Here is a 55418-nt window from a genome sequence, read left to right as displayed (position 1 = left end):
GGTCTCCCGGTAGCGGGTGTACTGGTCCTCGGTCATGGGTTCGAGTCGAACGTTCGGCATCCCGGCACTCTAAGGGCGAGACGATCCCGCTGCCCACTACGTTGTCGCTCGATGCGGCGGCCAGGCGCACTTGCTATCCGGCAGGCTCAGCTCGCGCGTCAAGGACGGGCACCTGCGGCTTGATCGACTGAGAGGAGGTGCTGTGCGCCCGGCAGGATTCGAACCTGCGGCCTTGGGATTAGAAGTCCCCTGCTCTATCCGCTGAGCTACGGGCGCGCGTCGTGGGTGTCGCGCCAAGAGGGTACCGCCGCACCTGCGGCGGCGGGTGCGACGGGGGCGGGCCGTCGCCGCCCGGTCAGGGGTGCGCGGGCCCCTCCCGTCCGGCGGTGGTCAGCTCTGCGTGGCCGCCTCCGCGCCCTGCTCGGCCGCGTCCACCCGCCGCGCGGCCGGCACGGGGGCGGAGGAAGCCGGGCCGGCGGGGGTCGGGCCGGCACCGAGGAAGGCCTCCGCCCACCGGCCGACCTCGGCGAAGACCTTCTCCCGTACGGCCGGGCCGGAGAGGGTCAGGTCGTGCATGCCGCCGTCGAAGCGGGCGAGGGTGACGTGCCGGCCGAGGCGGGGCGCCCAGCGGACCATGTGCTCGACGTCCAGGACGGCGTCGGCGAGCGCCGCCGAGTCGTGCCACTTCGAGCCCCGGAAGCTGCGGGTGGAGCAGGCCAGCAGCACCGGCACCTGGATGTCCAGGCCGGCGCGGAGCTGCCGCTGACCGGCGCGGACGGCGTTGAGCCAGCCGGCCCGCACGGGAAACCCGCCGAGCGGCTTCCACGCCAGGTCGTACGTCCACTCGCCGCGACGCTGGGTGTGCAGGCTCTCGCCGTACACGTTGCCGAGGCCGGCGGGGACGATGCGGCGCGGCGACCGGCGGGCCAGGCGGCAGACGGCCGCCGCGAGGGGTCTGCGCACCAACCAGGGGGCGTTGATGTCGAAGAAGGGGCTGTTGAGGACGAGCCCGTCGACGATGCCGGCGTCGCGGCGGGCGTGCGCCCAGAGCGAGGTGATCAGGCCGCCGGTGGAGTGGCCCATGACGAGCAGGGTGTCGTGGCTCTCGCCGTCCCGGATGATCTTCGCGGCGGCGTCCAGCTCGGGGAAGTAGTCACCGAGGTCGTGGCAGAAGTTCGGGGTCTGGTGCGCCAGCAGGCTGCGGCCGTACTTGCGCAGGTCGAGGGCGTAGAAGTCCCAGCCGCGCTCGGCGAAGAAGTCGGCCACGTGGGTCTGGAAGAAGTAGTCGACGAAGCCGTGCACGTAGAGCACGGCCCGGCCGGTGGGACGCTCGGCCCGCCGACGGACCAGCGTCGCGACCACCGGCCCCTCGTCGTCGGTGCCCAGGTCGATCGTCTGCCGCTCGTACGGCGGCCCCAGCACATCCGGTTCCACCCCGCGACCGTACGCCCGCGAAGCTACCGAGTGGTAGCCCGCAGCGGGAGGGTGGGGCGTAACCCACCCTCCCGCTGCGGGCGAAGTCGGGTCAGACGGTCTCGGTGTCGACGCGGGCGGCGGTGCCGTCGAGGTCGATCTCGTCCGGGGTCGCCTCGGCCTGGCCGGTGTCGCGCAGGTGCTTGTTGTTGCGGGGCTCCTGCTTGGTCTTGGAGTCGTTGAGCTTGCGGCGCAGGTCGTCACGCACGTCGTTGAGCGCGGCGTGCAGGTCCTCCTCCGAGGAGGTGGTGACGATCTTCTGCCGGCCGGCGATCCAGCACTCCAGGGTGACCTTCTGCCCCCGGGCCTCCCGGTCCTTCACCGACACCTCGATCTCGGTGGCGTCGGCGTGGAAGCCGGCCAGCCGGGCGTCGAGGGTGGCGAACTGCTCGGCGATCCAGTTCCGGTCGCCCTGGGAGAACCCGGCGCCGACCCGCAGGCACTCAGCCACGGTCGCGGGGTTCGCCACGGCGCTCATCGGCGGGCCTCGCCGTCGATGCGGACGGAACCGGTGGTACGGAATCGGCAGGAAGTCATCTTCCGTGGCCCTTCTGATCGGACGGCGTGCCGCCTGTCGTGAGCCGGCCTGCCGTCGGTGGTGCTCGCTTGATCACTGCTGTACCCAGTCCCGGTCCGTCCGGAAACGCCTCCGTCACGGCCGGCGCTCCCCGTCGGTCGCGGCGACGCCGGGACCTGGGGGTACGGGTACGGGCGGGGGCCAGTTGCGCAGCAGGGCGTCGAGTGCGTCCAGCACCCGTGACCAGGTCTGCTCGGTGTCGGGGGCGCTGTGGCTGAACCCGCCCCCCAGTTCGAGGCTGACGTAGCCGTGGAAGACGCTGCCGAGCAGCCGTACCGCATGCGTCTGGTCCGGCTCGGTCAGGTCGTAGCCGCGCAGCAGCGCGCGGGTCATCCGGGCGTGCCGGCCGCCGGCGCTGGCCGCCGCCGTCTGCGCGTCGAGCCGGAACTGGGTCGCGGCGTACCGGCCGGGGTGCTCCCGGGCGTAGTCGCGGTAGACGTTGGCCAGGGCGGTCAGGGCGTCCTTGCCGGCCCGCCCGGCCAGGGCGTCGGCGGCCCGGTCGGCCAGCTCCTCCAGGGCGAGCAGGGCGATCCTGGTCTTCAGGTCGTGGGAGTTCAACAAGTGCGAGTAGAGGCTGGCGACCCGGACGTCGAAGCGCCGGGCGAGCGCCGAGACGGTGACCTGCTCGAAGCCGACCTCGTCGGCGAGTTCCGCCCCCGCGCGGGTCAGGCGCTCCGGGGTCAGTCCTGCGCGTGCCATCTTCCTCCCTTCCGTAGGTGTAGCTCATTATGCATTTGCCTAATACCTTTAGGGAAATTAGCGTGCCCACTATGAAGCCCCTGACCGAGCAAGAGCTCCGCAGCTCCTTCGTCAACTGCACCAAGGGCCAGACCAAGCGCCTGCACGTCCCCCGCGACCTGGCCGAACGCCCCTGGGACGACCTGGACTACCTGGGCTGGCGGGATCCGCAGGCCCCCGACCGGGGCTACCTCGTCATCGAGCTGGACGGCCGGCTTACCGGCCTCGCGCTGCGCTGCACCACCCCCACCCCCGGGCAGGCCCGGCGCGGCATGTGCTCGATGTGCCTGACCACCCACAGCGGCGGCGTGGCCCTGATGGTCGCTCCGAAGGCGGGCAAGGCCGGGCAGCAGGGCAACTCCGTGGGCACGTACATCTGCGGTGACCTCGCCTGCTCCCTGTACGTGCGGGGCAAGAAGAGCACGGGTGCCGGTGGGCGGCTGCCCGAGTCGCTGTCGGTGGAGGAGAAGATCCAGCGGACCGTGGCGAACGTCGCTGCCTTCGTGGCGAAGGTGACCGCCTGACCCCCGGGCGCTCGACGGCCTCCCACCTGCCGTTCAGTGCGCCGTCACCCCGTTGTCGGCCGTGCGGCCATAGCACGCCGCGCCCTTGATCAGGTCGTTGTCCACAGGCCCCCTCGTTGTCCACAGCTCGGGGTCGGGCGATGGCGGGGAAGCGCCGGGGCGGCCAGGCTCGGCGGCGAGTCGACTCACCACCGCAAGCCCGGATCTCCCTGGAGGGGCGATGTACGACACGCACATAACGATCATCGGGAACGTCTTGACCGCGCCGGAGTGGCGGCGCACCGCCCAGAGCAACACCCTGGTGGCCAACTTCAAGGTCGCCTCCACCGCCCGCCGGCTCAACCGGGACAGCGGCCGGTGGGTAGACGGAAACAGCCTTCGCGTCCGGGTGAATTGTTGGCGGAAGCTGGCCGAGGGGGTCGCCTCCTCGGTGATGGTCGGCGACCCGGTCGTGGTCGCCGGCCGCCTCTACACCCGGGACTGGACCGACGAGGCCGGCAACCACCGGACCCTCTACGAGCTGGAGGCCGTCACCGTCGGGCACGACCTGTCCCGAGGGCGGGGGCGGTTCCTGCGCAACCGGCCGACCATGGCCATCAGCGCGGTCGAGGACGCGGAGGCGGAGAACCGGGTGCACGGGGAGCCCACCGAGCGGATCCCGCTGGACCAGGCCCCCGCCTCGCCCGCCGACCGCCCCGTCGACGAGGACTTCGAGTCGGGCGGCTTCGACCCGTCGCCCGCCGGGCGGTACGCGACGGGCCGCCCGGACTTCGAGGACCTGGCGCCGGTCCCCTTCGGCGACCGGCCGGGCCTCACCGCCGACGGTGACGACCGGCTCGACCCCGCCGACGACGGCGAGGACTCCGACGACTCCGACGACGACGAGCTGACGGGGCTGCGCCTCATGGGCGTCGAGCTCGCCCCGTTGCCCGACGGCGCCGGGCCCTCCGGCGACATCACCCGGGCCGGCGAGGCCGACCCGTCGGCCGAGGACGGTCACGACGGCCCGGGCCCATCCGGTGCGGAGCCGGCCGACCCGGAGCTGCCCGGCGCGGGGTCGGGCGGCGCGGGGTCGGGCGGCCCGACGCCCGGTCGCCGGGGCCGGCGGGGCGGCGGGCGGGTCCCGGTCTCCGCCTGACGACCGGCTGGCTGCCCGCCTGACGAGCGGTGAGCGGCGCGCGACGGGCTGACACGGGGCAGCCTGTCGCGCGACCGTTCGCGGCGGTGCGCTGGGCGCGGGGCGGGGAACCCGCCATCGGGTCCTTCCGGGGCGGTTACGCTGCCGGCCGGAGGTGATGGCAGGTGCGGCAGTCCGTCGCCGTGGCCAACGCGGCAGGCCTGGTGGCCGGGTACGCCCTGGACTCGCTCCTCGGTGACCCCCGGCGCGGGCATCCCGTGGCCGGCTTCGGCCGGGCCGCCGGGGCGCTGGAGCGGCGCATCTACCGGCCGGACCGGGCCGCCGGGGTGCTGTTCACCGCGCTCGCCGTGGGGGTGCCGGTGCTGGTCGGCGCGGCGGCGACGGTGGCCACCCGGCGCCGGCCGGTCGGCCGGGCCGTGCTGATGGCCGCCGCCACCTGGACGGTGCTCGGCGGCCGTACCCTGCGCCACGAGGCGCAGGTGATGGGCGCGGCGTTGAGCGGCGGGGACCTGCCGGCTGCCCGCCGCCGCCTCGGGCACCTGTGCGGGCGGGACCCGTCGACCCTCGACGAGCCGGAGCTGGCCCGCGCCACCGTCGAGTCGGTCGCCGAGAACACCTCGGACGCGGTGGTCGCACCGCTGCTGTGGGGGGCGCTGGCCGGTCTGCCCGGACTGCTCGGCTACCGCGCGGCCAACACGCTGGACGCGATGGTCGGTCACCGGTCGTCCCGGTACGCCCGCTTCGGCAGCCCGGCGGCCCGCCTCGACGACCTGCTGAACCTCCTCCCGGCCCGGCTGACCGGGTTGCTCACCGTCGCCGTGGCCCCGGTGGCGGACGGGGATCGGGGGCGGGCCTGGCGGGTGTGGCTGCGCGACCGCAACGACCATCCGAGCCCGAACGCCGGGCAGTGCGAGGCGGCGATGGCCGGGGCCCTCGGGGTACGGCTCGGCGGGCGCAACGTCTACTTCGGGCGGTCGGAGGTGCGGCCGTACCTCGGCGACGGGCCCCGCCCCGAGGCGCGGCACCTGAAGCGGGCCGCCCGGATCTGTGGCGCGGTTGGGCTGGCCGCGCTCGGGATCTGCGCCGCCTACCCGGCGACCGTGGGGCGGCTCAGGGTGGGGAAGGATGACGGGCCGAGCAGCCGGGCCGCCGAGCGCCGGTGAACGTGACGTGTCGCACATGTCCGGACAATCCCAGGCCGGCGGCCCCGGCCCCGTCGCGCGGCCGTCGCGGAGCCGTGCGGGGCGCACGCGCTCGTTAGGCTGCGCCGATGATCTTCAACCGCAGGGCGAAGCTGGCGGACCGGATCGCCGACGTCGAGGCGGCCGTACGCGGGCGTGACGGCGCCGCGATCACCCGGGCGGTGCCGCGGGTCTGGCAGGCCGCGCAGCAGGCGACCGTCGCGGAGCTGAACGAGGCGCTGCCCCGGTGCGCGGCGCTCCTGCCGACGCTCGGCACCGCCGTGGGTGGCCAGTTCTCCGTGCTCTGCGGCGCGCTGGTGGAGCTGGGCGCCCGGGGTGACCCCCTGCTCGCCCCGGTGGCCGACGGGCTCGCCGGCGCGCTCGCGGCCGCCGACCGCTTCCGCCGGGGCTGGCAGCGGGTACGCGGTGACCAGGAACTGCCCGACCCCGACGATCGCAGCTGCCTGGACGCGGCGCATGCCGCGCTCACCCAGGCGTACGCCGACGAGCGGGACGCCCTCGACGCCGTCGCGGGCTGGTACGCGGTCGGCACCTGGGCCATGCCCGCGATCACCCTGTTGCAGCAGTCCGCGCTGGTCCGGGCGACCTTTCCGCACCGGGAGCGGCTGCTGGCGCTCGGGGCGGAACTGGCCGGGCAGCGCACCGACCTGGAGTGCGTCCTCGGGCTGTTGCGGGTCCTCGACGGCGAGCCGCTGCTGGTGCTGCACCGGCCGACCGGCCGGGGCTGGCGGGTCGACATCGACGGCGTCGCCGACAACTTCCAACTGCACACCCTGCTGGCGGGGGCGCTCTGCGGGCCGGCCGAGCAGGGGCTGATCGAGGGGCCGACCGTCGACCCGTCCTGGGTCGAGGTGGCCACCGACGCGCCCGAGGAGCGCTTCGGCGGCACGGTCGTCGGCTGCTTCGACCTGGTCGACGGGCACGGCAAGTGGATCTGGGACGAGGGCGCACCGGCGGACATCCCGCTCTTCGACGACGCCCGCGTCGTGGTCCTGGACCCGCCGTCGTACCAGCGGAGCTGGAACAACATTCGACGATTCCCGCTGATGCCGGCGGCGCTGACCGTGACGGCGACGCTCACCCCGGCCGAGGCGACCGAGTGGCTGGCCCGGGTGGCCCCGCCCGCCGGAGCGCCCGGCCGTGTGAGCGCGGGATCCCGGCACCCGAACGCCTGAGCGCCGGGTGGCCCGCCGGAGCGGGACCGGCCTCAGCAGGGACGGGTCAGTAGCGGATGTCGGCGGGGCGGTCGGACATCGGCAGCCCGGCCTCCCGCCACGCCTGCACGCCGCCGATCATGTCGGTGGCGCGGTGCAGGCCGAGGGTGCGCAGGCTGGCCACGGCAAGACTGGAGCTGTAGCCCTGCCGGCACACCACCACGATCTCCCGGTCGTAGCCGGTGGCCTCGGGAATGCGCCAGTCGCTGGCCGGGTCCAGCCGCCATTCCAGCACCGTCCGGTCGATGACGACCGCGCCGGGCAGCTCGCCCTGGTCCCGGCGCTGCACGTCGCTACGGGTGTCGACGAGCAGCGCGCCGAGGCGTACCGCCTCGACCGTCTCATGTGGGGTCAGCCGGCGGACCCCGGAGCGGGCCTGTTCCAGCAGGGCGTCAATGCCCGGGCTCATCACGTTGTGGCGCACCGCACGATCATGCCCACCGACCGGCCGCCCTGGGTGGCGAAACGGGTTCGGTTCGACCGGACGACGTACCCGCCGACGCACCCGCTAGCGTCGGATCCGTGGTGGTGCCGGTCGTCGAGACGTACGCGGAGCTGGGCCGGCGGGTGCTGGCCGGCCCGGCGCGGTTGGGGCGTACCCGGCTGGTGGCGGTCGACGGGCCGAGCGGCGCGGGGAAGAGCGTCTTCGCCGCCCGCCTCGCGGACGCCCTCGCCGCGCTTCCCGGCGGCGGGCGACCGCCGCTGGTGCACACCGACGACCTGCTCGACGGCTGGGACGACCAGCTCACCTTCTGGCCCCGCCTCGAGGAGCAGGTGCTGACGCCGGTGCGGGCGGGCCGTTCCGGGGCGTACCGGCGGTACAGCTGGCACCGCCGGGCCTTCCTGCCGCGCCCGGTGCCGGTGCCGGCCGCCCCGGTGCTGCTCGTCGAGGGGGTCAGCGCCGCGCGGGCCGTCGTCCGGCCGGAGCTGACCCTGTCGGTGCTGGTCACCGCGCCCGCCGCGCTGCGGCTGCGCCGGGCGGTCGCCCGGGACGGGCCGGGCATCGGGGCGGAGCTGCGGCGCTGGCACGTCGGGGAGCGGGCGCACTTCGCCGCCGACGACACGGCCGCCGCCGTGGACCTGGTGGTCGACGGCGCACCGACCGCGCCGCACGACCCCCGCACGGAGTACGTCCGCCTGCGCTGAGGCCGGTGCCATGCCGCGGTGGGCCGGCGTGCGGCGGTGGCCCGAGGTGCTTTGGTGGCCCGAGGTGCTTCGGTGGCCCGAGGCGTGGCGGTGGGCGGACGTGCGGCGGTGGCCCGATGTGCCGAGGCCGCCGGGCGCGCCGCGGCGGCTCGGCGGGGTGGCCGGGTGGGCTCGGGCGGCCGGTGCGGGTAAGGCCGGCATACGATGCCGGTCATGACGCCACCGATCATGTCCGACGCCGAGGTGAGAGCCGCCGTCGAGCGGGAACTGCCCGGAGTCCGGGCCGATTTGGAAAGACTCGTCCGCATTCCCGGCATCGCCTTCGAGGGCTTCGACCACTCGCACGTCGAGCGCTCCGCCGAGGCGGTGGCGGAGTTGCTGCGCGGCTGCGACCTCGACGTGCGGATCGTGCGCTCCGGCGGGCAGCCCGCGGTGCTCGGGACGAGGGCCGCCCCGCCCGGCGCCCCGACGGTGCTGCTCTACGCCCACCACGACGTGCAGCCGGTCGGCGACCTGTCGCTGTGGGAGTCCGACCCGTTCGAGCCGGTCGAGCGCGACGGCCGGCTCTACGGCCGGGGCGCGGCCGACGACAAGGCCGGGATCATGGCCCACGTCGCGGCGCTGCGCGCCTTCGGCGACCGGCTCCCGGTCGGCGTGGTCCTCTTCATCGAGGGCGAGGAGGAGTACGGCTCGGACTCGCTGGAGCGGCTGCTGGCCGAGTACCGCGACGAGCTCGCCTCGGACGTCATCGTGATCGCCGACTCCGGCAACTGGGACATCGGCGTGCCGGCGCTGACCACCTCGCTGCGCGGCATCATCAACTTCTTCGTCGAGGTGCGCACCCTGGACCACCCCGTGCACAGCGGCATGTACGGCGGCGCGGTGCCGGACGCGCTGACCGCGTTGGCCCGGCTGCTGGCCACCCTGCACGACGACGCCGGCGACGTGGCCGTCGGCGGGCTGGTCGGGCGCGAGGGGGCGGCCGTGGACTACCCGCAGGAGCGGTTCCGGGCCGAGGCCGGGCTGGCCGAGGGCGTCTCGCTCATCGGCACCGGCCGGATCACCGACCGGATCTGGACCAAGCCGGCGCTGGCGGTGCTCGGCATCGACGCCCCGGCCACCGGGGAGGCGCCCAACGCCCTGGTCCCGGCCGCAAAGGCCAAGCTCAGCGTACGGCTGGGGCCGGGCGACGAGCCGAAGCGGGCGTACGCGGCGCTGCGCGAGCACCTGACCAAACACGCGCCGTGGGGTGCCCAGGTGACGGTGACCTTCGAGCACGACGGCGCGCCCTGCGTCATCGACGCCACCGGGCCGATGTTCGACGCGGCCCGCGACGCCTTCCGCACGGCCTGGGACGGCACCGCCCCGGTGGACATCGGCATCGGCGGCTCGATCCCGTTCATCGCCACCTTCCAGGAGATGTTCCCGCAGGCCGCGATCCTGGTCACCGGGGTCGAGGACCCGCACGCCCGCGCGCACGGCCCGAACGAGAGCCTGCACCTGGGGGAGTTCGCCCGGGTCTGCCGGGCCGAGGCGTTGCTGCTGGCCAGGGTGGCTGCCGTCGGTGCGGCCGGGGGCAGATGACGAAACCGTAACGCCGCCGCTCATCGGGGTGTCTTCGGCGTGTCGGGCACCACATTGTTATAGCCTTTCGAACATGAGTACGAACGAGGTGATGACCCGGCTGGAGGCCGCCGTCAGCGCTCTGGGGGACGTGGACGTCTCCGCGTGGTCCGAGGACACGCTCAAGGAACGGATCGGCGATCTCTCCAGCGCCTTGGTCGCGCTCGACGCGGTGCTCGCCCGGGTCGCCGACGAGGTGCGCGCCCGGGGCCTGCGCATCGAGGAGCCCGTCTCGGCCTGAACGGGCCCGAGATCCCGGTCCCGGCGCGGGGGGTGTCGGGGCCGTGGTCCGGGTGCCCCGGCGGGTGCCCGGACCGGAGGCGACGCGGCGGACGGAAGCGGCAACTTCCGCAGCCGACCGCGTGTCCCCAGCGGTGTCGGGGGTGGCTGGCAGGATGGGAAGCGTGCGGTTCCTGGACCTGGCGGCCACCTCCGCCGCCGTGAGCGCCACCAGCGGCCGGCGGGCCAAGGTGGAGCTTTTGGCTGCGGCGCTACGGTCGCTCGACCCGGCGGAGGTCGCGGCCGGTGCCGGCTGGCTCGCCGGCGAGCTGCGGCAACGCCAGACCGGAGTGGGCTGGGCCGGCCTGCGCGATCTGCCCCCGCCGGCCCCCGCAGCGACCCTGACCGTCGCGGCGGTCGACGCCGCCATCGACGAGCTCGCGGCGGTGCGCGGTCCCGGTTCCCAGGCCCGCCGTCGGGTGCTGCTGCACGCCCTCTTCGCCTCGGCCACCGCCGACGAGCAGCGCCTGCTGCGCGGGCTGTTCAGCGGGGAGCTGCGCCAGGGCGCCCAGGCGGGGCTGCTGGCCGACGCGGTGGCCCGCGCCGCCGACGTCCCGCTGACCGCCGTCCGCCGGGCCCTGCTGCTCGCCGGTGACCTGCGGGCGGTCGCGGTCGCCGCCCGGCGTGGCGGCGCGGCGGCGCTGGCCGAGTTCGGGCTCCGGGTCGGCCGACCGCTCGCCCCGATGCTGGCCTCCAGTGCCGCCACGGTCGACGAGGCGCTGGCCGCGACGGGCGTCCCCGCCGTGGTCGACGTGAAGCTCGACGGCATCCGCATCCAGGTGCACCGCTCGGGCGCCGACATCGCCGTGTTCACCCGCAGCCTCGACGAGATCACCGCCCGGGTCCCCGAGGTGGTCGCCGCCGTCCGGGCGCTGCCCGCCCGCGAGCTGGTGCTCGACGGCGAGGCGATCGGCCTCGACCAGACGGGCCGGCCGGTGCCGTTCCAGCAGACGTCCAGCCGGGCCGCCCGCCGGGCCACCACCGGCGGCACCGGCCCGGCCCCCGTCGCCCCGGCCGTGCGCGCCGCCGATGCCGTGGGCGCGGGCGTGCTCACGCCGTACTTCTTCGACCTGCTGCACCTCGACGGGGAGGACCTGATCGACCGGCCCGGCCGGCAGCGTTGGGCGGCGCTGGCCGGCGCGCTCGACCCGGCGCTGCTGGTCGGGCGGGTCGAGGTCGACGGCGCGCAGCCGGCGGGGGCGGCCTTCGCCGCCGCCCTGGCCGCCGGCCAGGAGGGGGTGGTGGTCAAGGCGCTCGACGCCCCCTACGACGCCGGCCGGCGCGGCGCGGCCTGGGTGAAGGTGAAGCCCCGACACACCCTCGACCTGGTGGTTCTCGCGGTGGAGTGGGGCAGCGGCCGACGCAGCGGCTGGCTGTCGAACCTGCACCTCGGCGCGCGGGACCCGCGCGCCGGCGGCTTCGTGATGCTCGGCAAGACGTTCAAGGGCCTCACCGACGAGGTGCTGCGCTGGCAGACCGAGCGGTTCCTCGACCTCGCCGTGGCCCGGGACGACCGGGTGGTCCGGGTCCGCCCCGAGCAGGTGGTGGAGATCGCCTTCGACGGCGTGCAGACCAGCTCCCGATATCCGGGCGGGATGGCGCTGCGCTTCGCCCGGGTGGTGCGCTACCGCAGCGACAAGACTGCCGCCGAGGCGGACACGATCGACGCCGTCCGGGCCGTCCACGCGGGCCACCGCGCCTGACCGTGTGGGCCGGCATGGACGGCACCGCCCGTGATCGTGCGCCGGGTTCCGCGCCGACCGCGACGGGGCCACCGGGTCACTGGGTCACTGGGCCACTGGATCACCGGGCCACCGGGCCCGAGGGGGCGCCGGCAGGGTGCCCACCCGTTGCGGGAGCGGCCCTGCCGACGACGCGGCGGTCAGGACCCCGACAGGGAGCGGGCGTAGTTGACCTGGTTGTTGATGTGCATGACCTGGCCGTGGTCGGTCACGGGGATGCGGGCCACGTACTGCCGCCCTCCGCTGGTGACCGTGATCTGCACGGTGCCGTGGTGCCGGGTCTCCTTGATCAGCAGGAAGAGCAGGCTGAAGATGGTGAGGCAGAAGAACCCGAGGATGGCGCAGACGATCGCCCAGGTGGCGACCTTCTCCTCCCGCTGCCAGTAGTCGGCGACGTGCCACTGCGCCCCGGCCAGGGGGAGCACGCCGGCCGGCGTACGGATCTCCGGCGGCAGCACCATGATCTCGCCGATCTGCACCGCCGCCCCGGGCGGCGCCGGCGGCGGGAAGCCCGCGTGCTGGTGGCCGGCGAAGGGCGCGCCGGGTGCCGGCATCGGCGGGTACGGCCCGGCCCGCAGGTCCGCCGGAGGGGCGGAGAACTGCCCGGCCGGAGGGGCGGAGAAGGGAGACGCGGGCGGTGCGGAGAACTGGCCGGCCGGGGGCGCGGAGAACGGGGGCGCCGACGGGGCGGTGAACGGGGACGCGGGCGGTGCGGAGAACTGGCTCGCAGCCGGGGCGGTGAACGGGGACGCGGGCGGTGCGGAGAACTGGCCCGCCGGTGGCGCGGGGTAGGGGGAGGCCGGCTCGGCGTCCGGCTCCACGGCGGTCGGCGGTGGCGTCGGCACGGCCTGGGCGTACGGGTCCGACGGGTCGGCGGAGACCGGGTACTGCGCCGTCGGGGCCGGGATCGGGGCCGGGGCCGTCGGCTCCGGAAGGCCCGGGTGGGGGCCGCTCGCCGGGGAGACCGGGATCGGGGCGGTGACCGGCGGGGCCGAGTAGGTGGTCGACCGGGGCGTCACCTCCCACGGATCGACGAACGGGTGCGTCTGCGCCGTCGGCTCCAAGGAGTGCGGCGGCTGCTCCTGCTGCGGTGTGGACGGCGACTCGGCCCGGTGTGGCGGCTGCGGCGGCTCGGCCTGATGCGACGGCGGGGTGGATTCAGGGGTCACCGCGACCCCCCACGGTTGTTGAGCACCCGGCGGACACTACAACTTTCCGTCGCGCTCCGGGAGCCGCCGATCGTCCGGCGGCGGGGGCCCGGCCGTGGGAGCCGGCGGGACGCAAGGCCGTCCGCTGGCCGGACGGAAGGATTGCTTGTGGTCGGGCAGCGGATCGCCCGCGGTCGGACGGAAGACCGTCGCCGCGGTGGCGCGGTCCAACCGGCGAGACTCATGATCCGTGAGACAGAACCCAGGAGTGAGCAGGCCGGGGCCGAGGGGTCAGGCCGGCGTGGGCTCGGCGGCCCGGTCGATCGGCGCGCTCGGCCCGTCCAGCCCGGCCATCCGGCGGGCCTCCCGGCGGGCCACCCAGCCATAGCCGAAGAGCGTCATGGCCGCGAAGAGCCACCACTGCACCACGTACCCGAGGTTCTGCCAGTTGTTGGTGTGCCCGATCGGCACCGCCCGGAACGCCGGGTCCGCCGCCGGGGTCTGCTCGTCGAGCAGGACGTACGCGCCGTAGACCGGGTACGGCAGCTCGCGGGCCAGCCCGGGCACGCCGACCCGGCGGGTCTCCAGCCGGCCCTCGCGCCGGTCGACGGCCCCGGCCTCGCTCTCGCTGGCGTGCACCCGGCCTACCACGGTCACCTCGCCGGTGGGCACCGCCGGGAGCTGCGGCTGGGCCATGGCCCCGCCCGGGGCGGGCGGTATCCAGCCCAGATCCACCAGCACGGCGCTGCCGTCGGCGAGGCGCAGCGGGGTGACCACCTCGAAGCCGACCCGGCGGTCGACGGTGCGGCCGCGTACCAGGACGATGTTCTCGGTGTCGTACCGCCCGGTCGCGGTGACCCGGGTCCAGGTCGCCTCGTCGGCGGGGGCCGGGCCGGCGGTGTGGGGGCCGCCGGTCGGCGCGGGCACCTTCTCGGCCAGCGGCACGGGGGTCATGTGCTCGCTGGCGTCGATCCGCTCGTTGATCGCGGTCCGGCCCTCGTAGCGGTGCAGCTGCCAGTTGCCGAGCAGCACCATCACGGCTGCGGCGACCAGGGTCAGCGCGAGGATGCCCAGCCAGCGCGGGGTCAGGAGGAACCGGTACACGCATCGAGGCTACCCGTATGACGGCCGCCACTGGCCGTGGCGGGCCGGGCCGGGGCCGCGCCTCAGCCGACGATCGCGTCCGACGGCGGGGTGAACTGGCGGGTGGGCTGGCCCTTGAGGCCGTCGCGCAGGGTCTGGGCCACGGCGACGATCGGCACCTGGGACTGGCCGTCGCCCACCGCGTTGAACGGGTTGTCGGGGTCGGCGATGAAGCTCGCCGCCGCCAGCTCCGGGGTGTATCCGACGAACCAGGCCGAGCGGGTGCTGTCCGTGGTGCCGGTCTTGCCGGCCACCGGCCGCCCCACGGTGCCCCGGACGCTGTCCGCCGTCGACCAGCCGCCGCAGCTTCCCTTCGCCGGGGTGTCCCCGGTCGGGCAGCGCGCCGCGTCGGTGGCGGCGCGGGCCGCGTCCGCGGCGACCACCTGCCGGCAGCGCGGCTTGGCGACCTCCCGCTCGATCCCGCCGGCCGTGCGGTACGTCGTCGGGGTGCCGTCCCGGTTGCTGATCGACTGCACCGGCAGCGCCTCGCAGTAGCGCCCGTCGGCGGCGATCGCGGCGTAGGCGTTCGCCATCTCCAGCGGGGTGGCGTCGGAGACGCCCAGGGTGAACGCGCCCCACTGCTTGGCCTTGCCCGGCGAGGCGTGCTCCCGGTCGACGTCGGTGCGCCAGCGCAGGCCGAGCTGCTCGGCGAGCCGGACCCCCGCGTCCGCCCCGATCTTCTCCTCCAACTGCACGAAGTAGGTGTTCACCGACTTGCCGAACCCGGACCACATGGTCTGCCGGCCGGTCATGGCGGCGCTGGCGTTCGACGGCGACCACCCGTCGTACACCGGTGACCGGTAGCGGTAGGGCGAGTCGTAGGCGGTGGAGAGCGGCATCCCGGCGTTGAGCGCGGCCAGCATCGGGAACATCTTGAACGTCGAGCCGGCCTGGTACCCGGCGAGCTCGCCGCCGCCGAGCAGCGGCGCCACCGTGTTGGGGAAGTTCGCCTTCACCTTCGGCCCCGCCTCGGGGTTGGAGCTGGGCTGGTTGTCGGCGACGTCCAGCGAGTACGTCCGGTTGACCGCCATCGCCTTGACTCGCCCGGTGCCGGGTTCGGCGACCACGATGCCGTTGGCGAACGGGCTGCCGGTGTTCTCCTTGGCCCCGACGTTCTTCTCGGCCGCCTCCTGGATCTTCGGGTCGACGCTCAGCACGATCCGGTAGCCGCCCCGACGGAGCTTGTCCATCCGTTCCAGCCGGTTCTCGCCGAACGCCGGCTGCGAGCTCCACCAGTTCTTCAGGTAGTCGCAGGCGAAGCCCCAGGTGTTGTACTGCTCGGGCAGCGCGGCGCAGTCGTTGGGCGGGTCGGTCAGCCGCAGCCGGATCGGCTCGGCCTTCGCCGTCGCCGCCGCGTCGGGGGAGAGGTAGCCGAGCTGGGACATCCGGTCCAGCACGTAGTTGCGTCGCCCGGTGGCGTCCTTCTGGTCGGAGGTCACCGGGTCGTACTCGGAGGGGGACTTGACCAGGCCGGCGAGGGTGGCCGCCTCCCCCGGGGTGAGCGTGGCCGGCGTCTTGGAGAAGAAGATCTGCGCGGCGGCGTAGATGCCGTAGGCGCGGTGGCCGAAGTACGCGGAGTTCAGGTAGCGCTCCAGAATCTGGTCCTTGCTCAGCTCCTTCTCCACGTCCAGGGCCATCCGCATCTCCTTGACCTTGCGCAGGCTGGTCTGCTGGGTGGCCTCCTGGACCTCCTTCGGGGTCTGGGCGCTGTCTCGCAGGGCCATCCGGACGAACTGCATGGTCAGCGTCGACGCGCCCTGGGAGACCCCGCCGGAGCGGGAGTTGGCCACGAAGGCGCGGGCGACGCCCTTCGGGTCGACGCCGTGGTGCTGGTAGAAGCGGCTGTCCTCGGCGGCGACGATGGCCTGCTGGACGTTCGGGGACATGTCCGACAGCTTCGTGTAGCGCCGGTACTCCTCGTAGAACATCGTCAGCACGGTCCGGCCGTCCGGCGCGTACAGGTACGAGGTCTCGGCGGGCAGCGCGGTGCGCAGGATGTCCGTCTTCTGCTGCACGGCGTGCGCGGTGGCCTTGGCCCCGAGGCCGGTGAGGGCGGCCACCGGATAGAGGGCTCCGGCGATCACGATGCCGGCGATCAGCCCGGCGCGCAGGAGAGGGACGAGACGGCCAACGCCAGCAAGAGGTCGGGTGCTCACAGGGTCAAGCTATGACATTTCAGTACCAATAATGAGAAGAACTCGTGAACTGGCGGGATGCCCGGCGGGTGGTGACGCGGCCCACGCCGGGATGCGTTGTCCCGCGTGGCGGCTTCCCGGCAGGATCGCGGACATGCGCGCTCAGCCGGTCCCGACCCCTGCCGCCGGCAACGCCCCCACGCGCCCGGCTCGCCCCGCCGGGGACACGCACCCCACGCCCGCCGGCAGCGCCCCCACGCGCCCGGCTTTCCCCGCCGGGGACACTCCGACGGGCCCGGCCGACGCCGGGCCGGACCTGCGCCACCACGGGGACGCCGAGGTCGGCGGCGGCCTGGTCGACCTCGCGGTCAACGTGCGCCGGGCCCCGATGCCGGACTGGTTGGCCGGCCCGATCACCGCCGCGCTGGGCGAGCTGGCCGCGTACCCGGATCCCCGGCCGGCGCGCGCCGCCGTCGCCGCCCGGCACCGCCGACCCCCGCAGGAGGTGCTGCTGACCGCCGGGGCGGCCGAGGGCTTCGTGCTGCTGGCCCGCGCGCTGACCGGGGCCCGCCGTCCGGTGGTCGTGCACCCGCAGTTCACCGAGCCGGAGGCCGCGCTGCGGGCCGCCGGGCACGCCGTCGAGCGGGTGCTGCTCGACCCGGCGCAGGACTTCCGGCTCGACCCCGCGCGGATCCCCGCCGACGCCGACCTCGTCATGATCGGCAACCCGACCAACCCCACCTCGGTGCTGCACCCGGCCGCCGACCTCGCCGCGCTGGCCCGCCCCGGCCGGGTGCTCGTGGTCGACGAGGCGTTCGCCGACACCACCGCCGCGCCGGGCGTCGCTGGCGAGCCGGAGTCCCTGGCCACCCGGCGCGACCTGCCCGGCCTGGTCGTGGTCCGCAGCCTCACCAAGACCTGGGGGCTGGCCGGGCTGCGGATCGGCTACCTGCTCGGCGAGGCCCCGCTGCTGGCCCGGCTCGCCGAGGCCCAGCCGCTCTGGGCGGTCTCCACCCCGGCGCTCGCCGCCGCCACCGCCTGCGCGTCCCCGGCCGCCGTCGCGGCCGAGCGCGCCATCGCCGCGGAGCTCGCCGCCGACCGCGACCACCTGGTCGCCCGCCTGTCGGCCCTACCCGGGGTACGCGTCGCGGGCCGCCCGGCCAGCGCCTTCGTCCTCGTGCACCACCCCGGCGCGGCCGAGCTGCGCCAGCGCCTGCGCGAGCGCGGCTGGGCGGTACGCCGGGGCGACACCTTCCCCGGCCTCGGCCCCGACTGGCTGCGGGTGGCCGTCCGCGACCGGGCCACCACCGACGCGTTCACCGAGGCGCTCGCGCAGACCCTGGAGGCATCATGATCGAGGCCACGATCGCGGCGATCCGGCCGCTCGACGAGGCGGCCATGGTCGCCGCCGGGGAGCTGCACGGACGGCTCACCAAGCCGGCCGGCTCGCTGGGTGCCCTGGAGGAGCTCTCCGTCCGGCTCGCCGGCCTGGCCCGGGTCTGCCCCCCGCCGATCCCCGAGCCGGCCGCCGTGGCGATCTTCGCCGGCGACCACGGCGTGCACGCCCAGCGGGTGACCCCCTGGCCGCAGGAGGTCACCGCGCAGATGATCGGCAACTTCCTGGCCGGCGGGGCGGTGGTCAACGCGTTCGCCCGGCAGGCCGGCGCCTCGGTCACCGTGGTCGACGTCGGCGTCGCCACCGCGCTGCCGGCGCCCACGCCCACCGACGGGCCGGCGCATCCCGCGGCCCCGCCGGCCCCCGCCGGGATCCCCGCCGCCCGGCCGGCCCCCGGTGGGTTCCCGGCCGCCGCCGCGCCCCGACTGGTGTCGGCGAACGTGCGGCGTGGGACCCGGGACCTCGCCGTCACCGCCGCCCTGACCCGCGACGAGGCCCGGGCCGCCGTGGAGACCGGCATCCGGATCGCCCGCGAGCTGATCGACGCCGGGGCCGGCATCCTGATCACCGGCGACATGGGCATCGGCAACACCACCCCCGCCGCCGCGCTCGTCGCCGCCTTCACCGGCGTCGACGCGGCCGAGGCGACCGGCCGGGGCACCGGGGCGGACGACCCGACGTACGCAAGGAAGATCGAGGTGGTCCGGGCGGCGCTGGCCCGGCACGCCCCCGACCCGGCCGACCCGCTGGGGGTGCTCGCCGCCGTCGGCGGCCTGGAGCACGCCGCCCTGACCGGGCTGATCCTCGGCGCCGCCGCCCGGCGCGTCCCGGTGCTGCTCGACGGGGTGATCGCGGTCAGCGCCGCGCTCGCCGCCGCCGCGTTCGCCCCGGACGCCGTGGGCGCGATGGTCGCCGGGCACCGGTCCGTCGAGCCGGGTGCCACGGCCGCGCTGCGCCACCTCGGGCTCGACCCGCTGCTCGACCTCGGGCTGCGCCTCGGCGAGGGCACCGGTGCGCTGCTCGCCCTGCCGGTGGTCACCGGCGCGGTCCGGGTGCTGCACGAGGTCGCGACCTTCGACTCGGCCGGGGTGGCCGAGAAGTGAGCAACCCGTACCCGCTCGGGCTGCGGCTGGAGGGTCGGCGGGTGGTCGTGGTGGGCGGGGGAGCGGTGGCCACCCGGCGGGTGCCGGCGCTGCTCGACGCCGGCGCGGACGTCGTGGTCGTCGCGCCGGAGCTGACGCCGGCCCTGCGCGCCCACGCCGACGCCGCCCGGCTGCGCTGGGTGCCGCGCCGCTTCGTCCCCGCCGACCTCGACGACGCGTGGCTGGTGCAGGTCGCCGTCGACGATCCGCAGGCCGGGGCGGCGGTCAGCGCGGCCGCCACGCAGCGCCGGATCTTCTGCGTCCGCGCCGACGACCGGCATGCCGCCAGCGCCTGGACCCCGGCGGTCACCCGGCACGGCCCGGTCACCGTCGCGGTCCTCGGCGGCGGCGACCCGCGCCGCGCCATCGCCGTCCGCGACGCCGTCCGGGCCCTGCTGGGCGCGGGCGAGGGTGCCCCGCCGCCGCCCGCCGAGGGGGCCGACCCGCAGGTACGGGGGCCGGCACTCGGCCGGGTGGCGCTGGTCGGGGCCGGGCCGGGCGACCCCGAGCTGATCACCGTGCGGGGTTGGCGGCTGCTCACCGAGGCCGACGTGGTGGTCGCCGACCGGCTGGTGCCCGGCCTGCTCCTCGACGAGCTGCGCCCCGGGGTCGAGCTGGTGGACGCCGCGAAGATCCCCTACGGGCCGTCGCGGGCCCAGGAGGAGATCAACCGCATCCTCGTCGACCGGGCCCTGGGCGGCGCGTCCGTGGTCCGGCTCAAGGGCGGCGACCCGTACGTCTTCGGCCGGGGCGGCGAGGAACTGCTGGCCTGCGCGGCGGCCGGGGTGCCGGTGACCGTGGTCCCCGGGGTGACCAGCGCGATCGCCGCCCCGGCGGCGGCCGGCATCCCGGTCACCCAGCGGGCGGTGGCGCACGAGTTCACCGTGGTCTCCGGGCACCTGGCACCCGACTCGCCGGCCTCCCTGGTGCGCTGGGACGCCCTCGCCGGGCTGCGCGGCACGCTGGTGATCCTGATGGGCCTGAAGAACCTGGCCGCGATCACCGCGACGCTGCGCGCGCACGGCCGCCCCGGTGGGACCCCGGCCGCCGTCGTGCAGGAGGGGACGACCGGCGGGCAGCGGGTGCTCCGCTCGACGCTCGACGCGGTCGCCGCCGACGCGGTCGCCGCCGGGCTCCGCCCGCCGGCCGTGGTGGTCGTCGGCGACGTGGTCGGCGCGCTCGACGGCTGAGCCCGGCCGGGTCGCAACGACGGACGGCCGCAGCGGTGTGCTCCGCTGCGGCCGCCCGTCGACGGTGCTGATCAGGCGCGGTTGTTGACGCTCACCGGCCAGGAGCCGGTGGGCGGCGACCAGCCCTGCAGCGAGGCGGGGATGCCGACCCGGGTGTTGCAGTTGATGATCTGGAAGTGCAGGTGCGCGCCGGTGGCGTTGCCGGTGGCGCCCGACGAACCGATGACCCGGCCCTGCGGGACCCAGTCGCCGGTGTTGTAGATCGCCTGGTTCAGGTGGATGTAGTGGCTGCACTGGCCGTTCGAGTGCCGGATCATCACCTCGATGCCGTTGCCCGGGTACACCGACCAGTCGGAGATCAGGACGGTGCCCGCCTGCACGGCGGAGACCTCGTACCAGGCCGGGAGGCCGAAGTCCCAGGCGTACTCGTTGTAGGGGCCGACGTGCGAGTAGGTGCCCTCCGGCCCCTGGGTGACCCGGTAGGACTCGCCGGCCGGGTAGGGCAGCTCGTAGTAGTAGTCCACGGCCGAGGCCGGCGTGGGCCCGGCGAGCACGACACCGGCGGCCACCAGCAGGGCGCTCACCGCCGCACCCGCCCCACGCAGGGTCTTCGTCAACCTCTTCACTGCGGCGTCTCCATCTCTCGCACCAAATGGATGTCTGGCTTCGTCGATGTCGACGCCGCCCATCCGCAGCTAACAGCGGTCGACAGATGAGTGTCAATTTACTGCGCTGGTTACTGGGGTCGGGCAGGGGTCGGGCGCGGCGGCGGATGCGACGACGGCCGGAGACGCGTGGTCTCCGGCCGCCGTCGTGCGTCAGCTCAGTGCTTCAGCATGTTGTCCAGCAGCAGGGCGCAGCGGATCAGGCCGAGGTGGCTGTACGCCTGCGGGTGGTTGCCCAGCCCGCGCTCGGCCAGCGGGTCGTACTGCTCGGGGAGCAGCCCCGTCGGGCCCGCCGTGTCGATCATCTGGGTGAAGAGCTCCTCCGCGTCGGTGCGCCGACCGGTGCGCAGGTACGCCTCGATCAGCCACGCCGTGCAGATGTGGAAGCCGCCCTCGCGGCCGGGCAGGCCGTCGTCCCAGTGGTACCGGTAGACGACCGGACCGCTGCGCAGGTCCGCCTCGATCTTCAGCACCGTGGAGAGGAAGCGCGGGTCGTCGCCCGGGAGCAGCCCGGAAAGGCCGATCCAGAGCGACGAGGCGTCCATCTCCTCGTTGCCGTAGGCGACGCTGTACGCCTGCACATCCTCGTGCCAGCCGTGCTCCAGCACGTTGGCGCCGATGCGGTCGCGCAGCTGCACCCACTCCTCGCGGTCCTCCCCGCCGTGCTGGCGCACCACGTGCAGCGCCCGGTCGACGGTCATCCAGCACATCACCTTCGAGAAGATGTGGTGCCGGGGAGGAAGCCGGGCCTCCCAGATGCCGTGGTCGGGCTCGTGCCAGCGACGGCGCACCGCCTCGACCATGTTCTCCAGCACCCGCCACTCGTCCTCGCGGACCGAGCCCCGGGCGTCGGCGACGGCGGCGATCAGGTCGGCGATCGGGCCGAAGACGTCGAGCTGGAGCTGGTGGTTGGCCAGGTTGCCGACCCGTACGGGCCGGGAGCCGGCGTAGCCGGGCAGGGTGTCGATGACCGCCTCGGCGCCCAACTCGTACCCGTCGACCGTGTAGAGCGGGTGCAGCCGCTCGGGGTGCCCGCCGGTGCGCTCGATGCAGCCGTCGACCCAGCGCAGCAGCCCCTCGGCCTCCTCGGTGGAACCGAGGTCCACCAGCGCCCGCGCGGTCATCGCCGCGTCGCGCAGCCAGCAGTACCGGTAGTCCCAGTTGCGCACGCCGCCCAGTTCCTCCGGCAGCGAGGTGGTCGCCGCGGCGAGGATCGACCCGGTCGCCTCGTGGCAGAGCCCGCGCAGGGTCAGGGCGCTGCGGGCGACCAGGTCCCGGGCGGTGTTGGGCAGCCGCAGCGAGGCCACCCAGTCCTTCCACGGCTGCTCGGCGGCGGCCTGCCGTTCGTGCACGGGCAGCCGGTGGTGCTCCAGGCTCTGCGTGCTGAACCGCAGCTCCAGCACCACCTGCCCGCCGGCGGCGGAGAGGTCCACGACGGCCTTGGCCGTCTCGTACCCCCCGTCGCTGCTGACCGTCCACTGCACGCCGGGGGAGTAGAGCGCCGCCGGCTCGTTGGAGCCGAGCACGAGCAGGCCGTCCTCGGCCGGCTGGAGCTGGGTGGCCACCTGCCCGAACTCGGGCCGGGGGGCGAACTCCACCCGGACCCGCCCCGAGCCGGTGAGCACCCGGACCAGGGTCGAGTCGCCGGTGACGACCGCCGGCCCGTCCGGGGTGGTCTCCGCCGCCGGCTTGTCCAGCCAGTCGGTGACCGTGAGGCCCGACCAGCGGGTCTCCACGGTCATCGTGCCGGAGCGGTAGCGCTGCCCGAGCGGGATGCCGCCGCGCTCGGGGGAGACGCTGAAGTGCCCGGCGGGGCTGCCGCCGACCAGGTCGGCGAAGATCGCCGCCGAGTCCGGCTTGGGGTGGCAGAGCCAGGTGACCTTGGCGTCGGGGGTGAGCAGCGCGACCGTACGGCCGTTGGAGAGCATCGAGTGCCGCTCGATCGGCACGGCCCGCTCGCCGAAGAGCCAGTGCCGTCGGGTCTCCAGCAGCAGGCCGAGGGCGCGGGCGGCCTCGATCGGCTCGGTGACCCGGTAGCCGGCCTTGGTGTCGCCGAGCCCGATCTTGATGCCGACGTCCGGGCCGCTGAGGTTGCCGAAGGCGTTCTCGTCGGTGACGTCGTCGCCGATGAAGAGCACCGCGCTGGCCGAGAGCTGCGCACGGAGCTGGTCGACGGCGGTGCCCTTGTGGGTCGCCACCACCGACAGCTCGATGACCTCCTTGCCCCGGGTGACGGTGACGCCGTCCCAGGTGGCGGGGCCCTTGTTGACGGCCTCGGCGGCGGAGGCGGCCACCTGCGGGTCGAGCCCGCGGGTGTGCACCGCCACGCTGGCCGGCTTGCGCTCCAGCCGGACGCCCGGGTGGGTGTTGGCGATCTCCCGCAGCGCCTCGCGCAACCGGCTGCGCACGGCGACCAGCTCGGGGGAGAGCCGCTCGACGAAGCCGATGTCGAACTCGGAGCCGTGGCTGCCGACGAGGTGCACCTCGCTGGGGAGCCGGGAGAGCGCGGCCAGGTCGCGCAGCGCCCGGCCGGAGACCACGGCCACCGTGGTCTGCGGCAGCGCGGCGAGCGCCCGGACGGCCGCGACCGACTCGGGCAGCGGCACGGCCTTGCTCGGGTCCTCTACGATCGGCGAGAGGGTGCCGTCGTAGTCACAGGCGACGAGGAGCTGGGGGACCCGGGCGATTCGCCCGATGGCCGCCCGCAGCTCGGGATCCAACGTTCCCGCGGCCGAGACCGCTCCGTCGTGGACGGACGTGTTCACGCAGCCTCCGAATCAGGTACACCGAGCTCGGTGAGGAAAGACTTCGCCCAGTGCCCCACGTCGTGGGTGCGCAGGTGCCGCTGCATGACCCGCATGCGTCGGCGGGCTTCGGGCTTCTCGACATGCACTGCCTTGAGCAACGCGTCCTTGACCGCGTCGGGGTCGTGCGGATTACACAAAAACGCCTGGCGCAGCTCGGTGGCTGCGCCGGCGAACTCACTGAGCACGAGCGCGCCACCCAGGTCGGCGCGCGATGCGACGTACTCCTTGGCCACTAGATTCATTCCGTCTCGAAGGGGGGTCACCATCATCACGTCGGCGGCCACGTACATCGCCGCCAGTTCACTGCGACTGTACGACTGATGCAGGTAGTGCACCGCAGGCACGCCCACCCTTCCGAACTCGCCGTTGATCCGGCCGACCTCACGCTCCACCTTGACGCGAAGTGCCTGGTAGTGCTCGACCCGCTCCCGGCTCGGCGTGGCGACCTGGACCATGACCGCGTCGGGCACGCTGAGCTTGCCGTCGGCCAGCAGCTCCCGGAAGGCCTTGAGCCGAAGCTCGATGCCCTTGGTGTAGTCCAGCCGGTCGACGCCCAGGATGATCGTCTTGGGGTTGCCCAGCTCCTCGCGGATCTGCTTGGCCCGCGCCTGGATCGACGGGTCCTCGGCCAGCCGCTCCATCTCCTTGGTGTCGATCGAGATGGGGAAGGCGCCGGCCTTCACCTGACGGCCGTCAACCTGGATCATCTGCCCCTCGTAGCGCAGCCCGAGCAGGTGCCGGGCCAGCCGGACGAAGTTCTGCGCGGCCAGCCGCTGCTGGAAGCCGACCAGGTCCGCGCCGAGCAGCCCGCGCAGGATCTCGGCGCGGAACGGCATCTGCATGAACAGCTCGATCGGCGGGAACGGGATGTGCAGGAAGAAGCCGATCCGCAGGTCGGGGCGGAGCTCGCGGAGCATCGCCGGCACCAGCTGGAGCTGGTAGTCCTGCACCCAGACCGTCGCGCCCTCGGCCGCGACCTCCGCCGCGGCCTCCGCGAACCGCGCGTTGACCAGCCGGTACGCCTCGCGCCAGCGGCGCTTGTACGCCGGGGTCTCCACGGCGTCGTGGTAGAGCGGCCAGATCGTCGCGTTCGACTGGCCCTCGTAGTAGCGCTCCAACTCCTCGGCGCTCAGCGGCACCGGGTGCAGCCGGATCCCCTCCAGGTCGAACGGCTCGGGGGCGGCGCCGGTGCCACCGGCCCAGCCGACCCAGGTGCCCTGCTGTTCGACGAGGACGGGGTGCAACGCGGTGACCAGGCCGCCGGGGCTGCGGCGCCACTGCCGTCCCTCGGGGGTGTTCACCTCGTCGACCGGTAGTCGGTTCGCCACTACGACAAAGGAACTACGGACGGTCACGATCGGCCACCTCCGGGTGCTGACGGGTCCACCGCGTTCGAGCGTACTGAGCGTAGCCGCGGCCTCTGATGCCCCGTGTCGCAGTTACCTACCCGTCCCACGAATGCCGAACCGTGAAGGCCGTCACGCTGGTCACGGCCGCCTCAGAGGTCGATGACCGGCCATTCCTTCGGCAGCACCTCGCCCAGCAGTTCACGCCGATCGGTCATGATCGGCACGAGGGGGTGGATCGCCGCGTCCATGGCCAGCTGGGCCAGGTCCATCCGCTCGTCCATCCGTCGCGACCAGCCGCCGAGGAAGCTGCACATCTCCGCCTCGACCGGCGTGACACGGACGTGCGGCAGGGTGGCGAGCACCTCCAGCAACTCCCACTGGGTGGGCGTCGCCTGCTGGTGCGCCCCGGCGAGACAGAGGGCCGGAACGAGGACGTTCATGCCGTGATCGGCGGTCTCCGCGATCCGATGACCGACGTCGAGGTCGGTCGACGAGTAGGCCAACAGGGCGGCGGTGTCCAGGGCGAGGCCGAAGGCCGTCACCGGCGGGCCTTCGCGCGAGCTGCCAGGACCTTGGCCTCCAACTCGGCGGCCTGTTCCCGTAGCTCGGGCGTGATGCCCGCACTGATCTGCTCGCGCTCGGCGTGGGCTCGTGCCACGCCGGCCTCCGTGACGGCGAAGCCGCTCCGCCGCAGGATCTCCCGGGTACGCTCCCCGGCCACCCGCCGCCGTAGCGCCTCCGCCACGTAGGCCGAGACGTTGGGTTCCTCCCTGAGCCGGGCGGCGAGCTCGTCGGGCAGGCTGACAGTGATCTTTTTTGTCATACCCAAAACCGTAATTCGCCTTACCGGTCGGGTCAACGCGGCCCGCCGGCGTGCTCCCGGGGCGGGGTGATGTGGGTGCGGCGGGCCGTACCTGTCAGGATTGAGGATGGCCTGCGGTGTGGCCGGCCCCCGGCCGGCGGCGGCCAGCGGCAACCGGAGCCCGCGCCGCACCCGCACCCCGCAAGCTCCGAGATCATCCACCAACGGAGGTAGCCCACACCGTGGCCCAGTACATCTACGTCCTGGAAAAGGCGCGCAAGGCGCACGGCGACAAGGTCGTGCTCGACAACGTGACGCTGAGCTTCCTGCCGGGCGCCAAGATCGGTGTGGTCGGCCCGAACGGCGCCGGTAAGTCCAGCCTGCTCAAGATCATGGCAGGGCTGGACCGGCCGAGCAACGGCGAGGCCCGGCTGATGCCCGGCTACACCGTCGGCATGCTCGCCCAGGAGCCCCCGCTCAACGAGGCCAAGACCGTCCTCGGCAACGTCGAGGAGGCGGTCGCCGGCACCAAGGCGAAGCTGGAGCGGTTCAACTCCATCGCCGAGCAGATGGCCACCGACTACTCCGACGAGCTGATGGAGGAGATGGGCAAGCTCCAGGAGGAGCTCGACCACCTCGACGCCTGGGACATCGACTCCAAGCTCGAACTGGCCATGGACGCGCTGCGCTGCCCGCCGCCGGACGCCGACGTGACCCAGCTCTCCGGTGGCGAGCGCCGCCGGGTGGCGCTGTGCAAGCTGCTGCTGGAGGCCCCCGACCTGCTGCTGCTCGACGAGCCCACCAACCACCTGGACGCGGAGAGCGTCTCCTGGCTGGAGCAGCACCTGGCCAAGTACCCCGGCACCGTCATGGCGATCACCCACGACCGGTACTTCCTGGACAAGGTGGCCGGCTGGATCCTGGAGCTCGACCGGGGCCGGGCCATCGGCTACGAGGGCAACTACTCCACCTACCTGGAGAAGAAGGCCGCCCGGCTGGCCGTCGAGGGCCGCCGCGACGCCAAGATGAAGAAGCGCCTCACCGAGGAACTGGAGTGGGTGCGCTCCAACGCCAAGGCGCGGCAGACCAAGTCCAAGGCCCGCCTCGACCGGTACGACGAGATGGCCAACGAGGCGGAGAAGACCCGCAAGCTGGACTTCGAGGAGATCCAGATTCCGCCGGGCCCGCGTCTGGGCAGCACGGTCATCGAGGCGTCCCACCTCACCAAGGGCTTCGACGAGCGCATCCTGATCGACGACCTGTCGTTCACGATGCCGCGCAACGGCATCGTCGGCATCATCGGCCCCAACGGCGTCGGCAAGACCACGCTGTTCAAGACCATCGTCGGGCTCGAGCAGCCGACCAGCGGCGAGGTCCGGGTCGGCCCGACGGTCTCCCTGTCGTACGTCGACCAGAACCGGCAGGGCCTCGACGGCGACAAGACCGTCTGGGAGGTCGTCTCCGACGGCCTGGACTACCTGATGGTGGGCAAGGTCGAGATGCCCTCGCGGGCCTACATCGCGGCCTTCGGGTTCAAGGGGCCGGACCAGCAGAAGCCGACCAAGGTGCTCTCCGGCGGCGAGCGCAACCGGCTCAACCTGGCGCTGACGCTGAAGATCGGCGGCAACGTCATCCTGCTCGACGAGCCGACCAACGACCTGGACGTGGAGACCCTCTCCAGCCTGGAGAACGCGCTGCTGGAGTTCCCCGGCTGCGCCGTGGTCATCTCCCACGACCGGATGTTCCTCGACCGGGTCGCCACGCACATCCTGGCCTGGGAGGGCGACGACCAGGACCCGGCGAAGTGGTTCTGGTTCGAGGGCAACTTCGAGGCGTACGAGAAGAACAAGGTCGAGCGGCTCGGTGCCGAGGCGGCCCGTCCGCACCGGGTCACCTACCGCAAGCTGACCCGTGACTGACCGGTTCGTCTACCACTGCGCGCTGCGCTGGTCCGACCTGGACGCGTACGGCCACGTCAACAACTCGCGCTTCCTCACCCTGTACGAGGAGGCGCGGGTGGCGTTGATGTTCGCCGGCGGCCGGGCGTGGGGGGTGGGCTCGCTCGCCGACGGGGTGGTCATCCGCCGGCACGAGGTCGACTACCTGCGCCCGGTCGACTACGCCCTGGGCCGGGCCACGGCCGAGGCGGCACCGACCGTGCGCATCGAGCTGTGGGTGGAGGAGATCCGGGCCTCCCGGTTCACCGTCGGCTACGAGTTGTACGACGGCGACACCCTGGCCAGCACCGCCCGGTCGGTGCTGGTCCCGTTCGACCTGGTCGCCAAGCGTCCCCGGCGGATCACCGACGAGGAGCGGGCCTTCCTGCTGGCGTACGCCCCGGCGGTCGGGCCGATCGGGGCATCGGCGTGAGCGACGCCCCGGCGCGGCCGCGCGGGGCCGGTGCGGGCGGCGGCGGGCACGGGCTGACCGGGGTGGCCGACGCGGGCGCCTTCCTGGCCCGGCTGGTCCGGCTCGACCCGGCGGCCCTGGTCCGGCTCCGCCCGGCCGGCGCGGCCGGCGGGGTCGGTCGCACGGCGCTCTGGGCCCGGCTGCCGTGGGGCGTGCTGGCCGTCCGGACGGTGGACGGGGCCGGCTGCGGCGACGTGACGGTCGCCGCCCGGGAGCTGCTGGCCGGGCTGGGGGCCGGGGAGGCCGCCCTGCCGGCCCGGCGGGACGCGCAGTGGCGCTGGCCGCTGCCGCCGCCGACGAGCCGGGCGGTGGAGACGCTGCCGGCCGGGGAGCTGTGGCGGACGGCCGAGGCGGCGGCGGGGACGCTGCGGGAGGCCGCCGCGCATGGGGTGGCCGGCCGGGCGGTGGGGCAGCGGGCGCTGCGGGACGCCCTGCTCGACCACGTGGCGGTGGTGGTCACCCCGGACGATCCGCCCGGACCGCCGGTCGAGATCGCCCAGCGACTGATCCAGGGGTTGATCCGGATGGGCCTGCTGGGTCGCCCCGGCGACCACACCGCGTCGGCCGCGTCCGGAGTGGACGTCGGTGACGTCCAGGTTCGGGTGACTGGCCGATGGGTCAGTCTGGTGGGACCATATGGAGCCGTATGGTCGCAGAAGGTTGCGGACCTGGCCGTCGCGCCGCTCGGGGCTCAGCCGAAAGGATGACCTGTGGTCGTTCTTCTGGGCCGGGGCTGCCGTTGGGGGGATGCTTCAACCCGGCTGTCCGGGTACCGTCCATCCTCGGATCCAACGCACCGTAGGCGGCTGGATCCGCTGGGGAGTGAGGTGCACGAGCGATGCCGTGGTGGTCATGGCGCCCCGGTCCCGCCGTTGGCGGCGAACCGGAAACTCGAAGCGGGATCACAGTGGACAGCAGCGTCCGGGTCGGACCACCGGCCCCACGTCAACCGGGCGACGACTGCCCGACCACCGAACGTTCGATGATCACGGAGATGTCGGCGACCATCGCGCCGGTCACCCTCCGCCGGGTCTGTGACGCGCTCGACCTGCTCGACGTGCGCTACCTGGCAGACGGTGACGGCAACCTGCTGGCCATGTGGGAGCGGCACGCGGTGCTGGTCACGCTGGAGGGGCCGGAGGACGAGATCCTGGTCATGCGGGCCCGTCCACACGCGACCGTGCCGCCGGACTGGGTCGACCGGGCCTACCGGGTGGTCAACGAGTGGAACCACACCCGACGGTTCTGCAAGGCGTACATCGGCGACCCCACCGAGCGGGGCCAACTGCCGATCTACGCGGAGCTGCAGGTGCCGCTCGGCGCGGGGGCGCACGACGCGCTCCTGGTGGAGATGCTCGACTGTGGAGCCGCGGTGGCCACCACCTTCGTGGACTGGCTGCACGACGAGGGCGCGCTGCTCTAGCCGACGCGGCAGCTGCCCCAGCCGGCTCCGCCGGGTCGCAGCTGCCCCAGCCGGGTCGGCCCGGCGACGTGCGCAAGCGCCGTCAGGCCGGCCCGGTCGAGTCGTCCATCGCGTTGACCATGAAGTAGGCCGCCCGCTCCAGGTACTCCCAGAACGCCGTGGCGATCTCCGGCGGCAACTCCAGCCGGTCGACGGCCCGGCGCATGTGGTGCAGCCAGGCGTCACGCTCGGCCGCGCCGATCCGGTACGGGGCGTGTCGCATCCGCAGCCGGGGATGCCCACGCTGGGTGGAGTAGCTGTTCGGGCCGCCCCAGTACTGCATCAGGAAGAGCGTCAGCCGGTCCGCCGCCGGGCCGAGGTCCTCCTCCGGGTACATCGGGCGCAGCAGCGGATCGGTGGCCACGCCGGCGTAGAACTCGTCCACCAGCCGGCGGAAGGTGGGTTCGCCGCCGACGGCCTCGAAGAGGGTCACGGCACGCTCGGACTCACCTGCGGGATTCACCGCTCCATCCTGCCAGGTGTGCTCCCGACCGACGGGGGCGTACCGGCGGGGATCGCTGCCGTCCTCGTCACACCCGGAGGCGCCGGTCAGCCCATCGCGTGGCTGGACCGGCCCCGCCCGCCCGGCAGGTTGCCCGGCTCTCTGGCGTCCTCGCCGGCCTGCCCGGCCTCCTCGCCCGATCGGGGCCGAGGAGGGCCGTCTTCGTTCCCGGCGGCCTCGATGGCCGAGTCGATCGTCGGGCGGTTGGGCCAGCGGGCCGCGGTGACCATCATCAGCAGGACCCCGGCGGCGCTCCACACGCCCACCACCAACGGGATCGAGAAGCGTTCGGCCAGCAGGCCGGTGGCCAGCACGGCGAGGCCCTGGATCACCTGCACCCCGGTGGCCATCACCCCGAACGCGCGGGCCCGGTAGCCGTTGGGCAGCGCCCGGACGAAGAGCCCGTTGGCGACCGGGAGCAGCCCGGCCACGGCGAAGCCGCAGAGGCCGGCGAGCAGGGCCACCACCAGCGGCGGCGGGTCGAGCAGCGCCGGCACCAGGGCCAGCGGCGCGAGCACCGCCAGCGGCCGGATCAGGATCAGCCGGCGGGCTGGGGCGACCGCCCGGCCGACCAGCAGACCGCCCACGATGAAGCCGATCGGGTTGGCGGCCATGATGACGGCCTGCGCCGCACCGGTGTCCAGGTCGCCGCCGGCGTCCTCGCGCGCCCAGGCGGCGGCGAGCCCCTCCGGCACGATCGAGAAGAGCATCGAGCTGAACACCAGCAGCGCGATGGCCCGCAGCACCGGGGTGCCGAAGACGATCCGGAAGCCCTCGCCCGTCTCCCGCAGCAGATGGCTGCGGTGCTTCGCGGTCATCGCCGGCGGCCGGTCCTGGACGCCGAACCGGACCAGGGTCGCCGAGAGGGCGAAGGTGCCCGCGTTGATCAACAGGGCCGCGGTGGGGTTGACGGCGGCGATGGCCGCCCCGATCAGGTAGCCGATCACCTGGGCGGCCTGGCCGGTGCTGCTGTTGAGCGAGAGCCCGATCACCAGCCGGTCGCCGGTGAGGATCAGCGGCATCAGCGCGGACCGGGCGGCCTGACTCGGCGGGTTCGCCAGGGTGGTGGCGAAGAGCAGGCAGAGGATCAGCCACGGCGGGATGCCGGGGATGGCCACCAGCACCATCAGGGCCATCCGGATCACGTCGCAGGCCACCATCACCGAGCGGTAGCGGTGTCGCTCCGCCAGGGTGGCCAGCAGCGGGCCGCCGACGAGCCAGGGCAGGAAGCTGACCGCGAACGCGGCGGCCGAGTAGCCCACGGACTGGGTCTCGTGGTAGATCAGTACGGTGACTGCGGCCTTGGCGATGTAGTCGCCGACCCAGGAGAGCGCACTCGCGGTGAAGACCGCGCGGTATTCCCGTTGGGCGAACACCTCGCTGAAGGTGGCGGGGCCTTCCTGGGAGGGTCGCTCGTCGGACACGTGGCCTCCATCGTCCCCATGGCCACTCGTGATGGCCTGCCCGGGAACCGTCATCAGATCTACGGATCAGCGAGACGTGATCGCGCTCCGGCAGGTGGCGTGCGTACCGGATTCTGCCCGATCGTCTGACAGCTGGCTAGGGCGAACGGTCTGATCGTCGCATCTCCGACTGAACGAACGGACGATACCCGAGGGGCCGCACGGTCCGCGACCCCTGGATTGTCGGTCAGGGAAACCGCAGGTCATCGACGGTATTCGCGGTTCAGGCGGCCCCACCCGGGCCGGTTGACGCACCGTGGCCGGTCGATGCGCCCTGCCCGGCCGCCCCCTCGTACGGCGCGCGCAGCGGCATGCCCGGATAGAGGCGGGCGGCGGCGATCCGGGCGGTGATACCGGAGTTCTCCAGCGCCTCGGCGAGCCGGCGGCGCAGCTCCCGCCCCACCGCGAACTGCCCGTCGGCGGTGGTCTTGACGACGGTGCGGATCACCGCGCCGTCCACGGTCATCTGCTCGACGCCCAGCACGTCCGGCGGCTCCACGATCTCCGGGGCCAGGTCCGGGTCCATCGCCACCGAGGCCGCGGCGGTCCGCAGCACGGCGGTCGCCTCCTCGGTGCCGGCGAACCCGATGGGCAGGTCGACCACGACCAGGGCCCAGCCCTGGCTCTTGTTGCCGACCCGGATGATCTCGCCGTTGCGGATGTACCAGAGCACGCCCCGGCCGTCCCGGACCGTGGTGACCCGCAGCCCCACCGACTCCACCACGCCGGTCGCCTCGCCCAGGTCGACCGTGTCGCCGACCCCGTACTGATCCTCCACCAGCATGAACAGCCCGGCGATCAGGTCCTTGACCAGGGTCTGCGCGCCGAAGCCGAGCGCCACGCCGGCAATGCCCGCGCTGGCCAGCAGCGGGGCCAGGTCGAAGCTGAACTCGCGCAGGATCATCAGCAGCGCGATGCCGAAGACGAACGCGGTGACCAGGCTGCGCAGCACCGACCCGATCGCCTCGGCCCGCTGGCGGCGGCGCTCGGGCACGAACTCACCGGGCCCCGGCCCGGCCGTCGGGACCCGCTCCCGCAGCGGCCGCAGCATCGTCGGCACCCCGTCGGCGGTGGTGCGGACCAACCGCTTGATCGTCCGGTGCAGCGCCCAGCGGGCGAGCATCGCCAGCGCGAGGATCACCAGCACCCGCAGCGGCTTCAGCAGGATCCAGTAGCTGCCCTCGGCGAACCACGCCGACCCGGTCGTCTCGTACAACCACTCGCACGAGGTGCTGCCCTGGCAGTTGGTGCTCGGGGTGGCGGTCGGGGCGGGGCTCGGGGCCGCCGGCGAGGCGGTGGCAGGAGGCAGGCTCGCGGCAGTCACCCTGCTTTCGTACCGCACGCCCCCCGGCACCCTCCCGGCGGACCCACATTCCGGTACGCGGCCCCCGCGGCCGGTTTGATCATGCAGAACCGGTCATCTTGGCACGGGGTGAAAGCGCTTCATGAGGGACCCCCCGATTAGTGCGTGCAATCCGGGGCCTAATCAGGGACGATTGGCGCATCGGACGTCGGTGATCCTGCCGGCGTCGGAGGTGGCTGCGCCGTGCGCGGCCCACGTCCGACGCGGCCAGCGGTGGGAGCGGCTGGACCGGGAGGGTGAGAGCGATGCCTGACATACGACCCGCGGTGGGCTCCGGCGCACTGGTTCTCAATGCCAGCTACGAGCCGCTGTGTGTCGTGTCGGTGCGTCGCGCCGCCATCCTCGTCATCTCCGCCAAGGCCGTCTGCGTGGCCCACGGCGAGGGCGTCCTGCACAGCGCCCGCGACGCGCTCCCGATCCCCTCGGTGGTCCGGCTCACCCGGTTCGTCCGGGTGCCGTACCGCACCCACGTCGGGCTCTCCCGGCGGGCGATCTTCGCCCGGGACGGCTGGCGGTGCGCATACTGCCGGGGGCCGGCGGAGACCATCGACCACGTCTTCCCGCGCAGCCGGGGCGGCCGGCACGCCTGGGACAACGTGGTGGCGGCCTGCGCCCGGTGCAACCACACCAAGGGCGCCAAGACCCCGGCCGAGCTCGGCTGGCGGCTGCACGCGTCGCCCACCGTGCCGAAGGGGACGGCGTGGCGGGTGCTCGGCCACCGGACCCCGGATCCGCGCTGGGCCGACTGGCTCGACCTGCGCGAGCCCGAGACCGAGGCCGCGGCCTGACCGTCGTGGGTGCGCGGGTCGGCCCCGGCCGGGTTCGCCAGCCGGGTCGGGGGCCGGCTCACTCGCGGCGGGCCTTCACCAGGGACGCGTAGACGACCACGTTGTCGGCGTAGCCGGTCTCACCGCCGACCCACCGGCCACCGCAGGTGATCAGGCGCAGCCGGGGCCGGCTGAAGTCGCCGTAGACCTCCTCGACCGGCAGTTGACCCTTGTCGTAGCGCTGCACTTGGTCGACCTCGAAGACCGCCACCGACCGGTCCGCTCGGCGGACCTCCACCCGGTCGCCGGGGCGCAGCTCCTTGAGCCCGTGGAAGACCGCCGGCCCGGTCCGGGTGTCGACGTGCCCCACGATCACCGCGGGGCCGTACTGGCCGGGGGTCGGCCCCTGGTCGTACCAGCCGGCCTCCTGGGCGCGTTCGGCGTCCGGCGCGCGGATGCTGCCGTCGGGCGCGATGCCGACGTCGTGCACCGGGGCGGTCAGGTCGATGTCGTCGCTGGCGATGGCGACCGGTCGACTGGCCGGCAGCACCGGGAACTTCTTCGGCGGCGGGCGCAGGCCGGCGATGAAGCGGTCCGGCAGGAGCCGCTGACCGGTGAGCTGTTCGACGCCGAGCATCGTCACGATCAACGCCATCAGGGCGGCGACGACCAGCACCGGCAGGCCGGGCCCTCGGCCGCTGCGCGCCCCCCGGCCTGGTGCCACCGCCCCCCGGCCTGGTGCCCCCGCGCCTTGGCCTGGTGTTGCCGCGCCCCGGTCGGGGCCGGGGGACGCCGGTCGGGCGGCGGCCGGGTCGGCCGTGGCGACGCTGGCCGAGAAGACCTGCCCGACGACCCGGGCGAGGCGGCCCCAGCCCCGGGCGGCCAGCCGGACCGCCGCGCGGCCCCGGTCGGGATCGCGTCGGCCTGGATCGCGTCGGCCGGGATCGCGCCGACCGGCTCGCGGGCCGGTGCCGCGACGCACCCGGTCCGGGTCGGCGGGCTTACTTCGGCGGGCCATGAGCCGCTCAGGAACGCGTCCCGGGGCGCCGCCGGCTGCCGTACGCCCCGAAACCGGCCGCCACGGCCGCCACCGCGAGCCCGCCCACGAGCAGCAGCGTGCCGGTGCCCCGCTCGTCGCCGGCCGTGCCGCCGCCACCGGTGGCGGGACCCTTGGACGGCTGCGCCATGTTCAGCACGGTGAGGGTGGTGCTGGCGGTGCCGTTGTTCGGGCAGCGCAGCTCGACGGGGTAGTCGCCGGCCGGCTTGTTGCCGGCGATGGTGACCGCCCCGGTCAGGAAGCCGTTGTCGGGCTTGAGCATCAACCGCCCGAAGGCGTCGGAGTGCACGTCCGCCTGGCGGTCGTTGTTGTTGTCGCAGCTCGCCCTGATGTTGACCCGGCTGCCGGCGGGCGCGCTGTTCGGCGTGACCTCGACGAAGGTGTTCTCCCCGGCTCGCACCGGCGAGACGGTGGCCAGGACGAACGCGCCGACGACGCCGAGCACGGCCAACACGGCCGAAAGGGCACGACGTGCCCCGGTGAGCCCCCGCATGATGTCCCCTCTCCCGGTGCCCGGCACCGGAATCCTCCCCCGGGTGGTCGGTCCTGCTTTCCCCGTGACTCGGAGGCAAACCCGCAGGCGGTGCCGGGCCCCGGAGAGTGGGACCGGTGACCGCGAGGGCGCAGGCGGGAGCTCCGCCCGCAAACAGCTCCCGGGACGGATCGGGTGCCGTCGCTGAGCGCGAGGGCGAGAGACGCCCAGCGGGGGGCGGATCAACCGGTGCGGCAGCGAAGCCGTCGCTACAGCGGGGTGACGGGGTGCCAGTCGAGGGGGGTGGAGAGGACCATGGTGCTCGACGGCTGGCCGTACGGGGCCAGCCGGTCGATGACCCGCTCGAAGCCCCCGATCGATTCGGCGGCGACCTTGAGCATGCTGCATGCGTCGCCGGTGATCCGGTGGATCTCCAGGATCTCCGGCCAGCCCGCCACCTGCGGGTCGTGCAGGATGCAGCGCGACCCGTAGCAGGACATCCGGATCAGGGCGACGACCGGGCGGCCGGCCCGGGTCAGGTCGACGTGCGCGCGGTAGCCGGTGATCACTCCCGACTCCTCCAGCCGGCGGACCCGCTCGGCCACCGCGGGCGGCGACAGGTGCACCCGGCGGGACAACTCGCTGTACGAGAGCCGGGCGTCGGCCTGGAGTTCGCCGAGCAGCGCCCAGTCCATGTCGTCCACGCCCGACCTTTCCTTCCTAAACCGTGATGGGGCTCCCGCCTTTCGCGTTGCAGGTGAGAGGCCGGCAGAGCCGTGGAGTCGGCATTCCTTTTCGCGAACCACGGGGGCACCATGACGTTACCCGGCTGATGGAGGAGACGACAGGTGGAGCAGACAGACCTGCGGGCCCCCGCGCTGGCCGCGCCGGTCCGCCCGGTGACACCACAGCAGCGAGCGGCCCGAGCGGCCCGCAACGGCGGCAAACCGACCCTGGACTTCGCCGAGCGGGTGCCCTACGACGCGTACGTGCACGCCAGCACCCTGCACCGGTTGCAGCAGCCGCTCAGCGACGACCCGGGCGAGATGTCGTTCCTGATGGTCAGTCAGATCATGGAGCTGTACTTCGGGCTGACCTGCCACGAGCTGCGCGAGGCACAGCGCCTGCTGCGCGCCGACCGGGTCTGGGACGCGCTGCTGCCGCTGCGCCGCGCCGGCATGCACCTGGAGGGGCTCAACGCGGCCTGGAAGGGGCTGCGCTGGATGACCCCGGCGGACTTCAACCGGTTCCGCAACCTGCTCGGCGAGGGCTCCGGCTTCCAGTCGGCGATGTACCGGCACCTGGAGTTCCTGCTCGGCCTGCGCGACCAGGCCCTGATCCGGCCGTTCCGCCGGCAGACCGACGTGTACGCCGGGCTGCTCGACACGCTGGCCGCCCCGAGCCTCTGGGACGACGTCATGGCACTGCTGGCCCGGCGCGGCTTCGAGGTGCCCGCCGAGGTGCTCTCCCGCGACGTCGCCGAGGAGCACCGGCCGGAGCCGGCCGTGGAGGCCGCCTGGGTGACCGTGTACGAAGACACCGGCCCCGACAACCACCTGCGCCTGCTCGGCGAGGCGCTGGCCGAGGTGGCCGAGCAGTTCGGCGACTGGCGGTGGAACCATGTCAAGGCGGTGCAGCGGGCGATGGGCGCGAAGGTCGGCAGCGGCGGTTCGGCCGGCCTGGCCTGGTTGCAGCGGAGCATGGCCCGGGTGGTCTTCCCGGAGCTGTGGTCGGCCCGGACGGCGATGTGAGCGAGGAGCAGCAGCACATGCAGAGCCCAGAGCACCACCCGGTGCCCGCCCCGGAGCAGGAGGCGCACCGCCTCGACAAGGCCGACCCCGGGCACCGGCACCTGTTCCACGTGCCGCCGGCCGACGGCGGGCGCTACCCGCAGGCGGCGTACCTGGCGGGCAACTCCCTTGGCCTGCAGCCCCGGGCCACCCGGGCGGAGCTGCTGGCCGACCTGGACGCGTGGGGCCGCCTCGGCGTCGAGGGGCACCTGGAGGCCGAGCGGCCCTGGCTGCCGTACCACGAGTCGTTGACCGGGCCGGTGGCGCGACTGGTCGGCGCCCGACCCACGGAGGCCGTGGTGATGAACTCCCTCACGGTCAACCTGCACCTGCTGATGGTCAGCTTCTACCGCCCGGCGGGCCGGCGTACCCGCATCGTCATCGAGGACGGCGCGTTCCCGTCGGACAGCTACGCGGTGCGCAGCCAGGCCCGCTTCCACGGCCTGGACCCGGACGCCACGGTGGTCCGGCTGGCCCCGCGCCCCGGCGAGGAGACCCTGCGCACCGACGACGTGCTGGGCTTCCTGGCGGCCGAGGGCGACACCGTCGCGCTGGTGCTGCTCGGCGGGGTCAACTATCTCACCGGGGAGCTGCTGGACCTCCCGGCGATCACGGCCGCCGGCCGGGCCGCCGGGGTGGTCGTCGGCTGGGACCTGGCGCACGCGGCCGGCAACGTGCCGCTGGCCCTGCACGACTGGGACGTCGACTTCGCCGCCTGGTGCTCCTACAAGTACCTGAACGCTGGGCCGGGCGCGCTGGCCGGCGTCTTCGTCCACGAGCGCCACCTCGGCCGGGCCGACCTGCCCCGGTTCGAGGGCTGGTGGAGCACCGAGGCGGCCACCCGGTTCGAGATGACCCCGACCTCCCGCCCCCCGGCGACGGTGGAGGCCTGGCAGATCTCCAACCCGCCGATCTTCGCGATGGGACCGGTGCGGACGTCGCTGGAGCTCTTCGACTCCGTCGGGATGCCGGCGCTGCGGGAGCGCAGCGTCCGGCTCACCGGCTACCTGGAGCGGCTGCTCGACCAGGTGACCGCCGACCGGCCGCTGCGGGTGGTCACCCCCCGGGACCCGCAGCGCCGGGGCTGTCAGCTCTCGGTGCGCCTCGCCGGGGGCAGCGCGGGGGAGTTGACCAAGCGGCTGCGCCACGAGCACGGGGTGATCGCCGACGCCCGGGAGCCGGACGTGGTCCGCTTCGCCCCGGTGCCGCTCTATTCGACGTACCACGACTGCTGGCGGGTCGCCGACGCGCTGGCCGCCACCGTGCAGCCGCAGGGGAGCCGGGCATGAGCGCGGAACGCGAGGAGATCGCCGTCGTCGGGGCCGGGTTGGCCGGCTGCCTGCTGGCCTGCTTCCTGGCCCGGCGCGGCTACCGGGTGGCGCTCTACGAGCGCCGGGGCGACCCGCGCGCCGGCCGGGCCGAGCGGGGGCGCTCGATCAACCTGGCGCTCTCCGAGCGGGGGCTCGACGCGCTGCGCCGCATCGGCCTCGCCGACGAGGTGCTGGCCGACGCGCTGCCGATGCGCGGGCGCATGATCCACCCGGTGGCGGGGGCGGCGCAGTTCCAGTCGTACAGCGCCAGCGGGGACCGGGCGATCAACTCGATCAGCCGGGGCGCGCTGAACAACGCCCTGCTCACCGCCGCGACCGCGCTGCCCGGGGTGCGGGTGGCGTTCGACCACCGGCTCGTCGGGCTCGACCCGTCCACCGGGGAGATGACCTTCGAGACGCCGCAGGGCAAGGTCGTCGCCGCCGCGCCGGTCGTCCTCGGCGCCGACGGGGCCGGCTCCGCGGTGCGCGGGCAGCTGCTCGCGTACGGGGTGCTCAGCGAGAGCCTCGACTTCCTCGACTACGGCTACAAGGAGCTGACCATCCCGGCGGTCGGCGGGGAGTTCGCCCTCGACCCGGCGGCCCTGCACATCTGGCCGCGCGGCACGTCCATGATGATCGCGCTGCCCAACCCGGACCGCTCCTTCACCTGCACGCTCTTCTGGCCCACCCACGGCACGGCGAGCTTCGCGTCGCTGAGCAGCCCGGCGGCGATCGAGCGGCACTTCGCCACCCACTACCCGGACCTGGTGCCGCTCGCGCCGAACCTGGTCGACGACTACCAGCACAACCCGGTCGGGGTGCTCGGCACGGTCCGCTGCACCCCCTGGCAGGCCGGCGGCCGGGTGGGGCTGATCGGCGACGCCGCGCACGCCATCGTGCCCTTCTACGGCCAGGGCGCGAACTGCGCCTTCGAGGACGTGGTGGTGCTCGACGGCTGCCTCGACGAGTGCGCCGACGACTGGGCTGCGGCGCTGCCGCTGTTTCAACGTCGCCGCCGCGACGACACCGAGGCGATCGCCCGGATGGCGCTGGCGAACTTCGTGGAGATGCGCGACAAGGTCGCCTCCCCGGTGTTCCAGGCCCGCCGCGAGCTGGACCACGCCCTGGAGCGGGCGCTGCCCGGCCGGTACGTCTCCCAGTACGAGCTGGTCTCCTTCTCCACCACCGGTTACGCCCAGGTGCGCCGGCGGGTGCGCCGCCAGCAGGCGGTGCTGGGGGCGGTGGCGGCCGGGGCGGCGGCGCTGCTGGCCGGCGCGGCCGGCGCGGCGCTGACCCGCGGGTGGCGGCGATGAGCGTCGACTGGGCGCCGGAGCTGATGGCCGGACGGACCCCGGCGGGCGGGCCGGGGCTGCTGCGCAACTTCGTCGGCGGGCAGTTCCGCGCCGCCGGCCGGCGGTTCACCACGTGCAGCCCGGTGACCGGCGAGCCGGTCTTCGAGGTGGCCGAGGCCGACCGGGCCACGGTCGACGACGCGGTGGACGCCGCCCGTGCGGCGCTGCGCGGGCCGTGGGGCCGGATGGGCGAGCGCGAGCGCGCCGAGGTGCTGCGGCGGGTCGCCGACGAGCTGGAACGCCGCTTCGACGACCTGGTCACCGCCGAGGTGGCCGACACCGGCAAGTCCATCAGCCAGGCCCGCACCCTGGACATCCCGCGCGGGGCGGCCAACTTCCGGGCGTTCGCCGAGATCGTGGCGACCGCGCCGACCGAGTCGTTCACCACGGTCACCCCGGGCGGTGGGCGGGCGCTGAACTACGCCGTCCGCAAGCCGGTCGGCGTGGTCGCGGTGATCGTGCCGTGGAACCTGCCGCTGCTGCTGCTCACCTGGAAGGTCGCCCCGGCCCTGGCCTGCGGCAACGCCGTGGTGGTCAAGCCCAGCGAGGAGACGCCGGCGTCGGCGACCCTGCTGGCCGAGGTGATGGCCGCCGCCGGGGTCCCCGACGGGGTGTTCAACCTGGTGCACGGCTTCGGCCCCGACTCGGCCGGCGAGTTCCTCACCCGCCACCCCGGGGTGGACGCCATCACCTTCACCGGCGAGTCCGCCACCGGGAGCGCGATCATGCGGGCCGCCGCCGACGGGGTGAAGGCCGTCTCCTTCGAGCTGGGCGGCAAGAACGCCGGGCTGGTCTTCGCCGACGCCGACCTGGACGCGGCGGTCGCCGGGTCGGTGCGGTCGAGCTTCACCAACGGCGGGCAGGTCTGCCTCTGCACCGAGCGGCTCTACGTGCAGCGCCCCGTCTTCGACGAGTTCGTCGACCGGCTGGCGGGCGCCGCCGACGCCCTGGCGTACGGGTGGCCGGCCGACGAGGCCACGGTGAACATGCCGCTGATCTCCCACCAGCACCGGGAGAAGGTGCTCGGCTACCACGACCTGGCCCGCGCCGAGGGCGCGCAGGTGCGCGCCGGGGGCGGGGTGCCGGCCTTCGGCGACGCCCGCGACGGCGGGGCGTACGTGCGGCCGACCGTGCTCACCGGGCTCGGCCCGCAGGCCCGCACCAACCGGGAGGAGATCTTCGGCCCGGTCGTGCACGTCGCGCCCTTCGACGACGAGGAGGAGGCGTACGCGCTGGCCAACGGCACCTCCTACGGCCTCGCCGGCACGGTCTGGACCCGCGACGTGGGGCGGGCGCACCGGGCCGGCGCCCGACTCGACGCCGGGATCGTCTGGGTCAACACCTGGTTCCTGCGGGACCTGCGCACCCCGTTCGGCGGGGTGAAGGCCTCCGGCATCGGCCGCGAGGGCGGCGTGCACTCCCTCGACTTCTACTCCGAACTCACCAACGTCTGCGTGGACCTGACATGACCGACCTCGACATCGACGCCGCCGTCCGGGAGCTGACCGCAGCCCGCGCCGACGGCAAGCCCTGCCCGCCGCTGCGCGGGCGGCTGCTGGCCGAGGGGGACGTCGCGTCGGCGTACCTGGTGCAGCGGCGGCAGGCGCGCACCTGGCAGGAGCGGGGCGAGCGCCGCGTCGGCGCGAAGATCGGGCTGACCTCCCGGGCGGTGCAGGAGAACCTGGGCGTCTACGAGCCGGACTTCGGGGTGCTCACCGACGCGATGGCCGTGGGCGACGGCGACGAGGTGCCGCTGGGCGGGCTGCTCCAGCCCCGGGTCGAGGCGGAGATCGCCTTCGTGCTCGGCGCGGACCTCACCGAGGAGCGGCACACCACGGCCGACCTGGTCCGGGCCGTCGACCACCTGCTGCCGGCCATCGAGATCGTCGACTCGCGGATCGCCGGCTGGGACATCTCGATCGTCGACACGGTTGCCGACAACGCCTCCAGCGGGCTCTTCGTGCTCGGCACCGCGCCGCGCCGGCTCGCCGACGTGGACCTGCGGCTGGCCGGGATGGTCCTCGAACACGCCGGGGAGCCGGTCTCCGTCGGCGCGGCGGCGGCCTGCCTGGGCAACCCGCTGCACGCGCTGGGCTGGCTCGCCGGCACCCTGGCCCGCGCCGGTGACCCGCTGCGCGCCGGCGACCTGGTGCTCTCCGGGGCGCTCGGCCCGATGGTGGCGGTGACGCCCGGCGCGGCGTACGAGGCCCGGATCTCCGGGCTCGGCTCGGTCCGGACCTGCTTCTCGGCGGAGGGTGAGCGATGAGCACGGGCGTGGCGATCCTCGGTTCCGGCAACATCGGCACCGACCTGATGATCAAGGTGCTCCGGCTCGGCGGTGCGCCGGAGGATGCTTCGGGGAGCCTGCGGATGGTGGCGCTGGCCGGCATCGACCCGGACTCCGACGGGCTGGCCCGCGCCCGCGCCCTCGGCGTGGCGACCACCGCCGACGGCGTGGACGGGCTGGTGGCGCTGCCGGAGTTCGCCGACGTGGCGCTGGTCTTCGACGCCACCTCGGCCGGCGCGCACCGGCGCAACGACGAGGTGCTGCGGGCGCACGGGCGGACGGTGATCGACCTGACCCCCGCCGCGATCGGCCCGTACGTGGTGCCGCCGGTGAACCTCGACGAGCACCTGCACGAGACGAACGTCAACATGGTGACCTGCGGCGGGCAGGCGACCGTGCCGATCGTCGCCGCCGTCGGTCGGGTCACCCCGGTGGCGTACGGGGAGATCGTCGCCACCATCGCGTCGCGGTCGGCGGGGCCGGGCACCCGCGCCAACATCGACGAGTTCACCGAGACCACCGCGCGGGCCATCGAGGTCGTCGGCGGCGCGGGGCGGGGCAAGGCGATCATCGTGCTGAACCCGGCCGAGCCGCCGATGCTGATGCGCGACACCGTCTACTGCCTCTGCCCGGACCCGGCCGCCGACCGGGCCGCCATCGCCGCCTCCGTCGCGGAGATGGTGGCGACCGTGCAGTCCTACGTCCCCGGCTACCGGCTCAAGCAGGACGTGCAGTTCGACCCGGTCGACGCGTACGTGCCGGTGCTGGGCCGGCGACTGACCGGGTTGCAGGTGTCGGTCTTCCTGGAGGTCTCCGGGGCCGGGCACCACCTGCCCGCGTACGCCGGGAACCTGGACATCATGACCTCGGCCGCGCTGCGCACCGCGCAGCGACTGGTCGCCCTGCGGGCTGCCGTGAGCGCGAGGAGTGCAGCGGAGCGGAGCCCCGCAGTCGCGAACAAGGAAAGGGCCGTGAGCGCGAGGAGTGCAGCGGAGCGGAGCCCCGCAGTCGCGAACAAGGTAAGGGCCGCGGCCCTCGGCGCGGGGGACCCCGCAGCCGCGAAGGAGACGGTGGCCCGATGACCGACCTCTACGTGCAGGACGTGACGCTGCGCGACGGCATGCACGCCGTCGCCCACCGCTACACCGTCGACCAGGTGCGGGTGATCGCCGCCGCGCTGGACGCCGCCGGGGTGGCCGCGATCGAGGTCGCGCACGGCGACGGGCTGGCCGGTTCGAGCGTCAACTACGGCCACGGCGCGGCCAGCGACGCCGAGTGGATCTCCGCCGCCGCCGAGGTGCTGACCTCCGCGCGGCTGACCACGCTGCTGCTGCCCGGCATCGGCACCATCGCCGACCTGCGGGCGGCGCAGGCACTCGGGGTGACCAGCGTGCGGATCGCCACCCACTGCACCGAGGCCGACATCTCCGCCCAGCACATCTCCTGGGCCCGGGAGAACGGCATGGACGTGGCTGGCTTCCTGATGATGTCGCACCTCAACGACCCCGCCGGCCTCGCCGAGCAGGCCCGGCTGATGGAGTCCTACGGGGCGCACTGCGTCTACGTCACCGACTCCGGCGGCCGGCTGCTGATGTCCGACGTGGCGCAGCGCGTCGACGCGTACCGGCAGGTGCTGTCGCCGCAGACGCAGATCGGCATCCACGCCCACCACAACCTCTCCCTCGGGGTGGCCAACAGCGTGATCGCCGTCGAGCACGGCCGGATCGTCGGCGACGCCCCCGCCGGGCCGGACGCCCCGCACGGCCGGACGGTGCGGGTGGACGCCTCGCTGGCCGGAATGGGCGCCGGGGCCGGCAACGCCCCGCTGGAGGTCTTCGTGGCGGTCGCCGAGCTGCACGGCTGGAAGCACGGCTGCGACGTGTTCGCGCTGATGGACGCGGCCGACGACGTCGTCCGGCCGTTGCAGGACCGGCCGGTCCAGGTCGACCGGGAGACGCTCTCCCTCGGGTACGCCGGGGTGTACTCCAGCTTCCTGCGGCACGCCGAGCGCGCCTCGGCCAAGCACGGGGTGGACGTCCGGTCGATCCTGGTCGAGCTGGGGCGACGCCGGATGGTCGGCGGCCAGGAGGACATGATCGTGGACGTGGCGCTGGACCTCGCCGGTCGGCGCGGGCAGGAGGAGACGGCATGATCGGGGTGGACACCGCCGGCGTCGCCGAGCAGTTGGGCGCGGCGGCCGACACGGCCACGGCGATCGGCCAGCTCGCCGCCGAGGTCGGGCTGGACGCCGACGGCGCGTACGCGGTGCAGACCGCGCTGGTGCAGCGCCGGCTGGCCCGCGGCGAGCGCCTGGTCGGGCTGAAGATGGGGCTGACCAGCCGGGCGAAGATGGCCCAGGTCGGCGTGGACGAGGTGATCTGGGGCCGGCTCACCGACGTGATGCGGGTCCCCGACGGCGGCACGGTCGACCTGGCCGGCCTCATCCACCCCCGGGTCGAGCCGGAGGTGGCGTTCCTGCTGGACCGGCTCCCCGAGCCGGGCGAGCCGGTCGGCGCGTTCACCGAGGCGGTGCGCGCCGTGGCCCCGGCGATCGAGCTGATCGACTCCCGGTACGCGAACTTCACCTTCTCCCTGCCGGACGTGATCGCCGACAACGCCTCGGCGGCGGCGTTCGTGGTCGGGCCGTGGTCGCCGGTGCCGGACGGGCTGGCGAACCTGGGGGTGCTGCTGGAGGTCGACGGGCGGGTCGCCCAGGTGGGCTCGACGGCGGCGATCCTCGGCGACCCCCGGCGGGCGCTGGACGAGGGGCTGCGCCTCGCCGGCTGGCACGGGGTGCGGCTGCGCCAGGGCTGGGTCTTCCTGGCCGGGGCCGCCACCGCCGCCGTGCCGCTGCGCCCCGGGGCGCACGTGCGGGCCGTGGTGGAGAAGCTCGGCACCGCGTCGCTGCGGGCGTCGTCGTGACGGCGGGCGTCGCCGGGGCGCGGGTGGTGGCCGGAAGGGCCGTCCCGCGCGGGGCGTTCCCGCACGTCAAGGTGGCCGGCGGGTTCGTCTTCGTCTCCGGTACGTCCGCCCGCCGGCCGGACAACAGCTTCGCCGGGGTCCGCGTCGACGAGTTCGGCACCACCGACCTGGACATCCGGGCGCAGACCCGGGCGGTGCTGGAGAACATCCGGGACCTGCTGCGGGCGGTGGGCGCCGACCTTGCCGACCTGGTCCAGGTCACCAGCTACCTGGTCAGCATGAACGACTTCGGTGGCTACAACGAGGTGTGGGCGGAGTTCTTCGACGCCACCGGGCCGACCCGGACCACCGTGGCCGTGCACCAGTTGCCCCACCCGCACCTGCTGATCGAGATGCAGGCCGTGGCACTTCTTCCGGGAGGTCAGTCGTGAGTGAGATCGCCGAGCCGTTCAGCTTCCCCGGCTGGGTCGCGGAGAACCAGCACCTGCTCAAGCCGCCCGTGGGCAACCGGGAGATGTTCCCCGGCTCCGACGACTTCATCGTGATGGTGGTGGGCGGGCCGAACCAGCGCACCGACTTCCACGTCGACCCGTACGAGGAGTTCTTCTACCAGGTCAAGGGCAACATGCACGTCAACCTGATGACGCCTGCGGGGCCGCGTACGGTGCACGTGCGCGAGGGGCAGATGTGGATGCTGCCGCGCGACACTCCGCACTCGCCGCAGCGCCCCGAGGCCGGCTCGATCGGCGTGGTGGTGGAGCGGGTCCGCGCGGAGGGCACGCTGGAGAAGTTCCAGTGGTACTGCCCGCAGTGCGGGCACAAGGTGCACGAGGTGCAGTTGCAGGTCCGCGACATCGCCGCCGACCTGCCCCCGGTCTTCGGCGCGTTCTACGCTGACGAGGCGGCGCGCACCTGCGCCGAGTGCGGCACGCTGCACCCGGGCAAGGGCTGAGTGCTGCCGATGCCCGCCGGGCGGACCCCGGTGGTGGACGTGCACACGCACCTCGTACCGAAGGGGTGGCCGGACCTCGGCGCGGCCTGCGGCGGCGGGTCCGACTGGCCCCGGCTGCGCGTCGACTCCGAGCGGGCCGCGATGATCATGGTGGGGGAGACGGAGTTCCGGCCGGTCGGCGCGGCCTGCTGGGACCCGGAGACCCGGCTGGCCGACATGGCCGCCGACGGGGTCGACGTGCAGGTGGTGTCGCCGACCCCGGTCTTCTTCAGCTACGACCGCCCCGCCCACCAGGCGGTGCGGGTGGCCCGGATCTTCAACGACCTGACGCTGGAGGTCACCGCCGGCGGCGGCGGTCGGCTGGTGCCGTTCTGCCAGGTGCCGCTGCAGGACCCGGACGCCGCCTGCGCCGAGCTGGACCGCTGCCTCGCGGCCGGGCACGCCGGGGTGGAGATCGGCAACCACGTCGGCGACCGGGACCTCGACGACGCCGGGGTGGTGACCTTCCTGCAGCACTGCGCCGAGGTCGGCGCGCCGGTCTTCGTGCACCCCTGGGACATGCCGGGCGGTCCCCGGCTGGACCGGTGGATGGCCCGCTGGCTGGCCGGCATGCCCGCCGAGACGCACCTGTCGGTGCTGGCGCTGATCCTCGGCGGGGTCTTCGACCGGGTGCCGCCGTCGCTGCGGATCTGCTTCGCCCACGGCGGCGGGAGCTTCCCGTTCTGGTTGGGCCGGGCCGACAACGCCTGGCACCGCCGGGGCGACGTGGTCCGGGGCGCGTCGGCCGCCCCGCCCAGCGCGTACGTCGACCGGTTCAGCGTCGACTCGGTGGTCTTCGCCCCGGCGGCGCTGCGGCTGCTGGTGGAGACCATGGGGGCCGAGCGGGTGCTGCTCGGCAGCGACTACCCGTACCCGCTGGGGGAGCGCCCGGCGGGCCGGGTGGTGCGCGAGGCCGACTTCCTCACCGCCGCGCAGCGCGGCCAGCTCCTCGGCGGCAACGCCCTGCGCTTCCTCGGCGCCGCCGCCGGGAGTCCGCCCGGCGGCGGCACCGGGCCCCTGCCCGGCGGCGGCGCAGGGCCCCTTCTCGACGGGGCGCAGGCGTGACGGGCGGGGTCGATCGTCGTGTCGGCGGGCGGCCGGGACCGGGCTGGGGCAGGATGGATGCGGCCCGGCGGCGGGTGGGATCGCCACCCCGCAGTCTGCCGGGCCGTCGACTCCGCTAACGTGAACAGGAGCGGAGTCGGGCGGTCGATGTCTGATCGTCCACCCGACCCGGGATTCCTGGTCTCTCTTTCCGCCTGGGGGCGTTGGGATTGTCTGTTACCGAGACGTTGCTGATCTTCGTCGGCATCCCGGCGGTCGTGGTGCTGGTGATCACCGCGCTGGCGCTCGCCGGCGGCCGGGGCTCCGGCGGTGCCGCGAAGCGCTACCGGCCGGGCCGACCCTTCGACTTCACTCCGGTCTGGTTCCTGGGCCGCCCGGAGCAGCTGGCCGACTCCACTGGCACCGCGCTGGCCGCGGGCGCGCAGGCACCGGCGCTGACCAGCCACAAGCTTGAACGGGCCGGCACCGAGGCGCCGGCCGGGGGAACCGGAGGCGCAAGTGACCGTTGGTGAGAAGCAGGCGGGGACGGACACTCCCCCTGACGTGCTGGACGGGCCGTTCTCGACCCGCCAGCTGCTGCGCATCGACGAGGCGCTCCGCCTGGCCGACCGGGGGACCGGGCTGGTCTTCTCGGTCTACGTCGGCGGCCTCGACGAGCCGATCCGCGCGCACGCCCAGCGGCTGCACGGGCAGCTCGCCGACCCCGACCGGTCGGTCCTGATCGCCGTGTCGCCCAACCAGCGGCAGCTGGAGATCATCACCGGCCGGCACGCCCGCAAGCGCATCCCGGACACGTACGCCAAGCTGGCCGCGCTCTCCATGGTGGCCACCTTCGGCGGGGGCGACCTGGCCGGCGGCATCGTCATCGGCCTCGACCAGCTCGCCAGCCACGCCGGTCGTAACTGACCCGGCACGGCACCTTCGCAACGCCGACGCCCGGCCCCGCAGCTGCGGGGCCGGGCGTCGGCGTGTGTGCGGGCGCGGCGGCGTCGGCGCGGGCCGGGGCCGGCGCGGGCGGGTCGCCCGCGCCGGCCCCGGACCGGTGCCCTGCGCTCAGGCGCTGCGGGCGTCGCGGGCGCGGGCCCGCAGCGAGCGGACCACCGCGTCGCGGCCCTCGGCGACCAGCCGACGCAGCGGCGCGGGCCGCCCCGGCTCGGCCAACCACGCGTCGGTGGCGGCCACGGTCTCCTCGGCGACCTGGATGGCCGGGTACGCCAGCTCGACGAACTCCTGCGCCAGCTCGTTGTCCCGCTGCGCCCAGACCTGGTCGACCTCGGCGAAGTACCGCTGCACGTACGGCGCGACCAGCTCCCGCTGCACGGCCGGGGCGAAGCCCTGCAACAGCGCCCGGTTGAGCCAGTTCGGCACCGGGTCGGGGCCGGTCAGCCGGGCCCAGACGGCGGCCTTGTTCTCCGCCGTCGGCACCAGCGCCTGCGCGTACGCGGCCTCCCGCTCACCGCTGGCCGTGCGGTCGCCGGCCAGCTCGGCCTCGATCTCCTCGACGCCCGCCGCGCCGCCCGCCACCAGCCGTTGCAGGACCCGCCAGCGCAGCTCGGTGTCGACGGTCAACCCGGCGGGCACGCCGACGCCGTCCAGCCAGCCGCGCAGCATGGCCAGGCTCTCGTCGGTCCGCGCCGCCGAGACGACCGCGCGGGCCCAGGCGATCTGGAAGCCGCTGCCCGGCTCGGCGGCGGCCAGGGTGTCCTTCGCCGTGCGGTACAGCTCGGCCCAGCCGGTCGGCGCCCACGCCGGGTCGCAGTAGTGCACCAGCGCGGTGGTCGCCTGGCGGAGGATCCCGGTGACCAGGTTGATGTCCGTCTCGCCGGGCAGCCCGGCCAGCACCAGCGTCACGTAGTCGCGGGCCGCCAGCTCGGCGTCGCGGGTCATGTCCCAGGCGGCCGTCCAGCACAGGGCGCGGGCCAGCGACGACTCGAAGCCGGCGATGTGTCGCACCACCGCGGCCATCGACCGCTCGTCCAGGCGCAGCTTCGCGTACGTCAGGTCGTCGTCGTTGAGCAGCAGCACGTCCGCCGCCGGCACCCCGGTCAGCTCGGTCAGCTCGGTCGACGCCCCGGTCACGTCGACCTCGATGCGGTGCCGGCGGATTAGCCGGCCGTCGGTCAGGTCGTACAGGCCGACGCCGATGCGGTGGGTCCGCAGCGTCGGGTGCTCCGCCGGCGCCTCCTGCCGGACCACCACCCGCTGGTAGCCGCCGTCGTCGCCGATGGTCACCTCGGGGCGCAGGACGTTGACCTGCGCGGTTTCCAGCCACTGGGCGGCGAACTTGCGCAGCTCCCGGCCCGAGGCGGCCTCCAACTCGTTGAGCAGGTCGTCGAAGGTGGCGTTGCCCCAGGCGTGCTTGCCGAAGTACGCCCGTAGCCCGGTCAGGAACGGCTCCTCGCCGACGTACGCGACGAGCTGCTTGAGCACGGCCGCGCCCTTGGCGTACGTGATGCCGTCGAAGTTGACCTCGACCGCCGCCATGTCCGGCATCTCGCAGTACACCGGGTGGGTGGAGGAGAGCTGGTCCTGCCGGTAGCCCCAGTTCTTCCGGATCGACAGGAACGTCGTCCACGCGTCGGAGAAGCGGGTGGCCCGGGCGTTGCACCAGTGGCTGGCCCACTCGGCGAACGACTCGTTGAGCCACAGGTCGTTCCACCAGCGCATGGTGACCAGGTCACCGAACCACATGTGGGCCAGCTCGTGCAGGATCGTGTTGGACCGCTGCTCGTACTCGAAGTCGGTGACCTGCGAGCGGAACAGGTAGTGCCCCTCGGCGTGGGTGACGCAGCCGAAGTTCTCCATCGCCCCGGCGTTGAAGTCCGGCACCCAGAGCTGGTCGTACTTCGGCAGCGGGTAACGGACCCCGAACTGCTCGTGGTAGAAGTCGAAGCCCTGCTTGGTGATCAGGAACAGGTCGTCGGAGTCGAGGTGACGCGCCATCGACGCCCGGCAGTAGACCCCCAGGTCGATGCCGTCGTGGCTGTCGCGCACCTCGTGGTACGGGCCGGCGCAGAGCGCCGTCACGTACGTGCTCATCCGCGCCGAGGTCACGAAGTGGACGGTCTTGAGCGCCTCGCCGGCCGGCTCCTCGCGCTCGACCGGCATGTTGGAGACCACCCGCCAGTGCTCCGGCACCGTGGCGTGCCAGGTGTAGACGCTCTTGAGATCGGGCTGGTCGAAGCAGGCGAAGACCTTCTGCGCGTCCGCCGTCTCGAACTGGCTGTAGAGGTAGGTCTCCCCGTCGACCGGGTCCACCGTGCGGTGCAGCCCCTGCCCGCTGTTCGAAAATGCGAAGTTGGCCTCCACCACGAGGGTGTTCTCGGCGGCCAGGCCGCTCAGGGTCAGGCCCCGCTCCGCCGACCAGTCGGCCAGGTCCACCGCCGCGCCGTTGAGCGTGGCCGAGCGCACCGAATCGGCGGCCACCTCGATGAAGGTGGTAGTGCCCGGCTCGACGCAGCGGAACCGGACCTCGGTCACCGACCGGAAGGTCCGACCGTCGGCCTGCACGGCGGACGACAGGTCCAGCCTGATGTCGTACCCGGTCACCTCGAGCAGGCGAGCCCGCTCGGTGGCCTCGACCTGGGTCAGATTGCGCACTCCCGGCACTGTTCGTCTCCATCCCGTTCTCGCCGTGCACCGTCGCGGCGCCGGCCCACCGCCCGTTCGTGACGGCCGGTCGGGACCGAGTCTTCCACGCGTGGCCGCCGCGCGGTGTGCGACGTCACGGTCTCCCTTCGGTGCCGGTCGACGCCGCCGCCGGGGAAGATCGAGGGACGTGGGGCCGGGTTCCGGCCCTTCCGTGACGAAGGGAACTCGCCGTGACCGAACGTGTCACTGTCGACATGTGGTTCGACCCGCTCTGCCCGTGGGCGTGGGTCACCTCGCGCTGGCTGCTGGAGGTGGAGCAGGTCCGCGACGTGGACGTCCGATTCCATGTGATGAGCCTCTCGGTGCTCAACGAGGGGCGTGACCTGCCCGAGGAGTACCGGCGATTGCTGGATGGCGGTTGGGGCCCGGTGCGGGTCTGCATCGCCGTGGAGCAGCGGCACGGCCTGGACGCCGTCCGCGCCCTGTACACCGCCCTGGGCACCCGGATCCACCTCGGGCAGCAGGGACTGGGCCGGGAGACGATCGAGGCGGCGCTGACCGACGTCGGGCTGGACCCGCAGCTCGCCGCGGCGGCGGAGAGCACCGAGTACGACGAGGCCCTGCGCGCCAGCCACCTCGCCGGCATGCGGCCGGTCGGCACCGACGTCGGCACCCCCGTCATCCACGCTCCCGGGCCGGACGGCGAGACCGTCGCCTTCTTCGGCCCGGTGGTCACCCCGAGGCCGAAGGGCGAGGTTGCCGGCCGGCTCTGGGACGGGGTCCTGCTGGTCGCCGGGACGCCCGGCTTCTACGAGCTGAAGCGCTCCCGCGAGGTCGAACCGAGCTTCGACTAGGCCGCCCGCGCTGCGCCGCCCCGCCGCGCTGCCCTCGCCGCCGCGCTGCCCTGCCGCCGCGCTGCCCTCGCCGCCCGCCGCCGGCCCGGAACTCGTCGGGCCCGGCGGCGGGCGGCGCGCGGTGGGGGCGTCACCGGACGGCGTGGGCATCGTTCCACCGGGTGTCCCGGCAACGGCCCGAACGGCGGGCCCGGCAACCAGTGGAGGCGTCCGACATGGGCAGGCACCGCCGTACGTACGACGACGCGCCGCCGCAGCCGGCGACCGCCGGGGTGGCGTACTGGTCGGTGGCCGACGCCGGCTGGCCGGCGGTCCGGCCGAACCTGCCGGCCGAGCTGGCCGACCTGCTGGCCCCGCCGATCGTGGTCGGTGTCGCGCGGGCGACGGTCGCCGCGCGACCCGACGCCGCGCACTTTCACCAGTTGGACGGGGCGCGGGGTCCGCTCCGGGGCGGGACGGCGCGGCGGTAGCGTCAGCGGACATGACTGTCGTGCATCCGATCGCTCGGGCCTGGATCACCACTGGCGGCACCGGCGCGCAGAACTACGACGAGTTCGCCGACGACGCGGAGATCACCGCGATCATCGAGGCGAACCCGCACAGCGCCCTCGGCATCGAGATGCCGCACCGGGCCCCGGAGAGCCTGGGCTCGTCGTTCCTGGACGCGCTCCCCGCCGCGGTGCACCGCCTCGCCGAGGCGAAGGCCGACGGCAGCTACACCCCGGCCGAGCAGGTGGTGGTCCTCTACCGGATCAGCGCCCCGCAGGAGGAGCCGGCGTACGGGCTCTTCGCCATGGTCGACACCGACCAGATCTCCACCAGCGCCGACGAGCCGGGCCTGGTCATCCGCAACGAGGACGTCTTCATCGCCAAGGTGCGCGAGCGCGTCGCCCTCGCCGAGGCGCTCGGGCACCTGCTCTCGCCCGTACTGCTGCTGCAGACCGGTCGGGGCGACGAGCTGCACGCCGCGCTCGCGGCCGCGACCGAGTCGGCCGCCGCGCCCGCCGCGACCGACACCGACCAGGCCGGCCGCACCCACGCCGTGTGGCTGCTCGGGCCGGGCCCGGAGCAGGACGAGCTGACCGCGCTGGCCGGCGGCGGCGAGCTGGTGGTGGCCGACGGCAACCACCGCAGCCTGGCCGCCCAGACCGGCGGGCTGCCGCGCTTCCTGGCCGTGGTCACCACCCCCGCCTCGGTCGCCATCCAGCCCTACAACCGGCTGGTCAGCGAGCTGACCGTCAGCCCGCAGGAGCTGGTCGACCGGCTCCGCGCCGCCGGCGCCGAGGTCACCGCGATCGACGGCCCGGTCGAGGTCCCGACGACCGGCGGCACCGTCGTGCTCCGCCTCACCGACCAGGCGTACGCGGTGCGCCTGCCGCACGTCGACGGCGGCCCGCTGGCCAACCTCGACCACGCGCTGGTCGAGCGGGTGCTGCTGCGCGACGCGCTGGGGCTCGACGCCGGCGACAAGCGGATCACCTACGTCGGCGGGGACTACCCGGCGAGCTGGCTGACCGGCGAGGTCGACGCGGGCCGGGCCGAGGCGGCCGTGCTGATCGCCCCGGTGACCGTGGACGACTTCGTCGCGGTCAACCTCGCGCGGGAGAAGATGCCGCGCAAGAGCACCTGGTTCACCCCGAAGGCCCGTGGCGGCCTGGTGCTGGCCGAGCTGTCCCGCTGAGCCAGCGGCTCCGCACCCGACACCGGCTCCGCAGCCCCGGTGACCAGGCGTTCCTCGCCGTCACCGGGGCCGCGAGGCCGCCCCTGCGGCGGTGCGGGGCGACGGCCTGACAGACTGCGCGGTATGCGCGTCTACCTGGGATCCGACCACGCCGGTTTCGAGCTGAAGGTGCACCTGTTCGGCCACCTCGTCAAGCAGGGGTACGAGGTGGTCGACGTCGGCCCGCACGCCTTCGACCCGGACGACGACTACCCGGCGTTCTGCCTGCACACCGGCGCCCGCGTGGTCGCCGACGCGGGCAGCCTCGGCATCGTCATCGGTGGCTCGGGCAACGGTGAGCAGATCGCCGCCAACAAGGTCGCCGGGGTCCGGGCGGCACTGGCCTGGAACATCGACACCGCGCAGTTGGGTCGCGAGCACAACGACGCCAACGTCGTGGCGGTCGGTGCCCGCCAGCACACCCTGGACGAGGCGACCGCCATCGTCGAGGCGTTCCTCAGCACGTCGTTCTCCGGCAACCCACGGCACTCGCGGCGCATCGACCAGGTCGCCGCGTACGAGCGCAGCGGGGAACTGCCCGCGCTGCCCTGAGCTGCGCGCCGCCGGGCCGACCCCCGGCCGGACCGGGCCGGTGGGGCTCAGCGGCCGGAGCGGGGCAGGTCCTCCCGGGGCACCCAGTTGCGCCGGACGATGTTCACCCTGGCCTCGGCCTCGGCCAGATCCTCGTCGGTGGGTCGGGCGGCGTCCCGGGCCCGCATCGCCGCCAGCGGCCCCACCTGCGAGGACCCGGGGCCGACCAGGTTGCGCAGGCCCCGCTCGCCGTCGCGGTCCTCGGTGGCGGCACCGCCCCGGCGGCGGGGCGGATCCACCCCGTCGGGCCCGCCGGGCGCAGCGGCCTCGCCGTCGGAGGGGGGCCGCAGCCGCCGTCGCCGTCGCTCCACGTCACCCATCAGCCGACCGTACCGCCAGCTCCGCCTCCGCGCCCGCCTCCGCTCCGCTGGCTTGGTGCCGTTGGCGCCGCCCGGCGCGGCCCGCGCAGGTTCTCGGGCGTGCGTTTTCCGCCCGGGCGGGTACGAACATGTTCGGGTGGTCCTCGTCACCCGGTGGTGCGTCGGTCCGGGTCGCCGACGGCTCCGGGGGAGGGCCGGCTTTGCCGGCTGGTTACCCTCGAAGCCGGGGCCGGTCGGTGCCGGAACCGATGTCAGGGGAGGACAAGAGATGGCAGACCAGACACAGCCGTGGGCGGAGCGGACCGTCGAGGTGTCGCCGCAACCGGGTGTCGGGGTGCCGCCGCAGCGCGATGCCTTCCGCCGCGGGGTGGCCTCGGTGGGGCGGCCACGCACCCCGCGTACCGAACAGTTCCCCACCGTGGAGAACGACGGGCACGACGGGGTCTGGTCCGGTGACGTCTCGGCCCCGCGCCGCCCGTTGAGCTGGCACCTGGACCGGTTACGCGTGGGCGGCGAGTGGAGCGCCGCGGGCGGGCTCTTCGCCTTCGTCTGCTGGGGCATCTGGGCCATCTCGGGGCAGGGCAATCTGGGCGCCCCGCTGCTCACCTTCGTGCTGAGCCTGCTCGTCGCCGTCGGCCTGTTCGCGCTCTCCCGGCTGCTCGGCCGGCTGATCCTGGAACGCCAGCTGGGGCGGGTCCGGCGCAGCGCGCGGGGTGCCCACGTAGTGACCGCGCTCTTCCTGGTGGGCCTGGGCGTCGCCTACCTCCAGCAGACCGAATGGGTCATCTCCGCCTGGAGCTGGGTTACCGGCAACTGATCCCCGCCGGCGATCGACCCGGCCGGCCCGGCAGATCGGCCCCGGCCGGTCCGGCAGATCGGCCCCGGCCGGTCCGGCGGGCTCGGCCCGCTCCCTTTGCGGCAGGTCGGGGCAACGATTCGGCCTGAGACCGCAGGATGCCGCACATCGTGTCGATCAACGCGATGTGCGGCATATGGTGTTGATCAAGGCGGGCAGGTCGGCGCTGTGGTGACGTCCGGGCGGGTCGACGCGGAGCCGCCCGCCCGGACGTCGACGTCGCGGCCGCCGCGACTCCGATCGTTCCTCACCAGCTGGCGCTGCTTACCCCGTCCACGAACCTTCATCCGTGCCGACGGGTCACCGGCCGGCGCTGGGCGCACCGTGAGCCGAGCGTGCTGCTGCGGCGGCCGGCCGGAATCAGTGGGTGCCGCCGTGCCCCTCGGCGTCCGCCTTGGGGGAGGCGACCCGGGCCTGCGGGTCCTCGACGCCGGGCTCGCCACCGTCCGGCGCGACCATCCCGTCGTAGTTGTAGACCGTGCCGTCCTCGCCATGCTGCTTCGTGGTCTGGATGTACCGGTGCATCATGCCGTCGATCTCGATTTCCACCAGGGCCTGACCGCCCGAGTCGTGGGTGCTGCCGTCCCGGGGGCCGCCGACGAGGTATGCCTTCGTGTTCGTCTCCATGCCACCAGCCTTACCCCGGCCCAAAGGGCGGAAAACGACCGACCCTGGGCCGGCCGTCGACCCGGTGGCGGCCACGCTCGGCCGGCCGCCGACCCGGTGGCGACCCCGTCCCGGCCGTTCGGCGACCAGGCGGGCGCGTCTGGCGCACCGGACCCGGCGGGGCGTCGTGCCGCCGGCCCGGCACCCCCAGCATGACGGGATGGGTGCGTATCGA

56 protein-coding genes, 1 tRNA gene and 1 pseudogene (2 of these 58 cut by a window edge) are annotated in these 55418 nt (G+C 74.1%); 35 read left to right on the top strand and 23 right to left on the bottom strand.

The annotated features are described in order from the left end of the window. The 5 genes from ACLQ2V_RS18900 to ACLQ2V_RS18880 all read right to left on the bottom strand — a co-directional run. A protein-coding gene (locus ACLQ2V_RS18900) for a GNAT family N-acetyltransferase (protein ID WP_425719833.1) crosses the window boundary here: on the bottom strand, window positions 1–60 show its 5' portion. 411 nt of this gene lie to the left of the window's left edge; only the first 60 of its 471 coding nucleotides appear in the window; the start codon lies at window positions 58–60; its stop codon lies beyond the left edge, outside the window. A 143-nt stretch (window positions 61–203) separates the two neighbouring features. Continuing rightward, a tRNA-Arg gene (locus tag ACLQ2V_RS18895) sits at window positions 204–276 on the bottom strand. Window positions 277–390: 114 nt separating this feature from the next. After that, window positions 391–1434 (bottom strand): alpha/beta hydrolase, encoded by a 1044-nt coding sequence (locus ACLQ2V_RS18890; protein ID WP_425719832.1) that lies wholly within the window; start codon window positions 1432–1434, stop codon window positions 391–393. A gap of 91 nt (window positions 1435–1525) precedes the next feature. Further along, window positions 1526–1951, bottom strand: a complete 426-nt coding sequence (locus tag ACLQ2V_RS18885; protein WP_425719831.1) for an HPF/RaiA family ribosome-associated protein — start codon at window positions 1949–1951, stop codon at window positions 1526–1528. Between the two features lie 174 nt (window positions 1952–2125). Further along, a complete protein-coding gene (locus tag ACLQ2V_RS18880) occupies window positions 2126–2749 on the bottom strand; it encodes a TetR/AcrR family transcriptional regulator (RefSeq protein WP_425719830.1) in 624 nt (207 codons plus the stop codon). 71 nt (window positions 2750–2820) lie between these two features. On the opposite strand from ACLQ2V_RS18880, the gene ACLQ2V_RS18875 reads away from it, so the two are divergent. The 4 genes from ACLQ2V_RS18875 (at window position 2821) to ACLQ2V_RS18860 (ending at window position 6827) form a co-directional block, all read left to right on the top strand. Then, window positions 2821–3312 (top strand): FBP domain-containing protein, encoded by a 492-nt coding sequence (locus tag ACLQ2V_RS18875; protein ID WP_425719829.1) that lies wholly within the window; start codon window positions 2821–2823, stop codon window positions 3310–3312. Window positions 3313–3532: 220 nt separating this feature from the next. Beyond that, window positions 3533–4450 carry a single-stranded DNA-binding protein gene (locus ACLQ2V_RS18870; protein WP_425719828.1) on the top strand — a complete coding sequence of 306 codons (918 nt, stop codon included), beginning with the start codon at window positions 3533–3535 and terminating at the stop codon, window positions 4448–4450. Between the two features lie 164 nt (window positions 4451–4614). Then, window positions 4615–5613, top strand: a complete 999-nt coding sequence (locus tag ACLQ2V_RS18865; RefSeq protein WP_425719827.1) for a cobalamin biosynthesis protein — start codon at window positions 4615–4617, stop codon at window positions 5611–5613. A gap of 107 nt (window positions 5614–5720) precedes the next feature. Next, the gene (locus ACLQ2V_RS18860; RefSeq protein WP_425719826.1) at window positions 5721–6827 is read left to right on the top strand and encodes a hypothetical protein; all 1107 of its coding nucleotides are present in this window, start codon (window positions 5721–5723) and stop codon (window positions 6825–6827) included. Window positions 6828–6873: 46 nt separating this feature from the next. On the opposite strand, the gene ACLQ2V_RS18855 is transcribed toward ACLQ2V_RS18860, so the two are convergent. Further along, window positions 6874–7275 (bottom strand): rhodanese-like domain-containing protein, encoded by a 402-nt coding sequence (locus ACLQ2V_RS18855; RefSeq protein WP_425719825.1) that lies wholly within the window; start codon window positions 7273–7275, stop codon window positions 6874–6876. A gap of 44 nt (window positions 7276–7319) precedes the next feature. Here ACLQ2V_RS18855 and ACLQ2V_RS18850 point away from each other — a divergent pair, with 44 nt between their 5' ends. The 4 genes from ACLQ2V_RS18850 (at window position 7320) to ACLQ2V_RS18835 (ending at window position 11617) form a co-directional block, all read left to right on the top strand. Beyond that, a complete protein-coding gene (locus ACLQ2V_RS18850; RefSeq protein WP_425719935.1) occupies window positions 7320–8012 on the top strand; it encodes a uridine kinase family protein in 693 nt (230 codons plus the stop codon). Window positions 8013–8240: 228 nt separating this feature from the next. Further along, entirely contained in the window at window positions 8241–9596 is a 1356-nt protein-coding gene (locus tag ACLQ2V_RS18845) for a dipeptidase (RefSeq protein ID WP_425719934.1), read from the top strand. Between the two features lie 73 nt (window positions 9597–9669). Continuing rightward, window positions 9670–9876: a hypothetical protein gene (locus ACLQ2V_RS18840; protein ID WP_425719824.1), complete on the top strand. Its 207-nt coding sequence runs from the start codon at window positions 9670–9672 to the stop codon at window positions 9874–9876. 154 nt (window positions 9877–10030) lie between these two features. Beyond that, complete coding sequence (locus ACLQ2V_RS18835; protein WP_425719823.1) at window positions 10031–11617, top strand: ATP-dependent DNA ligase; 1587 nt, start codon at window positions 10031–10033, stop codon at window positions 11615–11617. Window positions 11618–11796: 179 nt separating this feature from the next. Here ACLQ2V_RS18835 and ACLQ2V_RS18830 read toward each other — a convergent pair whose 3' ends face one another. From ACLQ2V_RS18830 to ACLQ2V_RS18820, 3 genes are all read right to left on the bottom strand, one after another. Then, entirely contained in the window at window positions 11797–12825 is a 1029-nt protein-coding gene (locus ACLQ2V_RS18830) for a hypothetical protein (protein WP_425719822.1), read from the bottom strand. A gap of 270 nt (window positions 12826–13095) precedes the next feature. Continuing rightward, on the bottom strand, window positions 13096–13908 hold the full coding sequence (locus ACLQ2V_RS18825) for an SURF1 family protein (RefSeq protein ID WP_425719821.1): 813 nt from the start codon (window positions 13906–13908) through the stop codon (window positions 13096–13098). 62 nt (window positions 13909–13970) lie between these two features. After that, window positions 13971–16103, bottom strand: coding sequence for a transglycosylase domain-containing protein (locus ACLQ2V_RS18820; RefSeq protein WP_425719820.1), 2133 nt, complete (start codon window positions 16101–16103; stop codon window positions 13971–13973). 133 nt (window positions 16104–16236) lie between these two features. On the opposite strand from ACLQ2V_RS18820, the gene cobC reads away from it, so the two are divergent. From cobC to cobA, 3 genes are read left to right on the top strand one after another with little or no spacing between them, the layout of a single operon-like run. Continuing rightward, window positions 16237–17436: an Rv2231c family pyridoxal phosphate-dependent protein CobC gene (gene cobC, locus ACLQ2V_RS18815; RefSeq protein ID WP_425719819.1), complete on the top strand. Its 1200-nt coding sequence runs from the start codon at window positions 16237–16239 to the stop codon at window positions 17434–17436. Then, complete coding sequence (locus ACLQ2V_RS18810) at window positions 17433–18581, top strand: nicotinate-nucleotide--dimethylbenzimidazole phosphoribosyltransferase (RefSeq protein ID WP_425719818.1); 1149 nt, start codon at window positions 17433–17435, stop codon at window positions 18579–18581. The genes cobC and ACLQ2V_RS18810 overlap by 4 nt, the downstream gene beginning before the upstream one ends. Then, window positions 18578–19810, top strand: coding sequence for a uroporphyrinogen-III C-methyltransferase (gene cobA, locus ACLQ2V_RS18805; protein ID WP_425719817.1), 1233 nt, complete (start codon window positions 18578–18580; stop codon window positions 19808–19810). Before ACLQ2V_RS18810 ends, cobA begins: the two co-directional genes overlap by 4 nt. A 71-nt stretch (window positions 19811–19881) precedes the next feature. Here the strand turns inward: cobA and ACLQ2V_RS18800 are convergent, their stop codons facing one another. The 5 genes from ACLQ2V_RS18800 to ACLQ2V_RS18780 form a co-directional block, all read right to left on the bottom strand. Beyond that, a complete protein-coding gene (locus ACLQ2V_RS18800) occupies window positions 19882–20436 on the bottom strand; it encodes a M23 family metallopeptidase (protein WP_425719816.1) in 555 nt (184 codons plus the stop codon). 197 nt (window positions 20437–20633) lie between these two features. Then, window positions 20634–23240: a trehalose-phosphatase gene (otsB, locus tag ACLQ2V_RS18795; protein ID WP_425719815.1), complete on the bottom strand. Its 2607-nt coding sequence runs from the start codon at window positions 23238–23240 to the stop codon at window positions 20634–20636. Continuing rightward, window positions 23237–24637 (bottom strand): alpha,alpha-trehalose-phosphate synthase (UDP-forming), encoded by a 1401-nt coding sequence (locus ACLQ2V_RS18790; protein ID WP_425719814.1) that lies wholly within the window; start codon window positions 24635–24637, stop codon window positions 23237–23239. Before ACLQ2V_RS18790 ends, otsB begins: the two co-directional genes overlap by 4 nt. A gap of 143 nt (window positions 24638–24780) precedes the next feature. Next, window positions 24781–25173: a hypothetical protein gene (locus ACLQ2V_RS18785; protein ID WP_425719813.1), complete on the bottom strand. Its 393-nt coding sequence runs from the start codon at window positions 25171–25173 to the stop codon at window positions 24781–24783. Continuing rightward, the gene (locus tag ACLQ2V_RS18780) at window positions 25170–25454 is read right to left on the bottom strand and encodes a hypothetical protein (RefSeq protein WP_425719812.1); all 285 of its coding nucleotides are present in this window, start codon (window positions 25452–25454) and stop codon (window positions 25170–25172) included. The genes ACLQ2V_RS18785 and ACLQ2V_RS18780 overlap by 4 nt, the downstream gene beginning before the upstream one ends. A 221-nt stretch (window positions 25455–25675) precedes the next feature. Here ACLQ2V_RS18780 and ettA point away from each other — a divergent pair, with 221 nt between their 5' ends. The 4 genes from ettA (at window position 25676) to ACLQ2V_RS18760 (ending at window position 29265) form a co-directional block, all read left to right on the top strand. Further along, window positions 25676–27352, top strand: coding sequence for an energy-dependent translational throttle protein EttA (ettA, locus tag ACLQ2V_RS18775; protein ID WP_425719811.1), 1677 nt, complete (start codon window positions 25676–25678; stop codon window positions 27350–27352). Beyond that, the gene (locus ACLQ2V_RS18770; protein ID WP_425719810.1) at window positions 27345–27803 is read left to right on the top strand and encodes an acyl-CoA thioesterase; all 459 of its coding nucleotides are present in this window, start codon (window positions 27345–27347) and stop codon (window positions 27801–27803) included. The genes ettA and ACLQ2V_RS18770 overlap by 8 nt, the downstream gene beginning before the upstream one ends. Next, a complete protein-coding gene (locus ACLQ2V_RS18765) occupies window positions 27800–28549 on the top strand; it encodes a hypothetical protein (protein ID WP_425719809.1) in 750 nt (249 codons plus the stop codon). Before ACLQ2V_RS18770 ends, ACLQ2V_RS18765 begins: the two co-directional genes overlap by 4 nt. Before the next feature lie 131 nt (window positions 28550–28680). After that, window positions 28681–29265 (top strand): YbjN domain-containing protein, encoded by a 585-nt coding sequence (locus ACLQ2V_RS18760; protein WP_425719808.1) that lies wholly within the window; start codon window positions 28681–28683, stop codon window positions 29263–29265. 82 nt (window positions 29266–29347) lie between these two features. Here the strand turns inward: ACLQ2V_RS18760 and ACLQ2V_RS18755 are convergent, their stop codons facing one another. From ACLQ2V_RS18755 to ACLQ2V_RS18745, 3 genes are all read right to left on the bottom strand, one after another. After that, complete coding sequence (locus tag ACLQ2V_RS18755) at window positions 29348–29767, bottom strand: globin (RefSeq protein WP_425719807.1); 420 nt, start codon at window positions 29765–29767, stop codon at window positions 29348–29350. Between the two features lie 86 nt (window positions 29768–29853). Further along, a complete protein-coding gene (locus tag ACLQ2V_RS18750) occupies window positions 29854–31230 on the bottom strand; it encodes an MFS transporter (RefSeq protein WP_425719806.1) in 1377 nt (458 codons plus the stop codon). Between the two features lie 262 nt (window positions 31231–31492). Continuing rightward, complete coding sequence (locus tag ACLQ2V_RS18745) at window positions 31493–32593, bottom strand: mechanosensitive ion channel family protein (protein ID WP_425719805.1); 1101 nt, start codon at window positions 32591–32593, stop codon at window positions 31493–31495. Between the two features lie 284 nt (window positions 32594–32877). On the opposite strand from ACLQ2V_RS18745, the gene ACLQ2V_RS18740 reads away from it, so the two are divergent. Next, window positions 32878–33420 (top strand): HNH endonuclease, encoded by a 543-nt coding sequence (locus ACLQ2V_RS18740; RefSeq protein ID WP_425719804.1) that lies wholly within the window; start codon window positions 32878–32880, stop codon window positions 33418–33420. Window positions 33421–33478: 58 nt separating this feature from the next. Here the strand turns inward: ACLQ2V_RS18740 and ACLQ2V_RS18735 are convergent, their stop codons facing one another. The 3 genes from ACLQ2V_RS18735 to ACLQ2V_RS18725 form a co-directional block, all read right to left on the bottom strand. Further along, entirely contained in the window at window positions 33479–34417 is a 939-nt protein-coding gene (locus ACLQ2V_RS18735) for a class F sortase (protein ID WP_425719803.1), read from the bottom strand. 7 nt (window positions 34418–34424) lie between these two features. Beyond that, window positions 34425–34949, bottom strand: a complete 525-nt coding sequence (locus ACLQ2V_RS18730; protein ID WP_425719802.1) for a hypothetical protein — start codon at window positions 34947–34949, stop codon at window positions 34425–34427. A gap of 248 nt (window positions 34950–35197) precedes the next feature. Then, on the bottom strand, window positions 35198–35632 hold the full coding sequence (locus ACLQ2V_RS18725) for an Lrp/AsnC family transcriptional regulator (RefSeq protein WP_425719801.1): 435 nt from the start codon (window positions 35630–35632) through the stop codon (window positions 35198–35200). Window positions 35633–35776: 144 nt separating this feature from the next. On the opposite strand from ACLQ2V_RS18725, the gene ACLQ2V_RS18720 reads away from it, so the two are divergent. The 13 genes and pseudogenes from ACLQ2V_RS18720 (at window position 35777) to ACLQ2V_RS18660 (ending at window position 47551) form a co-directional block, all read left to right on the top strand. Next, complete coding sequence (locus tag ACLQ2V_RS18720; RefSeq protein ID WP_425719800.1) at window positions 35777–36679, top strand: tryptophan 2,3-dioxygenase; 903 nt, start codon at window positions 35777–35779, stop codon at window positions 36677–36679. 17 nt (window positions 36680–36696) lie between these two features. Continuing rightward, window positions 36697–38007 carry a kynureninase gene (kynU, locus tag ACLQ2V_RS18715; RefSeq protein WP_425719799.1) on the top strand — a complete coding sequence of 437 codons (1311 nt, stop codon included), beginning with the start codon at window positions 36697–36699 and terminating at the stop codon, window positions 38005–38007. Next, window positions 38004–39341: an FAD-dependent oxidoreductase gene (locus ACLQ2V_RS18710; protein ID WP_425719798.1), complete on the top strand. Its 1338-nt coding sequence runs from the start codon at window positions 38004–38006 to the stop codon at window positions 39339–39341. Before kynU ends, ACLQ2V_RS18710 begins: the two co-directional genes overlap by 4 nt. A gap of 23 nt (window positions 39342–39364) precedes the next feature. Further along, window positions 39365–40849, top strand: a complete 1485-nt coding sequence (locus ACLQ2V_RS18705) for a 2-hydroxymuconic semialdehyde dehydrogenase (protein ID WP_425719933.1) — start codon at window positions 39365–39367, stop codon at window positions 40847–40849. Beyond that, window positions 40846–41646: a 2-keto-4-pentenoate hydratase gene (locus tag ACLQ2V_RS18700; protein WP_425719797.1), complete on the top strand. Its 801-nt coding sequence runs from the start codon at window positions 40846–40848 to the stop codon at window positions 41644–41646. Before ACLQ2V_RS18705 ends, ACLQ2V_RS18700 begins: the two co-directional genes overlap by 4 nt. After that, window positions 41643–42587 (top strand): annotated as a pseudogene (locus ACLQ2V_RS18695) (acetaldehyde dehydrogenase (acetylating)); the annotation flags it as partial. The gene ACLQ2V_RS18700 and the pseudogene ACLQ2V_RS18695, both read left to right, overlap by 4 nt. Before the next feature lie 158 nt (window positions 42588–42745). Then, on the top strand, window positions 42746–43819 hold the full coding sequence (gene dmpG, locus ACLQ2V_RS18690) for a 4-hydroxy-2-oxovalerate aldolase (RefSeq protein WP_425719796.1): 1074 nt from the start codon (window positions 42746–42748) through the stop codon (window positions 43817–43819). Then, the gene (locus ACLQ2V_RS18685; protein WP_425719795.1) at window positions 43816–44589 is read left to right on the top strand and encodes a 2-keto-4-pentenoate hydratase; all 774 of its coding nucleotides are present in this window, start codon (window positions 43816–43818) and stop codon (window positions 44587–44589) included. Before dmpG ends, ACLQ2V_RS18685 begins: the two co-directional genes overlap by 4 nt. Next, window positions 44586–45020: a RidA family protein gene (locus ACLQ2V_RS18680; protein ID WP_425719794.1), complete on the top strand. Its 435-nt coding sequence runs from the start codon at window positions 44586–44588 to the stop codon at window positions 45018–45020. Before ACLQ2V_RS18685 ends, ACLQ2V_RS18680 begins: the two co-directional genes overlap by 4 nt. Continuing rightward, window positions 45017–45541, top strand: coding sequence for a 3-hydroxyanthranilate 3,4-dioxygenase (locus ACLQ2V_RS18675; protein WP_425719793.1), 525 nt, complete (start codon window positions 45017–45019; stop codon window positions 45539–45541). Before ACLQ2V_RS18680 ends, ACLQ2V_RS18675 begins: the two co-directional genes overlap by 4 nt. 9 nt (window positions 45542–45550) lie before the next feature. Further along, the gene (locus tag ACLQ2V_RS18670) at window positions 45551–46645 is read left to right on the top strand and encodes an amidohydrolase family protein (RefSeq protein WP_425719792.1); all 1095 of its coding nucleotides are present in this window, start codon (window positions 45551–45553) and stop codon (window positions 46643–46645) included. 227 nt (window positions 46646–46872) lie between these two features. Further along, the gene (locus ACLQ2V_RS18665; protein ID WP_425719932.1) at window positions 46873–47157 is read left to right on the top strand and encodes a hypothetical protein; all 285 of its coding nucleotides are present in this window, start codon (window positions 46873–46875) and stop codon (window positions 47155–47157) included. Continuing rightward, window positions 47144–47551, top strand: a complete 408-nt coding sequence (locus tag ACLQ2V_RS18660) for a DUF5130 family protein (protein ID WP_425719791.1) — start codon at window positions 47144–47146, stop codon at window positions 47549–47551. The genes ACLQ2V_RS18665 and ACLQ2V_RS18660 overlap by 14 nt, the downstream gene beginning before the upstream one ends. Before the next feature lie 147 nt (window positions 47552–47698). Here ACLQ2V_RS18660 and pepN read toward each other — a convergent pair whose 3' ends face one another. Continuing rightward, window positions 47699–50245, bottom strand: coding sequence for an aminopeptidase N (pepN, locus tag ACLQ2V_RS18655; protein WP_425719790.1), 2547 nt, complete (start codon window positions 50243–50245; stop codon window positions 47699–47701). Window positions 50246–50466: 221 nt separating this feature from the next. On the opposite strand from pepN, the gene ACLQ2V_RS18650 reads away from it, so the two are divergent. From ACLQ2V_RS18650 to ACLQ2V_RS18635, 4 genes are all read left to right on the top strand, one after another. Continuing rightward, window positions 50467–51090, top strand: coding sequence for a disulfide bond formation protein DsbA (locus ACLQ2V_RS18650; RefSeq protein WP_425719789.1), 624 nt, complete (start codon window positions 50467–50469; stop codon window positions 51088–51090). A 215-nt stretch (window positions 51091–51305) separates the two neighbouring features. Then, window positions 51306–51560 (top strand): hypothetical protein, encoded by a 255-nt coding sequence (locus tag ACLQ2V_RS18645; RefSeq protein ID WP_425719788.1) that lies wholly within the window; start codon window positions 51306–51308, stop codon window positions 51558–51560. Window positions 51561–51571: 11 nt separating this feature from the next. Continuing rightward, window positions 51572–52771 carry a DUF1015 family protein gene (locus ACLQ2V_RS18640; protein WP_425719787.1) on the top strand — a complete coding sequence of 400 codons (1200 nt, stop codon included), beginning with the start codon at window positions 51572–51574 and terminating at the stop codon, window positions 52769–52771. Window positions 52772–52894: 123 nt separating this feature from the next. Continuing rightward, window positions 52895–53362 carry a ribose-5-phosphate isomerase gene (locus ACLQ2V_RS18635; RefSeq protein WP_425719786.1) on the top strand — a complete coding sequence of 156 codons (468 nt, stop codon included), beginning with the start codon at window positions 52895–52897 and terminating at the stop codon, window positions 53360–53362. A gap of 47 nt (window positions 53363–53409) precedes the next feature. Here the strand turns inward: ACLQ2V_RS18635 and ACLQ2V_RS18630 are convergent, their stop codons facing one another. Then, window positions 53410–53721 carry a hypothetical protein gene (locus tag ACLQ2V_RS18630; protein WP_425719785.1) on the bottom strand — a complete coding sequence of 104 codons (312 nt, stop codon included), beginning with the start codon at window positions 53719–53721 and terminating at the stop codon, window positions 53410–53412. Between the two features lie 268 nt (window positions 53722–53989). Here ACLQ2V_RS18630 and ACLQ2V_RS18625 point away from each other — a divergent pair, with 268 nt between their 5' ends. Then, the gene (locus tag ACLQ2V_RS18625) at window positions 53990–54538 is read left to right on the top strand and encodes a hypothetical protein (protein ID WP_425719784.1); all 549 of its coding nucleotides are present in this window, start codon (window positions 53990–53992) and stop codon (window positions 54536–54538) included. A 399-nt stretch (window positions 54539–54937) separates the two neighbouring features. Here ACLQ2V_RS18625 and ACLQ2V_RS18620 read toward each other — a convergent pair whose 3' ends face one another. Then, window positions 54938–55204: a hypothetical protein gene (locus ACLQ2V_RS18620; protein WP_425719783.1), complete on the bottom strand. Its 267-nt coding sequence runs from the start codon at window positions 55202–55204 to the stop codon at window positions 54938–54940. 199 nt (window positions 55205–55403) lie between these two features. On the opposite strand from ACLQ2V_RS18620, the gene ACLQ2V_RS18615 reads away from it, so the two are divergent. Then, window positions 55404–55418, top strand: the start of a protein-coding gene (locus ACLQ2V_RS18615; RefSeq protein WP_425719782.1) for a propionyl-CoA synthetase. Its footprint extends 1866 nt past the window's final position; 15 of the gene's 1881 nt are visible here — the first part of the coding sequence; it begins with the start codon at window positions 55404–55406; its stop codon lies beyond the right edge, outside the window.

It is taken from the genome of Micromonospora sp. DT233 (assembly GCF_049841815.1).
In the GTDB taxonomy this organism is placed as follows: Bacteria; Actinomycetota; Actinomycetes; order Mycobacteriales; family Micromonosporaceae; genus Micromonospora.
The sequence above is the reverse complement of the archived record's forward strand: the minus strand, read 5'-3'. Positions and strand labels throughout refer to the sequence as shown.

Excerpts from the sequence above, each read along its gene's own strand:
- ACLQ2V_RS18885 (WP_425719831.1), bottom strand. The coding sequence starts at position 1,951 with ATGAGCGCCGTGGCGAACCCCGCGACCGTGGCTGAGTGCCTGCGGGTC.
- ACLQ2V_RS18880 (WP_425719830.1), bottom strand. The coding sequence starts at position 2,749 with ATGGCACGCGCAGGACTGACCCCGGAGCGCCTGACCCGCGCGGGGGCG.
- ACLQ2V_RS18875 (WP_425719829.1), top strand. The coding sequence starts at position 2,821 with ATGAAGCCCCTGACCGAGCAAGAGCTCCGCAGCTCCTTCGTCAACTGC.
- ACLQ2V_RS18870 (WP_425719828.1), top strand. The coding sequence starts at position 3,533 with ATGTACGACACGCACATAACGATCATCGGGAACGTCTTGACCGCGCCG.
- ACLQ2V_RS18860 (WP_425719826.1), top strand. The coding sequence starts at position 5,721 with ATGATCTTCAACCGCAGGGCGAAGCTGGCGGACCGGATCGCCGACGTC.
- ACLQ2V_RS18855 (WP_425719825.1), bottom strand. The coding sequence starts at position 7,275 with ATGAGCCCGGGCATTGACGCCCTGCTGGAACAGGCCCGCTCCGGGGTC.
- ACLQ2V_RS18845 (WP_425719934.1), top strand. The coding sequence starts at position 8,241 with ATGTCCGACGCCGAGGTGAGAGCCGCCGTCGAGCGGGAACTGCCCGGA.
- ACLQ2V_RS18840 (WP_425719824.1), top strand. The coding sequence starts at position 9,670 with ATGAGTACGAACGAGGTGATGACCCGGCTGGAGGCCGCCGTCAGCGCT.
- ACLQ2V_RS18835 (WP_425719823.1), top strand. The coding sequence starts at position 10,031 with ATGGGAAGCGTGCGGTTCCTGGACCTGGCGGCCACCTCCGCCGCCGTG.
- cobC (WP_425719819.1), top strand. The coding sequence starts at position 16,237 with ATGCGCGCTCAGCCGGTCCCGACCCCTGCCGCCGGCAACGCCCCCACG.
- ACLQ2V_RS18810 (WP_425719818.1), top strand. The coding sequence starts at position 17,433 with ATGATCGAGGCCACGATCGCGGCGATCCGGCCGCTCGACGAGGCGGCC.
- ACLQ2V_RS18780 (WP_425719812.1), bottom strand. The coding sequence starts at position 25,454 with ATGACAAAAAAGATCACTGTCAGCCTGCCCGACGAGCTCGCCGCCCGG.
- ACLQ2V_RS18760 (WP_425719808.1), top strand. The coding sequence starts at position 28,681 with ATGCCGTGGTGGTCATGGCGCCCCGGTCCCGCCGTTGGCGGCGAACCG.
- ACLQ2V_RS18740 (WP_425719804.1), top strand. The coding sequence starts at position 32,878 with ATGCCTGACATACGACCCGCGGTGGGCTCCGGCGCACTGGTTCTCAAT.
- ACLQ2V_RS18735 (WP_425719803.1), bottom strand. The coding sequence starts at position 34,417 with ATGGCCCGCCGAAGTAAGCCCGCCGACCCGGACCGGGTGCGTCGCGGC.
- ACLQ2V_RS18730 (WP_425719802.1), bottom strand. The coding sequence starts at position 34,949 with ATGCGGGGGCTCACCGGGGCACGTCGTGCCCTTTCGGCCGTGTTGGCC.
- kynU (WP_425719799.1), top strand. The coding sequence starts at position 36,697 with ATGCAGAGCCCAGAGCACCACCCGGTGCCCGCCCCGGAGCAGGAGGCG.
- ACLQ2V_RS18710 (WP_425719798.1), top strand. The coding sequence starts at position 38,004 with ATGAGCGCGGAACGCGAGGAGATCGCCGTCGTCGGGGCCGGGTTGGCC.
- ACLQ2V_RS18705 (WP_425719933.1), top strand. The coding sequence starts at position 39,365 with ATGGCCGGACGGACCCCGGCGGGCGGGCCGGGGCTGCTGCGCAACTTC.
- ACLQ2V_RS18700 (WP_425719797.1), top strand. The coding sequence starts at position 40,846 with ATGACCGACCTCGACATCGACGCCGCCGTCCGGGAGCTGACCGCAGCC.
- dmpG (WP_425719796.1), top strand. The coding sequence starts at position 42,746 with ATGACCGACCTCTACGTGCAGGACGTGACGCTGCGCGACGGCATGCAC.
- ACLQ2V_RS18685 (WP_425719795.1), top strand. The coding sequence starts at position 43,816 with ATGATCGGGGTGGACACCGCCGGCGTCGCCGAGCAGTTGGGCGCGGCG.
- ACLQ2V_RS18670 (WP_425719792.1), top strand. The coding sequence starts at position 45,551 with ATGCCCGCCGGGCGGACCCCGGTGGTGGACGTGCACACGCACCTCGTA.
- ACLQ2V_RS18645 (WP_425719788.1), top strand. The coding sequence starts at position 51,306 with ATGGGCAGGCACCGCCGTACGTACGACGACGCGCCGCCGCAGCCGGCG.
- ACLQ2V_RS18640 (WP_425719787.1), top strand. The coding sequence starts at position 51,572 with ATGACTGTCGTGCATCCGATCGCTCGGGCCTGGATCACCACTGGCGGC.
- ACLQ2V_RS18635 (WP_425719786.1), top strand. The coding sequence starts at position 52,895 with ATGCGCGTCTACCTGGGATCCGACCACGCCGGTTTCGAGCTGAAGGTG.
- ACLQ2V_RS18630 (WP_425719785.1), bottom strand. The coding sequence starts at position 53,721 with ATGGGTGACGTGGAGCGACGGCGACGGCGGCTGCGGCCCCCCTCCGAC.
- ACLQ2V_RS18625 (WP_425719784.1), top strand. The coding sequence starts at position 53,990 with ATGGCAGACCAGACACAGCCGTGGGCGGAGCGGACCGTCGAGGTGTCG.
- ACLQ2V_RS18620 (WP_425719783.1), bottom strand. The coding sequence starts at position 55,204 with ATGGAGACGAACACGAAGGCATACCTCGTCGGCGGCCCCCGGGACGGC.